Source organism: Phenylobacterium sp. (genome assembly GCF_030697925.1).
Taxonomy (GTDB): domain Bacteria; phylum Pseudomonadota; class Alphaproteobacteria; order Caulobacterales; family Caulobacteraceae; genus Phenylobacterium.
The window spans coordinates 1-56,460 of record NZ_JAUYOJ010000007.1; the positions used below are offsets into that span (position 1 = coordinate 1).

Annotated in this window: 52 protein-coding genes, 1 tRNA gene and 1 pseudogene (1 of these 54 only partly in view); 31 read left to right on the forward strand and 23 right to left on the reverse strand. The window is 64.4% G+C overall.

The features are described from left to right. Positions 1–143: 143 nt before the first annotated feature. From Q8Q88_RS00975 to Q8Q88_RS00985, 3 genes are read right to left on the reverse strand one after another with little or no spacing between them, the layout of a single operon-like run. On the reverse strand, positions 144–926 hold the full coding sequence (locus tag Q8Q88_RS00975) for an enoyl-CoA hydratase/isomerase family protein (RefSeq protein WP_305673332.1): 783 nt from the start codon (positions 924–926) through the stop codon (positions 144–146). Next, a complete protein-coding gene (locus tag Q8Q88_RS00980) occupies positions 923–2,089 on the reverse strand; it encodes an acyl-CoA dehydrogenase family protein (protein WP_305673333.1) in 1,167 nt (388 codons plus the stop codon). Before Q8Q88_RS00980 ends, Q8Q88_RS00975 begins: the two co-directional genes overlap by 4 nt. Before the next feature lie 45 nt (positions 2,090–2,134). Further along, positions 2,135–2,869, reverse strand: coding sequence for an IclR family transcriptional regulator (locus Q8Q88_RS00985; protein WP_305673334.1), 735 nt, complete (start codon positions 2,867–2,869; stop codon positions 2,135–2,137). A 162-nt stretch (positions 2,870–3,031) separates the two neighbouring features. Here Q8Q88_RS00985 and Q8Q88_RS00990 point away from each other — a divergent pair, with 162 nt between their 5' ends. After that, positions 3,032–4,246: a CaiB/BaiF CoA-transferase family protein gene (locus tag Q8Q88_RS00990; RefSeq protein ID WP_305673335.1), complete on the forward strand. Its 1,215-nt coding sequence runs from the start codon at positions 3,032–3,034 to the stop codon at positions 4,244–4,246. Here the strand turns inward: Q8Q88_RS00990 and Q8Q88_RS00995 are convergent. From Q8Q88_RS00995 to Q8Q88_RS01010, 4 genes are all read right to left on the reverse strand, one after another. Next, positions 4,233–5,096, reverse strand: coding sequence for an alpha/beta fold hydrolase (locus Q8Q88_RS00995; RefSeq protein WP_305673336.1), 864 nt, complete (start codon positions 5,094–5,096; stop codon positions 4,233–4,235). The genes Q8Q88_RS00990 and Q8Q88_RS00995 overlap by 14 nt on opposite strands. A 73-nt stretch (positions 5,097–5,169) precedes the next feature. Continuing rightward, complete coding sequence (locus Q8Q88_RS01000) at positions 5,170–5,586, reverse strand: Zn-ribbon domain-containing OB-fold protein (protein WP_305673337.1); 417 nt, start codon at positions 5,584–5,586, stop codon at positions 5,170–5,172. A 2-nt stretch (positions 5,587–5,588) separates the two neighbouring features. Then, entirely contained in the window at positions 5,589–6,776 is a 1,188-nt protein-coding gene (locus Q8Q88_RS01005) for a thiolase domain-containing protein (RefSeq protein ID WP_305673338.1), read from the reverse strand. A gap of 206 nt (positions 6,777–6,982) precedes the next feature. Continuing rightward, the gene (locus tag Q8Q88_RS01010) at positions 6,983–8,458 is read right to left on the reverse strand and encodes an AMP-binding protein (RefSeq protein WP_305673339.1); all 1,476 of its coding nucleotides are present in this window, start codon (positions 8,456–8,458) and stop codon (positions 6,983–6,985) included. Between the two features lie 189 nt (positions 8,459–8,647). Here Q8Q88_RS01010 and Q8Q88_RS01015 point away from each other — a divergent pair, with 189 nt between their 5' ends. The 6 genes from Q8Q88_RS01015 to Q8Q88_RS01040 all read left to right on the forward strand — a co-directional run bounded on the left by Q8Q88_RS01015 (position 8,648) and on the right by Q8Q88_RS01040 (position 15,208). After that, positions 8,648–10,192 (forward strand): class I adenylate-forming enzyme family protein, encoded by a 1,545-nt coding sequence (locus Q8Q88_RS01015; protein ID WP_305673340.1) that lies wholly within the window; start codon positions 8,648–8,650, stop codon positions 10,190–10,192. Continuing rightward, on the forward strand, positions 10,189–10,662 hold the full coding sequence (rraA, locus tag Q8Q88_RS01020; protein WP_305673341.1) for a ribonuclease E activity regulator RraA: 474 nt from the start codon (positions 10,189–10,191) through the stop codon (positions 10,660–10,662). The genes Q8Q88_RS01015 and rraA overlap by 4 nt, the downstream gene beginning before the upstream one ends. 9 nt (positions 10,663–10,671) lie before the next feature. Then, on the forward strand, positions 10,672–11,115 hold the full coding sequence (locus Q8Q88_RS01025) for a PaaI family thioesterase (protein WP_305673342.1): 444 nt from the start codon (positions 10,672–10,674) through the stop codon (positions 11,113–11,115). A 96-nt stretch (positions 11,116–11,211) separates the two neighbouring features. Then, positions 11,212–11,301 (forward strand) — tRNA-Ser (locus Q8Q88_RS01030). A gap of 179 nt (positions 11,302–11,480) precedes the next feature. After that, positions 11,481–13,355: an ATP-dependent endonuclease gene (locus Q8Q88_RS01035; RefSeq protein WP_305673343.1), complete on the forward strand. Its 1,875-nt coding sequence runs from the start codon at positions 11,481–11,483 to the stop codon at positions 13,353–13,355. Next, positions 13,352–15,208 (forward strand): ATP-dependent helicase, encoded by a 1,857-nt coding sequence (locus Q8Q88_RS01040; protein ID WP_305673344.1) that lies wholly within the window; start codon positions 13,352–13,354, stop codon positions 15,206–15,208. Before Q8Q88_RS01035 ends, Q8Q88_RS01040 begins: the two co-directional genes overlap by 4 nt. A gap of 50 nt (positions 15,209–15,258) precedes the next feature. Here the strand turns inward: Q8Q88_RS01040 and Q8Q88_RS01045 are convergent, their stop codons facing one another. After that, positions 15,259–16,026, reverse strand: coding sequence for a type II restriction endonuclease (locus Q8Q88_RS01045; RefSeq protein ID WP_305673345.1), 768 nt, complete (start codon positions 16,024–16,026; stop codon positions 15,259–15,261). Between the two features lie 71 nt (positions 16,027–16,097). Here Q8Q88_RS01045 and Q8Q88_RS01050 point away from each other — a divergent pair, with 71 nt between their 5' ends. Next, positions 16,098–17,318 carry a DNA cytosine methyltransferase gene (locus Q8Q88_RS01050; protein WP_305673346.1) on the forward strand — a complete coding sequence of 407 codons (1,221 nt, stop codon included), beginning with the start codon at positions 16,098–16,100 and terminating at the stop codon, positions 17,316–17,318. A 9-nt stretch (positions 17,319–17,327) separates the two neighbouring features. On the opposite strand, the gene Q8Q88_RS01055 is transcribed toward Q8Q88_RS01050, so the two are convergent. The 3 genes from Q8Q88_RS01055 to Q8Q88_RS01065 form a co-directional block, all read right to left on the reverse strand. Continuing rightward, entirely contained in the window at positions 17,328–18,008 is a 681-nt protein-coding gene (locus tag Q8Q88_RS01055) for a recombinase family protein (RefSeq protein WP_305673347.1), read from the reverse strand. Positions 18,009–18,169: 161 nt separating this feature from the next. Continuing rightward, positions 18,170–18,541, reverse strand: a complete 372-nt coding sequence (locus tag Q8Q88_RS01060) for a hypothetical protein (protein ID WP_305673348.1) — start codon at positions 18,539–18,541, stop codon at positions 18,170–18,172. Between the two features lie 130 nt (positions 18,542–18,671). Next, a complete protein-coding gene (locus tag Q8Q88_RS01065; RefSeq protein WP_305673349.1) occupies positions 18,672–19,586 on the reverse strand; it encodes a hypothetical protein in 915 nt (304 codons plus the stop codon). A 544-nt stretch (positions 19,587–20,130) separates the two neighbouring features. On the opposite strand from Q8Q88_RS01065, the gene Q8Q88_RS01070 reads away from it, so the two are divergent. Beyond that, a complete protein-coding gene (locus Q8Q88_RS01070; RefSeq protein WP_305673350.1) occupies positions 20,131–20,574 on the forward strand; it encodes a helix-turn-helix domain-containing protein in 444 nt (147 codons plus the stop codon). A gap of 450 nt (positions 20,575–21,024) precedes the next feature. Here the strand turns inward: Q8Q88_RS01070 and Q8Q88_RS01075 are convergent, their stop codons facing one another. The 4 genes from Q8Q88_RS01075 to Q8Q88_RS01090 form a co-directional block, all read right to left on the reverse strand. Beyond that, a complete protein-coding gene (locus tag Q8Q88_RS01075) occupies positions 21,025–22,767 on the reverse strand; it encodes a DUF6538 domain-containing protein (protein ID WP_305673351.1) in 1,743 nt (580 codons plus the stop codon). A 23-nt stretch (positions 22,768–22,790) separates the two neighbouring features. Beyond that, entirely contained in the window at positions 22,791–24,455 is a 1,665-nt protein-coding gene (locus tag Q8Q88_RS01080) for a recombinase family protein (RefSeq protein WP_305673352.1), read from the reverse strand. Positions 24,456–24,471: 16 nt separating this feature from the next. Next, positions 24,472–24,615 carry a hypothetical protein gene (locus Q8Q88_RS01085; protein WP_305673353.1) on the reverse strand — a complete coding sequence of 48 codons (144 nt, stop codon included), beginning with the start codon at positions 24,613–24,615 and terminating at the stop codon, positions 24,472–24,474. A 202-nt stretch (positions 24,616–24,817) separates the two neighbouring features. Then, complete coding sequence (locus Q8Q88_RS01090) at positions 24,818–25,342, reverse strand: hypothetical protein (RefSeq protein ID WP_305673354.1); 525 nt, start codon at positions 25,340–25,342, stop codon at positions 24,818–24,820. Between the two features lie 652 nt (positions 25,343–25,994). Here Q8Q88_RS01090 and Q8Q88_RS01095 point away from each other — a divergent pair. Together Q8Q88_RS01095 and Q8Q88_RS01100 are read left to right on the forward strand one after the other, a co-directional pair. After that, on the forward strand, positions 25,995–26,510 hold the full coding sequence (locus Q8Q88_RS01095; protein ID WP_305673355.1) for a DUF2840 domain-containing protein: 516 nt from the start codon (positions 25,995–25,997) through the stop codon (positions 26,508–26,510). Continuing rightward, a complete protein-coding gene (locus tag Q8Q88_RS01100; protein WP_305673356.1) occupies positions 26,507–26,956 on the forward strand; it encodes a ribbon-helix-helix protein, CopG family in 450 nt (149 codons plus the stop codon). Before Q8Q88_RS01095 ends, Q8Q88_RS01100 begins: the two co-directional genes overlap by 4 nt. Here the strand turns inward: Q8Q88_RS01100 and Q8Q88_RS24660 are convergent. Both Q8Q88_RS24660 and Q8Q88_RS01120 read right to left on the reverse strand, forming a co-directional pair. After that, positions 26,951–29,129: pseudogene (locus tag Q8Q88_RS24660) on the reverse strand (DUF3363 domain-containing protein). The gene Q8Q88_RS01100 and the pseudogene Q8Q88_RS24660 overlap by 6 nt on opposite strands. 583 nt (positions 29,130–29,712) lie before the next feature. Beyond that, positions 29,713–29,871, reverse strand: a complete 159-nt coding sequence (locus Q8Q88_RS01120; RefSeq protein ID WP_305673357.1) for a hypothetical protein — start codon at positions 29,869–29,871, stop codon at positions 29,713–29,715. Between the two features lie 476 nt (positions 29,872–30,347). On the opposite strand from Q8Q88_RS01120, the gene Q8Q88_RS01125 reads away from it, so the two are divergent. The 10 genes from Q8Q88_RS01125 to Q8Q88_RS01170 all read left to right on the forward strand — a co-directional run bounded on the left by Q8Q88_RS01125 (position 30,348) and on the right by Q8Q88_RS01170 (position 41,183). Then, complete coding sequence (locus tag Q8Q88_RS01125) at positions 30,348–30,803, forward strand: SRPBCC family protein (RefSeq protein ID WP_371129794.1); 456 nt, start codon at positions 30,348–30,350, stop codon at positions 30,801–30,803. Beyond that, positions 30,796–31,917: an SDR family oxidoreductase gene (locus Q8Q88_RS01130; protein ID WP_305673359.1), complete on the forward strand. Its 1,122-nt coding sequence runs from the start codon at positions 30,796–30,798 to the stop codon at positions 31,915–31,917. The genes Q8Q88_RS01125 and Q8Q88_RS01130 overlap by 8 nt, the downstream gene beginning before the upstream one ends. Positions 31,918–31,963: 46 nt before the next feature. Next, positions 31,964–32,284, forward strand: a complete 321-nt coding sequence (locus Q8Q88_RS01135) for a phosphopantetheine-binding protein (protein ID WP_305673360.1) — start codon at positions 31,964–31,966, stop codon at positions 32,282–32,284. Between the two features lies 1 nt (position 32,285). Continuing rightward, positions 32,286–33,515 carry a beta-ketoacyl synthase gene (locus tag Q8Q88_RS01140; RefSeq protein WP_305673361.1) on the forward strand — a complete coding sequence of 410 codons (1,230 nt, stop codon included), beginning with the start codon at positions 32,286–32,288 and terminating at the stop codon, positions 33,513–33,515. Between the two features lie 516 nt (positions 33,516–34,031). Beyond that, positions 34,032–34,793 (forward strand): hypothetical protein, encoded by a 762-nt coding sequence (locus Q8Q88_RS01145; RefSeq protein WP_305673362.1) that lies wholly within the window; start codon positions 34,032–34,034, stop codon positions 34,791–34,793. A gap of 55 nt (positions 34,794–34,848) precedes the next feature. After that, positions 34,849–35,532, forward strand: coding sequence for a bifunctional 2-polyprenyl-6-hydroxyphenol methylase/3-demethylubiquinol 3-O-methyltransferase UbiG (locus Q8Q88_RS01150; RefSeq protein ID WP_305673363.1), 684 nt, complete (start codon positions 34,849–34,851; stop codon positions 35,530–35,532). 134 nt (positions 35,533–35,666) lie between these two features. Then, positions 35,667–36,851 (forward strand): aminotransferase class I/II-fold pyridoxal phosphate-dependent enzyme, encoded by a 1,185-nt coding sequence (locus Q8Q88_RS01155; RefSeq protein WP_305673364.1) that lies wholly within the window; start codon positions 35,667–35,669, stop codon positions 36,849–36,851. Between the two features lie 232 nt (positions 36,852–37,083). Beyond that, positions 37,084–37,905, forward strand: a complete 822-nt coding sequence (locus Q8Q88_RS01160; protein ID WP_305673365.1) for a sterol desaturase family protein — start codon at positions 37,084–37,086, stop codon at positions 37,903–37,905. Positions 37,906–37,993: 88 nt separating this feature from the next. Further along, on the forward strand, positions 37,994–39,808 hold the full coding sequence (gene glmS / locus Q8Q88_RS01165) for a glutamine--fructose-6-phosphate transaminase (isomerizing) (RefSeq protein WP_305673366.1): 1,815 nt from the start codon (positions 37,994–37,996) through the stop codon (positions 39,806–39,808). Between the two features lie 145 nt (positions 39,809–39,953). Beyond that, the gene (locus tag Q8Q88_RS01170; protein WP_305673367.1) at positions 39,954–41,183 is read left to right on the forward strand and encodes an MFS transporter; all 1,230 of its coding nucleotides are present in this window, start codon (positions 39,954–39,956) and stop codon (positions 41,181–41,183) included. A 24-nt stretch (positions 41,184–41,207) separates the two neighbouring features. Here Q8Q88_RS01170 and Q8Q88_RS01175 read toward each other — a convergent pair whose 3' ends face one another. From Q8Q88_RS01175 to Q8Q88_RS01195, 5 genes are read right to left on the reverse strand one after another with little or no spacing between them, the layout of a single operon-like run. Continuing rightward, the gene (locus Q8Q88_RS01175; RefSeq protein ID WP_305673368.1) at positions 41,208–41,753 is read right to left on the reverse strand and encodes a DUF6031 family protein; all 546 of its coding nucleotides are present in this window, start codon (positions 41,751–41,753) and stop codon (positions 41,208–41,210) included. Between the two features lie 11 nt (positions 41,754–41,764). Beyond that, positions 41,765–42,820 carry a DUF6001 family protein gene (locus Q8Q88_RS01180; RefSeq protein WP_305673369.1) on the reverse strand — a complete coding sequence of 352 codons (1,056 nt, stop codon included), beginning with the start codon at positions 42,818–42,820 and terminating at the stop codon, positions 41,765–41,767. Positions 42,821–42,829: 9 nt separating this feature from the next. After that, on the reverse strand, positions 42,830–43,993 hold the full coding sequence (locus Q8Q88_RS01185) for an aminotransferase class I/II-fold pyridoxal phosphate-dependent enzyme (RefSeq protein WP_305673370.1): 1,164 nt from the start codon (positions 43,991–43,993) through the stop codon (positions 42,830–42,832). A gap of 5 nt (positions 43,994–43,998) precedes the next feature. Next, positions 43,999–45,114, reverse strand: a complete 1,116-nt coding sequence (locus Q8Q88_RS01190) for a hypothetical protein (protein WP_305673371.1) — start codon at positions 45,112–45,114, stop codon at positions 43,999–44,001. Beyond that, positions 45,111–45,926 (reverse strand): gamma-glutamyl-gamma-aminobutyrate hydrolase family protein, encoded by an 816-nt coding sequence (locus tag Q8Q88_RS01195; RefSeq protein WP_305673372.1) that lies wholly within the window; start codon positions 45,924–45,926, stop codon positions 45,111–45,113. The genes Q8Q88_RS01190 and Q8Q88_RS01195 overlap by 4 nt, the downstream gene beginning before the upstream one ends. Positions 45,927–46,208: 282 nt before the next feature. Between Q8Q88_RS01195 and Q8Q88_RS01200 the strand changes: the two genes are divergently transcribed. From Q8Q88_RS01200 to dapD, 6 genes are all read left to right on the forward strand, one after another. Beyond that, a complete protein-coding gene (locus Q8Q88_RS01200; protein WP_305673373.1) occupies positions 46,209–47,027 on the forward strand; it encodes a nucleoside-diphosphate kinase in 819 nt (272 codons plus the stop codon). Positions 47,028–47,185: 158 nt separating this feature from the next. Then, positions 47,186–48,430 carry a hypothetical protein gene (locus tag Q8Q88_RS01205; protein WP_305673374.1) on the forward strand — a complete coding sequence of 415 codons (1,245 nt, stop codon included), beginning with the start codon at positions 47,186–47,188 and terminating at the stop codon, positions 48,428–48,430. Between the two features lie 25 nt (positions 48,431–48,455). Further along, positions 48,456–49,700: an aspartate aminotransferase family protein gene (locus tag Q8Q88_RS01210; RefSeq protein ID WP_305673375.1), complete on the forward strand. Its 1,245-nt coding sequence runs from the start codon at positions 48,456–48,458 to the stop codon at positions 49,698–49,700. Between the two features lie 3 nt (positions 49,701–49,703). Continuing rightward, positions 49,704–51,188 (forward strand): HAD-IA family hydrolase, encoded by a 1,485-nt coding sequence (locus Q8Q88_RS01215; RefSeq protein ID WP_305673376.1) that lies wholly within the window; start codon positions 49,704–49,706, stop codon positions 51,186–51,188. A gap of 11 nt (positions 51,189–51,199) precedes the next feature. After that, a complete protein-coding gene (locus Q8Q88_RS01220) occupies positions 51,200–52,768 on the forward strand; it encodes a class I tRNA ligase family protein (RefSeq protein ID WP_305673377.1) in 1,569 nt (522 codons plus the stop codon). A gap of 19 nt (positions 52,769–52,787) precedes the next feature. Then, positions 52,788–53,633, forward strand: a complete 846-nt coding sequence (gene dapD / locus Q8Q88_RS01225) for a 2,3,4,5-tetrahydropyridine-2,6-dicarboxylate N-succinyltransferase (RefSeq protein WP_305673378.1) — start codon at positions 52,788–52,790, stop codon at positions 53,631–53,633. 69 nt (positions 53,634–53,702) lie between these two features. Here the strand turns inward: dapD and Q8Q88_RS01230 are convergent, their stop codons facing one another. Then, complete coding sequence (locus Q8Q88_RS01230) at positions 53,703–54,227, reverse strand: MucR family transcriptional regulator (RefSeq protein ID WP_305673379.1); 525 nt, start codon at positions 54,225–54,227, stop codon at positions 53,703–53,705. Positions 54,228–54,520: 293 nt separating this feature from the next. On the opposite strand from Q8Q88_RS01230, the gene Q8Q88_RS01235 reads away from it, so the two are divergent. From Q8Q88_RS01235 to Q8Q88_RS01250, 4 genes are all read left to right on the forward strand, one after another. Next, complete coding sequence (locus Q8Q88_RS01235) at positions 54,521–54,754, forward strand: hypothetical protein (protein WP_305673380.1); 234 nt, start codon at positions 54,521–54,523, stop codon at positions 54,752–54,754. Between the two features lie 372 nt (positions 54,755–55,126). Next, positions 55,127–55,504, forward strand: a complete 378-nt coding sequence (locus Q8Q88_RS01240) for a hypothetical protein (RefSeq protein ID WP_305673381.1) — start codon at positions 55,127–55,129, stop codon at positions 55,502–55,504. Positions 55,505–55,663: 159 nt separating this feature from the next. Further along, positions 55,664–55,987 (forward strand): hypothetical protein, encoded by a 324-nt coding sequence (locus Q8Q88_RS01245; protein ID WP_305673382.1) that lies wholly within the window; start codon positions 55,664–55,666, stop codon positions 55,985–55,987. 49 nt (positions 55,988–56,036) lie between these two features. Next, positions 56,037–56,460, forward strand: partial view of a TolC family protein gene (locus Q8Q88_RS01250; RefSeq protein WP_305673383.1) — the beginning only. It continues 869 nt past the right edge of the window; only the first 424 of its 1,293 coding nucleotides appear in the window; it begins with the start codon at positions 56,037–56,039; its stop codon lies off the right edge, out of view.

A 56,460-nucleotide genomic window follows, 5' to 3' on the forward strand; every position in this document is an offset into this window, starting at 1 on the left:
CGATCCACGATGCACACGTGCGTCTCTTCCATCGAGACATCCAGGCCGGCAAAGGACTCCATGGTCAGTCTCCTCTTCCCGATGAGACCGATCCTCCGCGGCCTCGTGTGAAGAGCAACCGCCCATTACCCCATGTTGAAATTCTATCGACCCTGGAAGTTGCCCGGCCGGCGCTCCTGCACCGCCCGGACGCCCTCGGCGAAGTCCTCGGTGGTCCGCAGGATGGCCTGCTCGGCGTGCTCGTGATTGGTGCGGGCGCGAACCGCGGCGGCCAGTTCGCCGCGCAGGGTCTTGCGGGTGGCGATCACCGCCAGGGGGGCGTTCTCGGCGATCTCGCCGGCCAGGCGCTGAGCGGCGGCCAGCAGGCGCTCCTGCGGGACCACCTCGTCCACCAGGCCCCAGGCCAGGCCTTCCTCGGCGGGCACCCGGCGTCCGGTAAGGAACATCAGGCTCGCCCGTTGCTCGCCGACCAGCCGGGGCAGGGTGTGGGTGAGGCCAAAGCCCGGATGGAAGCCCAGCTTGACGAAATTGGCGGAGAATTTGGCCTCCGGCGAGGCCACCCGGAAGTCGGCCACCAGGGCCAGGCCCAGGCCCGCGCCGACCGCGGCGCCCTGGACGGCGGCGACGATCGGGGTCTCCACCGAGAACAGCCGCACCGCCTGGTCGTAGAGGGCGTTGATCCCGCCCATGCCGTTGTTGGCGATCCCGTCGGACGAGACCAGGTCGGCGCCGGCGCAGAAGGCCTTGCCGGCCGAGGCCAGGACGATGGCGCGGATGTTGTTGTCGCGGTCGGCGTCTTCCAGGGCGTCGGCCAGGTCGCGCATCAACCCGACCGAGACGTGGTTGTAGGGCGGTCGGTCGATGACCACCGTCGCCACGTGGCCGTCCAGGGTCACGGTCAGGTTTTCGCCGTAAGCGGTCTTCATCGTCTGGTCCCCAACAGGTTGCGGGCCACCACCCATTTGTGGACTTCGGTGGGGCCGTCGTAGATTCGCATGGTCCGCAGCTTGGCGGCCATCAGTTGCAGCGGCAGTTCCTTGGTCATGCCCATGGCCCCGAAGGTCTGCATGGCCCGGTCGACCACCTCCCACGCCATCTCGGTGGCGTAGGCCTTGATCATCGAGATCTCCTGGCGGACGTCTCGGCCCTGGTCCAGCTTCCAGGCGCAGTCATAGGTCATCAGCCGCGCGGCGTGGATACGGGTGGCGGCGTCGGCGACCCAGAACTGGATCGCCTGGCGCTCCGACAGCGGCAGCCCGAAGGTCTTCCGCTGCGGGGCGTACTCGCAGATCATGTCCAGCGCCCGCTGGGCCATGCCGATCGACCAGGACGCCATCTCGATCCGCCGCGTGCCCAGCCGGAGCTGCATCGGCGCGAAACCGTTCCCCTCCTGGCCCAGCAGCTTCCAGCCCTCGACCCGGCAGTCGTCGAGCGCGATCTCATAGGTCGCCGCCCCGCCGATCATCGGGATCCTGCGCAGGACGTTGAACCCCGGCGTTCCCTTGTCGACCAGGAAGGCGCTCATCCCGCCGCGCGTGCCCTTCTCCTTGTTGCTCACCGCCATGACGATGGTGAAGTCGGCGTCCTCGGCCCGGCTGATCCAGATCTTGCGCCCGCGCAGGATCCAGTCCTCGCCGTCGCGCTCGGCGGTGGTCAGCATGCCGGCCGGATCGGCCCCGGCCTGCGGCTCGGAGATGCCGATGGCCGAGATGGTCTCGCCGGCCACGTAGGGCGCGAGATAGGCCTCGCGCTGGCGCTCGTTCACCGTAGCCATCAGCATGCGCAGGTTCGGGCTGTCGGGCGGCAGGGTGTAGGGGGTGACGGTGCGGCCCAGCTCCTCATTGACCCCGACCATGGCCACGGCGGGCAGGTCGACCCCGCCCACATCCTCCGGGGCGTCGAGGCCCCAGAGGCCGAGCGAGCGGGACACCTCGTCCAGCCGCTTGTGCTCCGCCGGGCCGATGCCGAGCCCGCCGCCCGAAGCTTCGCGCGCCAGGACCCCGGCCTCCAGCGGCATGAGCTCGTCCTTGACGAACCGCGCCACCAGCTCCTTGAGCATCCGGTGTTCGTCGGAAAGTGCGAAGTCCATGGTTTCCTCTTGGGGTCCTATGTGCGCCGCCGAGCGTAACGGCAGTCAAGCCAGTGTTTGAGCCGCGGCCCGCAGGGTCTCCACGTGTTCGTCCAGCCGGGCGTCCAGCCGCGCGACGGGACCTCCGAGGCCGATGGCGAACCGCCGGCCGAACGGCGCGACGGGCAGCAGCACCGCCACCAGGCCGACCCCGTCGGTGACCAGGTTTCGGGTATAGACATAGCCCTGGCGGCGGATGGCCGAGATGTCCTTCATGACCTCGGCCAGGGTGATCCGCTCGCCGTCCTCGGAGATGTTGATCCGGCGAACCAGCAGGTCGATGTCGTCGTCCGCCTGGGCGCTCAGCAGCAACTGGCCGACGCCGCTGCGGGCCAGGGGCCGCACGATCCCCGGCGAGGGCGTGTAGTGCAGCGGCTCGGTCGAATGGACCACATGCACATACTGGGCGAAGAGATCGCTCTGGGTGCCGAGGATCACCGTCTCCCCGGTCCGGTTGCGCAGGCCCTCCATCATCGGAAGCATGTCGATCTCGCCGAACAGGGTGGCCGGGACCCAACTGCCCAGCACGGCGATCCTCATGGTCGGCAGATAGGTTCGGCTGCGGCGGTCGTACTCGAGGTATCCAAGTAGAACGAGGCTCTTGAGCAGGGTGGCGCCGCTGGATACCGGATACGATAGGTGATCGCAGATCTCCTTGAGCGAAAGCGGCCGGCGAATCCGGTCGAAATACTCCATGATTTCTATGACGCGTCGGGCCGATTTCACTGTGGAAGCGGTCATGTGTCGAGGGTCCTCGAAGATTTCCACATATATGGAATGTCTCTGCGGCGATGTGAAATTGTTGTTGGCGCCCGTAACGGCGCCTAGGGCAGGCGAGGCTGGCGCGGCGCGCACGCTTTGCGCCATGATGGCCGGGATCGGCACGCCTCGGGAGGGCGCTTGATGGAACCTAAGACCTTGGCTGCCGCCGCGACGGGCCCCCTCAAGGGGATCCGCATCCTGGACCTCACCAGCGTGGTCTTCGGCGCCTACGCCACCCAGATGCTGGGCGACCAGGGCGCCGAGGTGTTCAAGCTTGAGGACCCGGGCTCGGGCCGCGGCGACGGCGGCGACATCATGCGCTGGGCCGGCCACGTGCCGAAGGACGCCCCGCGTGACCTCGGCCCCATCTTCCTGACCATCAACCGCAACAAGCGCTCGGTCCTGGTGGACATGAAGGACCCCGAGGCTCGGCCGCTGCTGGAGGCGCTGATCAAGAGCTGCGACGTGTTCGCCACCTCCATCCGCTATGATGGCCTCAAGCGCCTGGGCCTGGCCTATGAGGACGTGAAGGCCCTGCGCCCCGACGTGGTCTATGTCCACGCCGCCGGCTACGGCTCGGAGGGTCCTTATGCCGGGGAGCCGGCCTATGACGACCTGATCCAGTCGGCCTCGGGCATGGCCGACCTGCTGCCGCGCACCGACGGCAATCCCACTCCGCGCATCCTGCCCAGTCTGATCGCCGACAAGGTCTCGGGCCTGTTCATGTCCCAGGCGATCACCGCGGGCCTGCTGCACCGCGAGCGGACCGGCGAGGGCCAGTTCATCGAGGTGCCGATGCTGGAATGCATCACCAGCTTCACCCTGGTGGAGCACCTCTACGACCACACCTTCGAGCCGCCCACCGGCCAGTGGGCCTATCAGCGGGTGGCCAACGCCAACCGCAAGCCCTACCAGACCAAGGACGGCTACATCGGCCTGCTGCCGTACACAGACAAACAGTGGGACCAGTTCTTCGCCGCCGCCGGCATGGCCGAGACCTTTGGCAAGGACCCGCGGTTCTCCGACTATTCGACCCGGGGCAAGCACATCCACGAACTCTACGCCCTGGTGGGCGAGGTCACCCAGACCAAGACCACCGAGGAGTGGCTGGCCCTGCTGAAGCCGCTGTCGATCCCGGTGGTGAAGACCGCCCGGCTGGATGACCTGCCGGACGATCCCCACCTCAAGGCCGTGGGCTTCTTCGAGCGCTACGAGCACCCGCACAGCGGTCCCTACAACGCCATGAAGCCGCCGGTGAAGTTCACCGGCTCGCCCAGCAACATCCGCCGCCACGCCCCGCGCCTGGGCGAGAACACTGAGGAAGTCCGCGCCGAGATGGGGCTCAAGGCCGACTGATGTGAGCCGCCAGGGCCTCGGCCAGCGCCACGGGATTGTCTTCCTGGATGTTGTGGCCAGCCTCGGGGATCACGCACCAGCGCCCGTCGGGGAAGCGCGCTGCGAAGGCCGCGGCTGTTTCGTCCGTAACGATCCGGCTACGCTCGCCACGGGCCACCAGGACCGGGCAGGCGACGTCGGAGGCCAGGCCCTCCAGGTCGGCGAGCTGGCCCAGGATGTGCGGGAAGTCCGGCGGGCGGCGGCGGTCCTGCCGCAGATCGAAGCCGTCCGGCCCGGCCTTCATCAGGGCCTGGTAGCGGTAGAGCATCAGGTCCGGATCGGTCTGAGGGCTCGCCGCCAGGGCCTTGGCGACCATCGCCTCGACGCTGGCTGTCGTGGTGATCGCGCCCATGAAGCCGCGCAGGTTGGCGCTGGCCCCGAAGTCCACCTGGTCGACGACATCGACGAAGGTCAGGCTCGCGGCGCCGAGGGCCGCTGCTGCGTGGCCGGCGACGCAGCCGCCGAGGGACATGCCGACCAGATGAGGCCGCGCCACGCCCAGGTGTTCCGCCAGGGCCAACACGTCGCCGACCGAGGCGGCGATCCGGTAGTCGTCCGCCCAGCCGCTGTCTCCATGGCCGCGCAGGTCCATGGCCACGCAGCGCAGGCGCGGCCGGAGCGCCGAGCAGACCAGGTCCCAGGTGCGCGCGCTCAGCGATCCGCCGTGCAGGAAGATCGCTGTGGGTCCGTCGCCGCCCCAGTCGAGATAGGAAAGCTCGAGATCGCCGCTGCGCGCCCGGCCCACGGCGGGCGGGTCTCCGACGGGGATGCCGCGGGCGGCGCCCAGCTTGCGCAACAGGTCGTGGTCCATCCGGCGCCCTCCGCCTCGCGGCAGGCAGGACGCCGGACGTCACCTAGCGGCAGTCAATCAGACCGCCTTTTTGTCAGACCGGCGCAAACACCGGTACGGGCGGGCCGCCCTCGGTCTCCTGGAACCTGACCTTCACCTTCTGGCCGATGGAGAGCCCGTCGGGCGTCACGTCGACGAAGTTGGTCATCACCGCCGGACCCTCGTTCAGCGTCACATAGCCGATGGCGTAGGGGCCGGTCGGGGAGCGGTGCATGACGCTGTAGGTGTAGATCACCCCCTCGCCGGGGCTCTCCTCCCAGACCGTGTCCTCCGAGAAGCAGAACGGGCAGATGGCGCGCGGATACCAGTGGGCCTGTTTGCAACCGTTGCAGCGCTTGATCAGGAACCGACCCTCGGCGGCCGCATCCCAGAAAGGCTTGCTCTCGATGGTCACCGCCGGGGCGGGGATCTTGCGGGTCATGACGGCGGGAGCTTCTTGAACGTCGCTCATGTCTAAGCCTCCCGTTCCATGATGAGGGTGGCCGCCCCGTGGCGGACGCCGAGCGAGCCGCCCGTGCCATGGGCGAGCGCGATGTCGCAATTGGGCACCTGGACCTTGGGGTGTGCCTCGCCGCGGAGCTGGCGCACCGCCTCGATCACCTTGGTGATGCCGCCGCGATTGGTCGGGTGGTTGTTGCAGAGCCCGCCGCCGTCGGTGTTGAAGGGCAGCTTGCCGACGCCGGAGATCAGGTTGCCGTCGGAAACGAACTTCCCGCCCTCGCCCTTCTTGCAGAACCCGAGGTCCTCCAGCTGCATCAGGACAGTGATGGTGAAGCTGTCATAGATCGAGGCGTACTTGATGTCGGCCGGGGTGACGCCCGCCTCGCCGAAGGCGATGGGGCCGGACCAGACCGCGCCGGAATGGGTGAGGTCCAGGTCCCTGCCGCCCATCGGGCCCTTGGGGGACTCGCCCGCGCCCATGATCTTCACCTTGGGCCGGTTCAGGCTCTTGGCGATCTCGGGAGCCACGACGATCAGGGCGCCGCCGCCGTCGGTGACCACGCAGCAGTCCAGCAAGTGCAGCGGGTCGGAGATCATGCGCGAGTTCACCACCTGCTCGACGGTGACCACGTCCTTCAGGAAGGCGTGCTCGTTCCACTGGGCGTGATGGCTGGCGGCCACCTTGATCCAGGCGAGCTGTTCCGAGGTCGTGCCGTACTCGTGCATGTGGCGCATGGCGCACATGCCATAGGTGTTGTGGGTCGATCCGCCGTAGATGCTCTCGTAGCCGGCCTCGGGCGGGCCGTCGGAGAGCTGGCCAGGCTTGGCGCCGCCGCCGCCCCAGCCGCCCTTGTTCTGCCGCGGACGGCCGGCCAGGGTGATCAGGGCCACCTTGCACTTGCCCTCGGCGATCGCCTGGGCCGCGTGGCCGACATGCAGCAGGTAGGACGAGCCGCCGGTCTCGGTGGAGTCCATGTGCCGCACATTGCGCAGGCCCATATAGTCGATCATCGACATGGCCCCGAACCCGGGCGCGTCGCCGGCGCAGAAATAGCCGTCGATATCGTCCTTGGTCAGGCCGGCGTCGGCCAGAGCGCCCTTGGCGCACTCGGCGTGAAGCTGCGGCGTCGACTTGTCGGGCGCGTCACGGAGCGGATGCTCGTACGCCCCCATGATGTAGGCCTTGCCTCTTATGCTCATGCGGTTCCCCGGAAATATCTTTGAAGAATGGATTTGGCTTATCGCAGCGCAGCAAGGGCGACAATCGCGATCGCCACCCCCTCGTCATCCTCCGGTCGTCTGAAAGACGAGCCGGGGGACCCAAGCCGAGTCGCCGAACTTGCCACGCCGCTTGGGTCCCCCGGATCTCGCTTCGCGAGCCCGGAGGATGACGAAGGTGGGGTGAGCTAAGCCGGGGTTTTCAACTTCGCGATCCGCTCGTCCCGCAGCGCCGTGCGGCGGACCTTGCCGGCGTCGTCGCGCAGGGGCTCGTCGGCGAACTCGTAGGTCCGGGGCTGCTTGTAGGTGACCAGGCGTGAGGCCAGGTGGGCTCGGATGCTCTCCTCGTCGCGGGCGCCCTTGGTCTGGACGATGGCGTGGATCTTGTTCCCCAGGTCGTCGTCGGGGATGCCGATCACCGCGCAGGACTGCACGTCGGGATGCTCCTCGAGCGCCGCCTCGATCTCCGCCGGATAGACGTTGGAGCCGCCCACCAGGATCATGTCGGTGCGCCGGTCGGCCAGGTAGAGATAGCCGTCCTCGTCGAACCAGCCGATGTCGCCCAGGCTCTCCCAGCCGCCCGGCAGGGTCTTGGCCGTGGCGCCGAGATATTTGTAGGTCGGCGGCGCGCCCTCCGGCGGGCGCATATAGATCTCGCCCACCTCGCGCGGGGGCAGGGGCTGGCCGTCCTCGCCCACCGCCATCATCTCGCCGGCCGTCACCTTGCCCACCGAGCCGCGGTGCTCCAGCCACTCGGCGCCGGAGATGATGGTCACCGCCTGGGCCTCGGTGCCGGCATAGAGCTCCATCACCGTCTCGGGGCCGACCCAGTGGATGAAGGCCTCCTTCAGCCAGGCCGGGCAGGGCGCCGCCAGGTGCCAGAGGGTTTCCAGGGACGAGAGGTCGTAGCGGTCGCGCACCTCCTGCGGCAGATGCCAGATGCGGTTCATCATGGTGGGGACCAGATAGACCCAGGTGGCTCGGTGCTTCTCGATCGCCGCCAGGGTCGCCTCGGCCTCGAACCTGGGCAGCAGCACCATGTGCGCGCCCATGGCGAAGGCCGCCATCATCATGCCGAAGCCGGCGTTGTGGTAGAGCGGCGCCGGCAAAAGGGCGACGGAGTCCGCCTTCAGCCGCCAGCCGCCGACCTCCGGGATCTCCTTGGTGCTGACGCCGGGCTGGCCGGCCAGGATCAGCTTGGGCCGACCCGTGGAGCCGCCGCTGGTGGGCGCCTTGGAGACCGGCGCCGTGACGTCGGGCAGGTCGCTGTCGTCGTCCGACAGCGCCAGCAAATCGGAGACCGACAGCAGCGGCCGGTCGATCTGGTGCTCGAACTGGGCGATCACCACCGGGGTCTTGGCCAGCTCCATGATCGCTTCCAGCTCGGCCTTGGGCAGGCGGAAGGCCACGGGCTGCGGCGTCGCGCCGACCTTCCACATGGCCCAGCAGGCCACGGCGAAGTCGGTGGAGTTGGGCAGGCCGAGTGTCACCAGATCGCCCAGCTTGACCCCGTGGGCGAGCAGGCCCCGCGCCGCGCGGTTGGTGAGCCTGTGGAACTCCAGGTAGGTGAGGGTGACATCCCCGCAGCTTACCGCCGGGGCGCCGGGCTTCAGCTCGGCCAGCAGTTTCAGCTTGGCGCCGAGCGAGATCATCTCGTCAGACATATGGGTTCCGTCCCTGGAAATGGATCGGGCTCTGGCGGCCCGCTGATCTTGAATGGGATAGGCCGCCGGAATGCGGTTGGCGGGCGCGCCGAGTTTCCTTCGCGGCGGGCTTGGATGGCAAGCCTCGATTGCGGCGCCGGCCAATTCGGGCTTTAGGACGTCGTACAAGCGTTTGAGTGGGAGATGGTCATGTCGGTGGAAGAGCTGCTCACCCAGGAGTTCGGCACGCTGGAGCAGGTGGTCCGCGAGCAGGCCAAGGAACTGGGCGCCAAGCCCGCCCTGGTCGACGCCAACCGCACGATCTCCTATGCCGAGCTGGACGAGCTGATGGACCGCATCGCCGCGGCCCTGCAGCGCGAGGGGGTCAAGACCGGCGATGTGGTCGCCGCCTGCGCCACCACCTCGGCGGAGTATGGGGCGGCCTTTTTCGGGGTTCTGCGGGCCGGAGCGATCGTCGCGCCCCTGGCCCCGTCATCCACCCCCGAGAGCCTGGTGATGATGCTCCAGGATAGCGGCGCCAAGGTCTTCTTCCTGGACGCGGGCGTGGCCAAGCAGCTCGAGGGGGTCGCCGACCAGATCACGGCCCAGCGGGTGGCCCTCGACGGCTCGTCGGCCGGCGTCGCCTTCGAGGCCTGGCTGGCGCCCAAGGGCGCGACGCCGACCCCGGTCAACGTCGATCCCGACCAGGGCTTCAACATCATCTATTCGTCGGGGACCACCGGGGCGCCCAAGGGCATCGTCCAGCCGCACCGCATGCGCTGGGGCCAGATCCGCCGCGGGGTCTATCCGGCCGACGCCGTGACCATGATCTCCACCCCGCTCTATTCGAACACCACCCTGGTCTCCTACCTGCCGACCATCTCCAACGGCGGCACGGCGGTGCTGATGCCCAAGTTCGACGCCGAGCAGTTCCTGAAGCTGGCGGAAAAGCACCGCGCCACCCACGCCATGCTGGTGCCGGTCCAGTACCGGCGGATCATGGAGCGGCCCGACTTCGACAGCTACGACCTCTCCAGCTTCAAGATGAAGTTCTCCACCAGCGCGCCCTTCTCCCCGGAGATCAAGGCCGACGTCCTGAAGCGCTGGCCGGGCGGGCTGATCGAATATTACGGCATGACCGAGGGCGGCGGCTCCTGCGGCCTGGTGGCCCACGAATATCCCGACAAGCTGCACACGGTGGGCAAGCCCCTGCCGGGCCACGACATCCGGCTGATCGACGAGGACGGCAAGGAGGTCGCCCAGGGTGAGATCGGCGAGGTGGTGGGCCGCTCCGGCGCCATGATGGTCGGCTACCACAACCAGCCGGGCAAGACCTCCGAGGCGGAATGGTGGTCCCCCGACGGCCTGCGCTTCATCCGCACCGGCGACGTCGGCCGCTTCGACGAGGACGGCTTCCTCACCCTCATGGACCGCAAGAAGGACATGATCATCTCGGGCGGGTTCAACGTCTATCCCAGCGACCTGGAGGCCGAGATCGTCAAGCACGAGGGCGTGCTCGAGGCCGCCGTCGTCGGCGTGCCCTCCGACAAATGGGGCGAGACCCCGGTCGCCTTCGTGGCCCTGAAGCCCGGCCAGTCGCTCACCGCCGAGGCGTTGAAGACCTGGGTCAACGACAAGCTGGGCAAGACCCAGCGCCTGGCCGACCTGCAGCTGGTCGACCACCTGCCGCGCAGCCATATCGGCAAGGTGCTGAAACGCGATCTGCGCGACGCCTACAAGGGCCCAGCCTCGTGAGCTCGGTCGCCGACCTCTGCGACGAGCACGAGGAGACCATCGAGGTCTGCGAGGTCCCGTTCCGCGACTTCGGCGGAAACACCGCCTTCGCCGGCCCGATCCGGACGGTCCGCTGCTATGAGGACAACAGCGTGGTGAAGGCCCTGCTGGCCGAGCCGGGCGAGGGCTGCGTCCTGGTGGTCGATGGCGGCGGCTCGCTGCGCCGGGCCCTGGTCGGCGACGTGCTGGCCGGCGACGCGGTGAAGAACGGCTGGGCCGGGATCGTGGTCTTCGGCGCCGTGCGCGACAGCGTGGTGCTCTCCACCCTCGACATCGGGATCAAGGCGCTGGGGACCATCCCCATGCGCGGGATCAAGCGCGGCGACGGGGTGGTCGACACGCCGGTGGCCTTCGGCGGCGTGGTCTTCGTGCCGGGCGACATGCTGCACGCCGACGAGGACGGGATCGCCGTGCTCGCCGCCGACGGATAGGAGCCTGCCATGGCCGCCCAGTTTCCCGCCCTCACCGACGCCGATCCGGTCGGCGCGCTCAACCGCATGCAGCAGGGCTACCTGCCGGGCGAGCTCGCGATCGAGGTCCTGGAGGTCGCCCACGGCCACCTGCGCAGCCAGGTGAAGGTCGAGAAGCGGCACATGGCGCCCAACGGCTACATGCACGCCGCCAGCGTCGTGGCCCTGCTGGACACCGCCTGCGGCTATGGCTGCCGCATGGCCCTGCCGCCGGGGTCCAGCGGCTTCACCACCATCGAGATCAAGACCAACTTCCTGGGCACCGCCAAGGAGGGCGAGACGGTGATCTGCGAGGCGAGCCTGATCCACGGCGGCCGCACCACACAGGTCTGGGACGCGGTGGCGACCAACCGCGACACCGGCAAGGTGATGGCGCTTTTCCGCTGCAGCCAGATGGTCTTGCGGCCCAACTGAGGGGCGCCAAAACGCCCGCTTGATCTGGCGGGGCCGGATGAGTAGGTTCCGCGCCTCGCTCAGCGGGCCCTTTCAACGGGGCCCGATGTCGTCTCTGGAGAGGTGGCTGAGTGGTCGAAAGCACCGCACTCGAAATGCGGCGTACCTGGAAGGGTACCGTGGGTTCGAATCCCACCCTCTCCGCCAGACTCGGAAATGTCCAATAAAAACAATCTAATGATCCGCTTGGGCGCGCCCATGTTGCACACTGTGTGTCACAGAGCGTTTCACCGTGTCGGTTTTGCGGAAGCGCCACCAAACTAGGCTAGCTTGTTGGCGTGCTGCCCTTGGCATTCGATCAGGGGGCATCAACGAGCAAGAGCCCTATGACTGATGAGGCCGAAGCCACGCCCGAGCCGAAATTAGCTCCTCCGTCTGGGCTCAAGTTCGCTGCCATTCGAGTTTCCAATTTTCGGGGTTTGGCATTTGTCGAGGTCGAACTCGACCAAGTGACGGTGATCCTTGGCGCAAACAATGCGGGCAAGAGCAGCTTTCTTGACGCGATTTGCGCGGCGGTCGGCGCTCAACGGCGGGCGTTCGGGAAGGACGACATTCACTTGGCGGGCGGCGAGGTGGACGTCCCGAGAGAGCGAAAGGCGATAGTCGATCTGCTCATTCGTCCGACCGATGACGTGGGCGGTGTGATCGCCGCCTTTCCTCAGGGGTCCTATTGGACCGAGCTTTTCGCCACCGGAATTTCTCAGGACGACGACTTCGCAGATTTTGTCGCGATCCGAGCAACGATCGCCTGGAGCATGGCGAGCGGTGAATATCGGATCGAGCGCAAGTTTCTGAGGGACTGGCTTGAGGCTGCGAACTTTGCGAATGCCGAGGAAAAGGAACGGGTGTCGGCACACCAGCTAGAGCCGATAGCGCTTCACTATATCGACGCTAAGCGAGACATGGATGAAGACCTACGCACTCGAGCGTCTTTCTGGCGTCGGTTGACGGACGACCTCGGCCTTGAGCAGGAGGCCGTTGCCGAAGCGGAAAGGCTGTTGAGCGATCTCAATCAACAGCTAGTCGGTGGAAGTGCTGTGCTGAAGCACGTGGGCGGGCACCTCAGCGGGCTTAAGGGCGTGCTGGCGGGTGAGAACGCGACCGTCGACATATCCCCCGTGGCGCGTCGTCTAAGAGATCTATCCAAGGGATTGGACGTGAGCATTTCAGGTGCCGGCGACCTTTCCTTTCCGCTAGCTCGGCACGGAATGGGCACCCGCAGCCTAGCCTCCCTGCTCGTCTTCCAAGCGTTCGCGAGTTGGCGCTCGGAACAAGCGAAGCAGGACCACAATTTGGTGCATACGTTTCTGGCATTGGAGGAGCCGGAGGCACACCTCCATCCGCACGCCCAGCGATCTCTATACAGCCAGGTTCAGGCGATGCCGGCCCAGGTCGTTGTGAGTACGCACTCACCGTACTTCGCCAGCCAAGCGAAGATCGGGCAGCTTCGTCTTTTCCGGAAGGAGGGGGTCGAGAGCAAAGTATGCCGCCTCGATGTGTCCGAAATATCCGCCGACGAAGTTCGAAAACTCGAGCAGAGGATCATGCTGACGCGGGGCGATTTGCTGTTCTCCAGTGGGATCCTCCTATTCGAAGGAGAGACGGAAGAATGCTCTTTGCCGGTGCTCGCCGAGCGGCACTGGGGAAGCTCCATACATGAACTCGGCTTAAGCTTCGTTCCAGTGAGTGGGACCGACTATTTCCCGTTCGTCTGGCTCGCGAAAAGCCTAGGCATTCCCTGGTTCATTCTATCGGACGCCGAAGAGCAGCCTCTCAAGACACTGAACAAATGCCTGGAGAAGGTCGGGCTCGGTGCCCACACCGATTGCGACAATGTCGTCACGATGGAGCTTGGAAACGACTTTGAAGCGCAGTTGGTCGCGGACGGATATCAGACGGAGATCGAAGCGGCGTTCAACGAACTTCACCAAAATGCGGACTACATCACTGCGCACGCTGCTGCTCAGCAGGGGCAGCCGATGAAGAAGGGAGAAGGCAAGAAGGATTTCAAAGGCGAGGGCGGACGTGACCTCGCTATCCTCGATGCCATGCGAGCGCAGAAGACACGTATGGCGGTTCCAATAGCTACCCACATCGCGAGTATCAAAGACAACGGCCGAAGCCCACCAAAGCACGTCCGTTTGGTCTTCGACGCGATCTCGACAAAGCTTGGATGGTCAACCGGAACGCCGACGCAATGAAGCTCTCCCTCTCGACAAGACAGCAGGAAGTGGTGAGTCACGACCAAGGCGCGATCTTGGTTGTCGCGGGCCCCGGTTCCGGAAAGACCCGAGTGCTAACGGAACGGGTGCGGACCTTGCTTGAAAAGCCGCATGCCCATTTCAAGGTGCTCGCACTCACCTTCAGCAACAAGGCCGCCAACGAAATGGCGGAGCGTTTGGAAGGGCTCGGGGAGCAAAAGCAACGAGCGACCGTGAGTACGCTTCACGGGTTTTGCCTTGAGCTATTGGCTGACAGGGGCAAAGCAATCGGAGTCAGCGGTCAGCCACAGATTTTTGAGCGGGCGCAAGATCGCCGTCAGGTCTTAATGCTTGCCGTGAATGACGATCCTTGGCTGGCGGGGGAGCTAAGAGAGGCTGGGTCGACGAAGGACCAAAATCTGCGGCTGGGCGATTGGTTGCAGGAAATCTCCCGCATCAAGACCCACCCTCTCACCGGCGCTCCCGAAACCGGAAGCTTCGAGGAACGCCTGCTTGATGCATACAACGCAGGACTGGCCGCCTCAGGCGCATATGATTTTGATGACCTGCTCGTGCTCGGCTATCGGCTTCTAACAGAAGCTCCACAGGTCGCCGATCTGTATCGCCGCATCTACAATTACGTTTGCGTGGACGAAGCCCAAGACCTCAATGAAGCGCAATACGCCGTAATCACTGCGCTTTGCGGAGACAGTTTTCGCAATGTCATGATGGTGGGCGATCCGAAGCAATCAATCTACGGCTTCAACACTTCGAGCCCTCGTTTCATGGAGGAATTCGCCCGAGACTTCGCAGCCAAGCGCGTCGAGCTGACGGAAAACTTCAGATCGTCGCAGATGGTTGTCCGGGCCGCACGCCAGTTGATCCCGAGCTATTCCGTCGAGGGTCAGCTCCCGATCACGGGTTGGGTACGAGTGATGGTCGGCAACAACGAAGAGCACGAGGCCAATCTTGTTGTGGACGAGATTGAGCGGCTTCTCCGTGAAGGTCACCCCGATATCGAGGGTGAATTCATCCTCTCAAAATGCGCCGTGTTGGGCCGAAATCGGTATTGCATCGCTGCAGTCGAGAGCGAACTTAAGAAGCGCGGGATGAAATTCTTCCGACGTCTCTCTGCTGCTCATGAGTACGAGTCGGATTTGATCCAGCAATTCCTCTTGGGCCTGCGGCTGATCGCCAATCCAGCGGATCGCTTCCACCTGAACGCGCTGCTCAAGGCTTGGGGTGCATCAGCCGACTCCGCTCCGGTGTGCGCGGCTGGCGTTGACGTGATTGACGCTCTTCGAACAGTCGCACCGGCAGACGGACAGATAGATGGTACTGCAGTCATCGACGCGCTGGAGGCGATCGTTAGCGGCAGCCAAGCGATCAGGTTGCCGCTCGCCCTGTCGCTTCTGAAGCGTCATGCCGATGGGTTCGATGAGGAAGCTCGGAGGTACGTCTACAGCGATGCCGAGATCATCGGAGGAGAGTGGGATCAGTATCTTCGGAACAAGCCCTCAGCGGCGTCGCTAGGCGGCTTTCTGAGCCATATGGCACTGGGCTCGACACAGCAGCCAAATGCCGACGGCGTGGCGTTGATGACGGTCCACGCCTCGAAGGGACTCGAGTTCGATGTGGTTTTCGTGGCGGGTCTCGCTGAAGGAATTTTTCCGGACTATCGCGCGCGGCACCCACAGGCGCTGACTGAAGAGCTGAGAAATGCGTTTGTTGCGGCGACCCGCTCAAAGCGCCTGCTCTACCTCACCTATCCGAAGCTTCGCATGATGCCGTGGGGAGACACACGAGCGACGGTCGAGTCGCGCTTTCTTCATCTCATGCAAAGTGTCGGATAGCGGAAGATTACGGGAGCCTCGACGCCAAAGACCGGCGAACTCAGCGAGGCTTAGGTGGTCGCCTTAGCGGCTTGAGCCGCTAGTTTTTGTAACTGCTGCTGGACAGCTTTTCCGATCTTCCACGGATGCTTTCGCCAGTAGCTATAGAACTCCGCTTGCGTCGCGAAATCGCCCGTCTCATTCCGAAGGCGATCTATCTCCTGCACTGCTCCGAGGTACTCGCGTGTGGTGGAGCTTCTATGCCGGGAGCCAATCTTCCAAGGCTCGGCCACAACCAGTTCGAAGTCGCGCACTCGAGTGGCAGATGCCGGATCGAGCGTGTAGAGCGCGATTATGTCGATGTGGCCTTTGTAATCAGCAAACGGACGAAACGTTCCCGCCCAGTGGATGGTCGGGTGCAAGAAGAACGTGTTTCCGGTGTAGAGCGTAATGCGGCTATCTGTGCGACCCGTCGGCAGGCCCTTTTTGTTGGTGGCGCGACGCGCGACTTTGACGTCGATGGCGAAGTGATCCGCCCCCACCCGTAGCTCTATGTCCGGGTATCCGCGCTCAGTGCCGCGAGTTAGCTCGATGCGCGCCTTCCCCTGAAGCTGGTCAATTACAAAATCCACCACCGCAACTTCCACCACATTGGCAAGCGCAGCCGGCTCTTTCGGGAGCGGGAGGAAATGCCCACCGTCCATAAGTTGGGCTTCGAGGTCGGCCTCATCTTCCGCGACCAGGGGCCAGGGGTGGTCACCGCTTTTCTTGAAAATGGCAACCGGCTCAAAGACGTAGTTGGCGCAGCACTTCCGAAGAAGCTGGATGGCGGTGTCCATAAGCTAGTCGTTTCCCCGAGGCGGCGAACTGACCCTTTGCCGCCGAGCGTGTCGCCCTTAAGTTCTCGAACATGAGCACGAGTCGTCCGCCACGCGCCATTAGCCTCTTCACTGGAGTGGGAGGACTGGATTTCGGCTTTGAGGCGGCGGGCTTCGAGACCGCGGTGGCTATCGAGTGGGATCGAATTGCCTGCGAAACGCTGCGCCTAAACAGATCGTGGCCGGTTCTCGAAGGCGATATCCATCAGATCACTTCGGAGGAAATCCTCAGAGCAGGTGGGTTAAAGGCGGGCGAGGCGGATATCTTGATCGGTGGCCCGCCGTGCCAGCCCTTCTCCAAGTCTGGCTATTGGGTAGCCGGCGATGCGCGCCGATTGGATGATCCGCGAGCGTCGACGCTCCATGCGTATTTGCGCGTCGTAGAGGACACTCTGCCTAAGTCGTTTCTCCTAGAGAACGTTCATGGGCTGGCATTCAAAGGAAAGGACGAGGGGTTGCAGTTCCTGCTGGCAGGAATTGCGGACATCAACCGCCGAACCGGCGCGAACTACGTGGTGACGTGGGCGAAACTCAATGCTGCTGACTACGGCGTGCCGCAAATGCGTGAGCGAGTTTTTCTCGTCGGATCGCGTGAGGGCGTCGAATTCAAGTTTCCCACGCCAACGCATTTCTCTGTGCCGAGCGGCGGTCAGGAGCCATGGCGCACTGCATGGGACGCCATTGGAGACCTGGCGGCCTCACCGAACGAGGCCGGATTGGCGATGGGAGGGCGTTGGGCAGAATTGCTTCCCAGCATTCCGGAAGGCGAAAACTACCTCTGGCACACATCGCGCGGAGGGGGAGTGCCGCTCTTCGGCTGGCGGACTCGGTATTGGAGTTTTCTCCTAAAACTGGCGAAAGACCGCCCTTCATGGACCATCCAAGCCCAACCTGGCTCCGCGATTGGTCCGTTCCATTGGTCGAACCGACGGCTATCCACGCTTGAGCTGTGCCGCCTCCAGACGTTCCCTCCGGAGCTTCAATTCAATTGCGGGCGAGCCAACGTTCAGAAGCTGTTAGGCAACGCTGTGCCCTCGCTGCTAGCTGAGGTCATGGCCCGACAGATAAAGGCGCAGCTATTGGAGCGCCCGGTCACGGGCGCTCTCAAACTGATCCCACCCAAGCGCAAAGCGGCATTCAATCGAGAGCCCACCTCAGGAGTTGCGGCGAAGTACATGCATCTCGTTGGCGATCACGCTGAACACCCAGGCGAAGGCATGGGAAATCGAGCGCGTGCACGCCGGGCAGCATAACTCGTCGGCCTAGAGTGCAGTCGTGCGTAAGGCGATCCTGCGAACTTGACCGGCACTCCAGGCACCTCCGCGTGGAGCGGCGATTGCGCGTTCGTTGAGGGCTTTCGCGATCCCGCTCTGAGTCGTCACTCCAGCGGCGTTCAGATCGGCAATGACTTGGGCGATTTCCTGGGCGCGCCGGGAAGCTTGGGTTGATCTGATGTTTGCTGAACGCTTCCGCCCTTCCTCTCCGTACAGTTCGATGCGGTGGGTGCCGCGCCGACCGCCAAGCTTGACGCCGCGCTCTCTTGCGGCGCTCAGCGCCGCCCGCGTGCGCTGGGCGATCATTTCTCGTTCCTGCTCCGCCATCGCCGCCATGATGTGGATCATGAACCGGTTGGCCTGAGGCATATCAACGGCTCGGAACTCAGTCCCATCCTCCATGAGACGCGACAGGAACGCCACGCTGCGACTAAGGCGATCCAACTTGGCTATGAGGAGCGTCGCGCCGCTTAGACGGCATTCTCTAAGCGCTCCTTCGAGCGCAGGACGGTCAGCGCGCTTTCCACTCTCGATTTCCTCGTACTCGGCGACCAATTGTCCATCGGCGACGAAGCGACGAACTGCCTCCCGTTGCGCGTCCAAGCCCAGTCCGCTCAGGCCCTGGCGTTTGGTACTTACTCGATAATAGGCCACGAACTTTTCAGGCATCGATCTCTCTTGGCGTTTGTCTCAACGACCGTTGCGACAAATGTAAAGCTAGCCACGTCTGGGGCCAAGTCATATCCCACGGGCGATGCTTTCAGAGTTTTGCTAGAGGACGAGTACCCGCAATGTGGGGTGAGTTGGACGCGATAGCTGCGCAAGTCTCGTCAGCGAACGCCGCTTGGGCTGGCGCTTTCGCGGCTACGTTCGCAGCCATGGCGGCGCTCGGAATTGCGATTGGAATTCCGTGGCAGCAAGCCCGCCATCAGCGCGCGAGGGCTATTGCGATAGCGAGGGACGGTCTCCTCATCTTCCAAGAGACCGAGGTTTGGATGCGAGACATCGTGAGAGGTGTAGACCCCGAGGATGCGCACGACCGTATGCAGCGAGCGGCTCGCGTCAGCCAGGTGCTCGGCGGCCTGATCGCTGCGGGAGCAGTGGATACCAGACTTCTCTATGTGCTCGTTGATGCGAAGGGCGCTGCGGACGACGCTGCGAATGCTGTCGCCCATGCCGAAGCCCACCGAGAACAGGCTCACCACGACTTCTACCGCGATCCGTCCCGTTGGTCCGCTCGATCTCGCCGACTGGAGGTCGAGCTAAAACAGCTTGGTGCTGCGCGTTAGGGTATCAGTCTGGCACCAGTAGCTATTCCCGGACCGCTCAGCCTTAGGCGCGAGGCTCGAAGCGAAGAAGTGGGGCCTCGGTCCGTCTTGCGGCTTGAAACCAGTCCTTGCCGGCACGCCTTAGTGCGAGGTTTGCGCCGACGAGACCTTCCTTCTTAGGCAATGGCGGGATGCCGCGTCGTTGCCTGTCGATCTTGAGACTCTCTTCCGTCGAGAGGCGAGCTTTACCGATGTAGGCGAACCAACCAGCAACTTGATCGATCCGTTTGAAATGGACCTTTCGGGCCCTAGCTGGACCTGTCACGTCGCCGCTCGCTTCCAGAAGCGCCCTCTTGATCGTCTCTACGAGCTTGGCGTCGACAGGTAGGTCTATCGCTCCGTGGAGGTGAAAGTCCTCCAGGGGCACGCCCTCGACCGCGATCATGAAGTCGGGAACGGGGAGCGTTGGACCGAGGGCTTTCTTCATGAACCGAGTAATTCGATCCTGCATATAACCAACGAAACCCTTCGGCGAACGAAGGGCGTGATCGATTATGTCGGGTCGTATCCGGATCGTCATGGCGTGACGGCGGCTAGAGGGAATAGCAGCGCCATAGGCCAGAGACTTCATGATCTGAGAGCTATGGTCCCAGTGACGAACATGAACCTTCTCAACCTTCCCGGTGCTGCTATCGTCCTCCGGATTGATTGGTGAAGGAGTAGCCTCTTCCTTCACTACACGGGTCGGCCCAGCCGTGAGAGCGACGCTATTGCGCTTCCGGATAGACCCGTTGATCCGCTTGAGGATTTCGCGGTCGTCGAGGAGGTCAGAGCGCGTTCGTGGGTTCGAGACTTTTGACGGGATGCCAGGCCGCTTGGACACTATCCGCTTGATCTTGAGGGCGAGCGCAAGGTCGCTCTCTTGGATCGCGCCGAGGTCATCCTTGATGCGCTTGAGCTTTTCCCACTGACTCGTCACCTAAGACCCCGACGCTCCCTTTCACTTCAATGATTAGCGTCGTGGCTATCAACTATGAAGCGGGTGCGCGAGTGGGATCGTTCACGTAGGATGCGGCCTTTCAAGGCGTGGCCGGACTGACTGCCCGCCTTGGCCTCATTGATTGGCGGGCGGTACCGTTTCCACGTTGTCGTGCGACGTCGATGCGCTTCCATCTCCACACATCGCTTTGTACCGCCTTTCTGCGTCTCCAAGGCGGTGCACTGCGTCGGGTAGCTCACGCTCGGCGGTTGCAAGCCTTCCAAGATATACGCTGCGCCAGCCATCGGCCTGGTGGGGAAGCACCCCCATGTTAGCGGCGACCAGCGCTCTATACTGGCGAATAGCGACGGGGTCCGTAGCGGTTGCAGCGTCCCTGGCGATTGCCAGGTCGGCCTGAACTCGCGACAGGTCGCCCTGTGCGCTCCGGACTGTGACTTGGTGACTAGGGCAGTAGTCGATTGGAGCCGCAGCGGTTTCCTCCTCGCGTTTCCCACACGAACTCACTGCAAATATGATCAGTCCGATGATGATCACGACGCCCGTGACGCACCCGCCGGCGGTTTCTTGGTTGGTCTTCGATGTCAAAGCTAGCCCGCTTCCACGCAAGGGCTTGTCGCTAGCAAACCCGTTATGGGATATCCCACTATGGGTTCTAATCGGATTGCCGCGCCTCGCAACAGCGGCTCCGATGCCCTCCACACTTTCCGATCCGGATTACCGCGCGTTCGTTGATCACTTGATCGCGTTGCGGACCCGTCTGGGGATCACCCAGGTGCAGCTCGCGACAAGGCTTGAGAAACCACAGTCCTACATCTCGAAATCGGAGCGCTTCGAGCGCCGGATCGACCCGGCGGAGTTCCGGGCGATGGTGCTCGCGCTTGGTGCTGATCCGGCGAAGGAGTTCGCTCGCGTGTCCGAGATGCTTGCTGAGGAACAGCTCCTCACCAGTGACGATCAAGATCGCTGAGGGCGACGCAGGGATCCTCGCTGGCGCTCATGCGGAGCATCGCTGCTAGGGGCGTACCGCAACAGCGCAACCACCGCCTGTGAGCATCTATTGTGGTCAGGCTCGATCTTATATCTCTTCTCGATCTGGCGAGCCGCTGGAAGGAATGGCCGCGAGGCACCGAACAGAGCATCTCCTCAAGTCTTTCCGAGGCGGACGACCCCGGAGTGCGTGTTCGGTCTTGTTAGGAAGGTCAGCGGCAACCTGCAGCTCTATGCCCGGCGAAATCTAAGCGGCATAAGGGTTTCGAGCGCCCTCCTCTCCATATAAGGGTTGGTACCTAATTCCTCCGGCGTATTTAGTTCGGGTCGATACAGGTTTCGTCAGGTAGTGAGAAATGTAAGGGCAAAATCCTATACCCGGAAAAATATGGCGGGACCATGATCAGTATAATGGATTTTCTTCTAGGACTTATCTTTTGAATAGGTGTGAAAGGTCAAGTCCGTCGAAAGAGGCTCTTTCCATTTCCGGAGATAGAGTTCGAAGTTCTAATGTTCCCATGTAGCTCGGGTCTTCTCCGCTTTGAGCATGTCCCATCAAAGCATTCTGATACTGAACCGGGACTTTTCCTATAACGAGCTGAGTCTTGAAGTTGGCCCTAAGCGTGTGAAACGTGGGAGCCGGGATGCGATCCACACATGCTGGCGCTATCACCTCATTGAAATTCCGTATCACCCGAGCGCTGGAGAACATTTGAGCAGGGTTCTTTGACCGCTCCCAGGCCGGGAATAAGCGATCTACGCCGAGCTTCTGTTGGCGCTTCACGAACTCGATGAACCCCGCTGCGACCAGCTTCGAATGAATGGGAATGAGGCGATATGCGCTCCCGCTCTTGAGGCGTCCGTTTTCCAGCGCGGCGATTTCGATGTGAGGGACTGGCGCGTCGATAACGCACCGTTGAACCGTTAGCTGCGCGACCTCTGATGCTCGTGCACCGGTGAAGAGCGCGATGATCGGAGCCCAATGATACTCATCGTCTCGACGGAGAGTTCCTGGACTGTTTGGCCGCTCATTTCCGGCGCACCCCGTGAAGCAGGGATGCTGGAAGAGGGTGGTCAGTTCGTGCGCTTGGAAAATCCTATGCCGTGCAGTGACGCTCACGTCCGTTCGTTTTGGAAGACGTGTGACCGGGTCATTTTCGATGATCCCCTCGTCAATCGCGAACTCGAGGAGCTTCCGAAGGGCGGGAATATATCCATCGAAGATCGTCTTGTCGGAGAGGGTGGGGTACGGCTCCGCCCGCCCACTATTTAGCTCGATTGCCGCAAGCAAAGTCACTGCGGGAAACCGCTTTGAAGCGTTGACGGGCGTTCTTCGCGAGAGACCGACGAATTGGCTGATGTCTCGGTGCGAAATGCTCGTGACGCCCAGCTCGCCCAGACCTAGTCCATCCCAGACAGCGACAATGTGCTTGATCTTGCGCTTGGACGACTCGCCGATCCTCGGGTTAGTCGACATGAAGCGCGCCTCAAGTTGCCGCAGCGACCACGACTGGGCGATGGTGATCTTGTCCGGTGCGTTCCTGATCAGTTGGGTCTTGGGGTCGGGAGCGAAACGTTCGCGTCGAACGAGATCGTCCACCGCCGGCGATAGGTCGTCCCAAACCTGAAGTAAGAGACTTCTCAAGTGGTAGCGCTGCTCAGACCCTTCGGGGAGCGCGAGGTCATGTTCGCGGATGTATCGGCTTAGGGCCGCGTCAACGGAGGTCTCGATGTCCTCCCGAGGGTTGCCCATCAGGCGTAACTCGTATTCGTCGTCGACATGATCCCCGGACACCGATCCTACTGGCGCACTCAGCCGTCGCCTTTTCCAACGCTCGAATTCGCGGCGAAAGTAGTCTCCTGCCAGCGCGTGCATGGCGCTCTCGTCTGGGACGGTGAGCTTGTCGCGTCCTGGCCCCGCAGTGGATGTAGGCTCTGGGGCGTCCCCATTCACCACCGCTTCAAACCATGCGAGCTGTGCCGCGCCCCGCTGCCGAGCTTCCTCCCGCTCCGTCGTCTTCAGGGAAATCCGCCAAATGGGTTGCCCTTTGAACTCGGGCCGATGGAGCGCCAACTCGGGCACGCGACGAACGAAATAGAAGACTGCGGCCCGACGCCGGATATACGTAGGAAGCTTCACGAAACACACGTTGTTGCACACTTTGATGCGCACGCACATCTCACAACAGTCTGATATTAGTCAACTAATTGAATTTTCGAGCTGAACGTGTTGCTCACGTGAGAGTCCCACCCTCTCCGCCACTTCAGTACAGAAGTGGGCACGCCGCCCATCGCCGGCGGCACGCTCTGCGAGGCGACGAGCGTCCGGAGCAGTTGGCTCTTAGACCCCATGATCCGAACTTCGCTGTCAGCCACCTCGACCCGCTGCGCCAGCGCCCGCAGGTGATCGCGCCGATAGCCGCCCTGCGGTCCGCGTAAACGCCGCCGGGCGGCCTCGGCGAACGCCTGCAGCTTGGCCGGCGTGATGACCTCCTGCCGCCCCTGGCTTGCCGCCTGCGCCCGATCGGCATCGGCCCGAGCCTGATCCCGGATCGTCTTCAACTCGGTGACGCGATCCTTCAGCGCCGGGTCGTCCAGATCGGCGACGCCGCTCTCGATGGCGTCATACAGCCGCTTCAGCCGGGCGCTGGCCTCGGCGGCCCTCTTGCCCAACTCGGCGACATGCTCGCCGCGCCGTCGGGCGCGATCCTGACGTCGATCGAGAACGACGGAGAGGATTTCCGCCAGGCGCTCCGGAGCCAGCAGCCGCGTCTCAAGGTGCTCGGCGACCAGATCGTCCAGCTTCGGCATGGGGATGGAGCGGCCCTTGCAACCGGTCTCGCCCTGTCGCGCCTTAATGGAGCAGGTGTAGTAGCGATAGCGCCCGCCCTTGCCGGTCCGGATGGTCATGGCGCCGCCGCAGTCGGCGCAAAAGCAGATACCGGTGAGCAGGGTCGGGCCGCTGACCACACGGGCCGGCAAGATCTTTGGGTTGCGCGCCTTGAGGTTGGCCTGTACGGCGTCGAAGGTGGCTTGATCAATCAGCCGCGGAACCTCGACCGGCACGATCTGGTCGTCAGGGTTCAGCGCTTTGGTCTTGCCCCGACGATTGAACTCGTGGCGACCGATGTAGGTGGTGCGGGTCAACATCCGGTGGACCTGGCCGGTGCCCCAGCGCCCGCCCTCGCGGGTGGGGATGCGCCGGGCGTTGAGGTGGCTGGCGATGGCTTTCACGCCCATGGCCCCGCTCACACCGTCACCTTCTAGATAGAGCCGGAAGGCCAGGCGGACGGTGTCGGCCGTCAACGGGTCGATCTCCAGGGTCTTCTTGATCTTGGCGCCGCGCTTCTCGGCCTCGACGACCCGGTAGCCGATCGGCGGCAGGGACCCATTCCAGAACCCCTGGCGGGCGTTCTCCTTCATGGCCCGAAGGGTGTGCTTGCTGATCTCCTTGGACTGGTATTCATCGAAGAGCGCCATGATCTGGCGCATCATCGTGTGCATGGGATCGTCACCCAGTTCCTGGGTCATGGAGATCAACTTGACGCCGTTCTTGGCGAGCCGGCGGACGTAGAACTCCAGTTCGAAGTGGTCGCGGAAGAAGCGGCTGAAGGAGTGGACCACCACGACGTCGAATGGCGCCGGCTTGGACGTCCCCGCTTCCATCATCCTTTGAAATTCTGGCCGGCGATCGTTGATGCCCGAGGCGCCGGCCTCCACGAAGGTCTCGACCAGCTCATAGCTTCGGGCCTGGCAGTAGGCCTCGCCCTGGCGCTTCTGGTCGGGAATGGAGACGTCGTGTTCGGCCTGGCGAGCCGTGGAGACGCGAAGGTAGAGCGCAGCGCGCAAAGGCAGGATCATCAAGGCCTCGACGAGATCAGGACGGTCCGAACAGCTCTTCGATCATGTCACCGAACCAGCGCTCGAACACGTCGGTTTCTTCTGGATTCACAGGGACTTGTTGAGGCCAATCGTCGACGACGCGCCAGGCGGCGAGATTGTGTTTGGGCGGGCGGCCCACGGGGGGCTTGGACCATCCAGGTAATCGCGAAGGTCGATCAGGGCGGCGCGTTGAGGCCGGGCGCGTGGCATCCGACAACAGTGGCGGACACCAGCCGGCGCCGACACCGCCCCAATCTACGACGCGAAGACCCGCGCGGTGTCGCGCGCAATGACAAGCCAGAGAGTGCAGTTTCGCGCTGCGGCTGGCCATCAAGGCTTCGCTAGCGGCGCCTGGTGACGCTGGCGGGCGCATAGGCGGCTCCGCAGCCAGGACAGCCCATATCCGCCAGCTCGCGCAGGGCGCTGGCGACGAAAGGCTGAGCCGGGTTGTCCTCATGCTGCAGGAGACGGGCGGCGACGGCCAACTTGCTGGCGACGCCGTGCAGCGTGTCGGCCTTCAGCCGGGAAAGCGGTTGCAACATCCGCTCCCGTTGGCGGGACAACGCCTCCAGCGTGTCGTCAATCACGAACATCTCTGCCGCTTCGGGCAGCGCCCGCCGCTCGGCAGGCGTGAGCGCGAACCAGCGATGGCTGCGCGCCATCAAGGTTTCGAGCTGCGACCAGCGCACGGCCAACCGGTCGATCTCCAGGTCCAGGGCGAGCCACGCCGCGCACCGCGCGACGGTGTCGTTGGTGGCGAGCAGCTCACCGCCGAGGACGGGCGCAACCGTGGCCGCCCCGATCAGGGTAGGGCGAGAGACGGTAAGCAGGCGCGCGGAGTCGTCCGCCTTTCGACGCGAACCCATGGTTTAGGCCTCACAATAGTGATTATGCTTTTAGTGCCACAGCGAGTCGGCGGGATCAATCAAAAAGCACCATGATAGGCACTAAAAGATACGCAAGATGTTGACGGCGGCACAGATACGCGCTGCGCGCGGCCTCGTTGGCTGGAGCGGCGCGAAGCTGGCGAGCGCCGCCGGCATTTCGCTGCAAACCATTCGCCGCATGGAAGGCGCGGCGGGTCCTGGTCGCAGTTCGGCCGAAAATGTGGCTGCGGTTCAACGCGCTCTTGAAGGTGCTGGTGTTGTCTTCCTAGAGCCAAGCGCGGACGCCAACGGCGGCCCCGGCGTTCGGCTTCGCTCGTAGAGACTGGACCGACCCCGGTCGGGCCTCGCCCTGAGCGCTTGCCCAGCCTCTGCCGGGCGGGATGGTGAGGGTCAAGGGCGCGCGCCTGGGCGCGCGTCGCTCCGCGACGGCGAAGCCGCCCTTGAGGCTCGGCGGCCCGTCCGGCCCACTTTGCGGCCGCGATTCAAGGCGTCGACCAAGACCGGGGATGTCCGAGCAGTAAAATCGCGGCTCCGCCGATTCCCCGCCACCGCCTGTCTTTCTGCGTTCGCCGGCCCGCGCCTATTGCCCCACGGTCCGACCGACCATGCGTTCGCCCCAAGCGAGCCTGTGATGCTTGAGCCCTCCCCTGCGCCGCTAACTGACGTTGAACTCATCTGGCTGGAAGGCCGGGTGGAGCGCTGGATTCGCTTCGGCCGGCCGGTCGCCGAGCGGATCATCGACCGCCGCCGCCGGGTACTGTCCTTCGCGCCCGGCGCGGTGTTCGCCCTGGTCCACTGGGAAGGCGGCAAGTACGGCACGACCGTCTCGCGCATCTGGGTGCTGCGGTCTTTGCGGCCGGACGAGACCGGTGACGTTGTCCAGTCCGTGACGCCGGTGGTCGAGGTCCTGCTGGACCTGAAGACCTGGGCCAAGGTCGAGGCCGTTTTGGCGGCGATCGACGCCGTCCAGGCCGCCGGCCTGCAGCCCGCCACTGTCGCGCCCGACCACTGGCGCCATGTCGGCCACCGCATCGGCGTCGCCCAGACGCCTAGCCCCTACAACCGCGTCCGACACCGCGCCTGGCTCATGCGCCAGCGGCTGGGCCTGGCCGACGACAACGATGTTCCCGGAGCCTCCGACGCATGAAAATCGAGACCAAGGTGTACTTGCCGGCCGATCTCTCCAAGGCGCTGGACCAACTGGCCACGCGCACCCGCCGGCCCAAGTCGGAGATCGTCTGCGCGGCGGTGGCCGCCTTCCTGTCGCCCGACGGCGCCGAGCGCACCGAGGCGGCGATGGTGCGGCGGCTGGACCGGATGAACCGCCACATGGAGCGCATCGAGCGGGAAGTCCAGGTCTGTGCGGAAGCCCTGGCGATCTTCGTCCGCGCCTGGTTCACCGCGACGCCGAAGCTGCCCGCCGAGGACCGCGCCGCCGCCCAGGCGGTGGGAGCCGAGCGTTATGGCGCCTTCCTCGACGCGCTGACCCGCCGGCTGACCAGCGGCCGATCCCTGGTCGACCAGGTGTTCAATGGCCCCGCCGATGGTGGCGACGAGCAGACGAACGCGGCCCCGCCAGACACCGGATCATAGTCCCAGCCCGCGATTGCGGCCCAACTGGCAGGTCACGCCGCCGCCCGGCTCGATCATCCCGGCGATCTCTTGGCCCCGATAGCGCTCCAGCGTCTGGCGCCAAGGCACAAGACTGAACTCGAAGCCCCCTTCAAGATCGCGAACCTCCCCGACGCCAGTTGCAGGTTGCCGACCAGCTTGCCCTTCACCGTCTCTCCTGCCTCCGGCATCTTGAACGGTACGTCCCTATCCGCGGCCAGAGCCGCGCCGACCCGGTTCAGTTCCTGCCGCTCCAGGGTCCGCAACAGATCGGGTTTGGCGCGCCATTCCCCTGACGCCGTGTGCTCGGCGTGACCCTGGCGGACGAGCTCATCCTGGCGTCGCGCCAAGGCGCGTTCCACTTCGCCGCCGAAACCTTGCGACGAATCCTCCGCGAGCCTCTTGCCGACAAGCCGCCGATCCAGCCAGGTGCGCCGTCGCTGGTGATCTGGCCCTCAAGATCGAGGGCCGACAGCAGCCGCACCTGCGCGCGCCGGCCCTGGGCCGCTTCGAAGGCCTCGGCGCGGGCCAGGAAGTCCTCCGGGACGGCCCAGGCGTCGTGGGTCTCCCGCTCGACCACACCCGCCCGCCGCAGGGCCTCCAGCCGGCGAACGTGGGCCTCCACTAGGTCGCTGGCGTTGGCGCCGGGGGGAAGCTGCAGTTCGCCACTTTCCAGGCGCTGCTGGTGGTCGCTGGGGCGATAGACGCCAGCGTCTGACAATTGAGCGATCGTCCGGTTTGCCGGTCGATTGGCCGGCCTTGGACCGGTCTCGACGACGGCGCCGATGGGAACCTGGGCGGCGCTGTCGCCATCGACCTCCACATGTCGCACTCGGCCGTCGATCCCGTCGACGATCAGCCCGATACGATCGTCCAGTTCATCAACCAGGCGCTTGTCGATCACCCGGCCGATCTTCGGCGACGCCCCCTCGCCAGCGGGGTCGAGGACCATAGCCTCCGGGGAACGCGATTGACCTCGGCGGCTGAGCGCCCGGCTCATGGCCTTGAGGATGTCGCCGCGCTCGCCCAGCGCCTGCAGAGTCGACACGATGTCCTTCGACAGGGCCCAGGCGCCAGGTTGAGTCTGATCGGCCAGGCCCAAACACTCCAGGGTCTTCAGGCGACCCAGGCGCAGGGCCGCGTCGGCCTCGCCGCAGACCTGTCCTGGGGATGGCCGCAGGTCGAGGACCCGGCTGGCGTCCAGGTCGGCGATCATCGCCCGGTCGATGCGGGTCAGGCGCTCGGCGGTGATCTCGGCCGCCAGCTTGCGGGATATCGCCAGCTCGCTCTCTGGACCCAGCTCCAGGGTGGCCAAATCCTCGGCGCGGTGGCGCAGGCCGGCGGTGATGTAGTCCTGGGCGATGATCAGGTCGCCGCCGCGATCGTCCTTGCCTCGGATCACCACATGGCTGTGCGGATGGCCGGTGTTGAAGTGATCGACCGCCACCCAGTCCAGGCGCGTGCCGAGATCTGTCTGCATGTGCTCCATCAGCTCGCGGGTGAAGGACCGCAGGTCCGACAGCTCGGCGCCGTCCTCCGGGGCGACGATGAACCGGAACTGGCGGCGGTCGCCGGCGCCGCGTTCGGTGCAGGCGGCGCCGTCCACGGCGTCCGAGTCCGGCCCGTAGAGCCGCGCCCCTTCGCCGTCTCGGGTGACCCCATCGCGGACCAGGTAGCGCAGGTGGGCGCCGGCGGCTTGGCTGCCACGCTTCAACCTGACGATCCGCGCCTTGATCACCACCCGTCGGGGGCGCTGGCCGGCGGCCTGCCGCTGGCGCGCCTGATGTCTCAGGACGTTGGCCGCATCCTGGCCGCGGCCGATCCGCGAGCAGCGCCCTGGCCCCCTCGGTGCCCTGCCCTTGCCGGGCGACCGCGCCGTCCGCATCCGGATCACACCCGCTCTGCGGGCGACCTGGCGGCTTTGGCGCGCGCCCTGATCGGCCGCGCGGCCGCCGTCACTGCCAACCCGGCCGGGGCTCAGCTCGAACGCCAGGAGGAAGTCGTCCATGGCGACGAGCTTGCGCCGACGCCCCCGATGATCAAAGCGTTGCCCACTTGGGCCGGGTCGTGGCGTTGAAAAAGAAGCGCGTGGCGGTCCGAGCAAGACCCCGCCCAATCGGTAGGCCGGGAAAACCCAGTGTGCAGACAATCGCATCCGCCCGAACCGGCCGGATGCTTGAATCTTGCCGTCGTCTGAGGCGGCCTTTCCGCGCCTATCCGCCCTTGAAATCTCCGGGCGAGGCACGTCCGGCGCAATACCAGGCGCCCCTCCTCGCTCGGAAGGATTCCGCCCTGGAGCGCTTGGTGGAACGAGGGCCGGACGGGCCGATGAGCGTCAAGGGCGCGCGCCATTGGCGCGCGTCGAGGAGCGACGGCGAAGCCAGTCAGACGCGCTGCGACGGGCTCGCCGTTGAGGGACAGCGTCGCGGCCTCGTCGAGCAGAGCCTTGGCGAACGCCAGATCACGCTCGACCCGTTCAATGATCGTCTGCTTGTAGTCCCGCGTCAGAGCCACGGCTCACCTGTCCTTCTTCGCCTTGGCGGCGGTCTTGCGCGCCTGATATTATTCGTCGTGCAGGGCCTTGGCCCGTTCGATGTCCTTCTGCTGGCCCTTCTTCGTACCGCCTCCGAAGGGAACGATCTCCGACTAGTACGAGATCACCGCCGAGCAGCTGACCTGGCTGGTCGGTCGTGTCGCCGAGGTGCAGCGGCGCGTCGAGGAGAGCTGCCGGGGCTATCTTAAGACGATCGCGCCGCGCGACTGATCGGCCCGCCACAGGCGTGCGGGCCGGACCAGACCACCAGGACGGCCTCGGCGTCCGCCGACATGCGCTCGACCGCGGCACCGGCCGGCTGGTGGCCGATCTGGCCGCCCTGCAGCCGGAGTGTCTTGCCCATGTCTTCGATAACAGCAGCGCTGCGGAGGCCTTCTGCGCGTGGGCCAACCAGCAAGGCTATGCCGCGATGGTCGAGACCCGCGAAGACGCCGGCACGGACGTCATCGTTCGCCAGAATATGGTGCCCGACTTGCACCCTCTCACGGACCTCGAACTAGCCTCTGCCGCGTCCGCTCGGAAGTATGGAAGGCGAGCCCGACGGCTGGGGATGCTTCGCAGTCCCCAAGCTGCACTCCTAGCGGCGGGCCGCCGCCCACTTTTTCAACACAATCCGCCAACACCGGACCTTGGGTTCCGGGCGGAAAGCCCTCTCATCATTTGCGGCCCCAAAATATTTCCAAGTCTTCGGACGTCTAACAAAAAAGTCTCAGATCAACGCTTGACTGCAACACCATGGGGGGTGACGTTTCCAAGTGTATCCAGGCCGCTGCGCTATTCGCGCCCCGCCTTGTCGTAGTTTGCATTTGGCGAGGACGTATGCCGCGGGTGATAGTAGAGCGGGCGATGCCGGGCGCGGTGGCTGAGAGGGTCTGGTCTATCGCGCGGAAACTCACTGACTATCCGAAATTCATGGACCAGGTTCTGAGGGTTGAGGCTTGCGAATTCGAGGGCGCGGACTCCGCCACCTCCTGGGTGGTGCTGCTGAACGGCAATGAATTGCGCTGGATCGAGGCGGATGAGTATGACGAGAATGCTCGACGCATGACTTTTCGCCAGCTGGATGGCGATCTCGCAGAGTGGAATGGCTCGTTCCAGGCGATCAGTGATCCGCATGGCGTGATCGCCAAGTACGATGTCAATTTTGATCTAGGAATTCCGGCCCTGGCGAACATCCTCCATCCCCTCGGCGAAGCCGCCATTCGTGCAAACTGCACTCAGATGCTTGAGGAGTTGGAGCGCAGAAGTCGAAACGCCCAGCAAGCAGATGCTTGACTATGACTGCGTCTTGATTTCCGGCGCGTCGGGGGCCGTGGGAGCCTTCGTCATCCGCGAACTGGCGAGGTCCTCGTCGCTGCCCCTCATCTGCCTTCTGAGAAGCCCGGCGTCACTTGCGCGGTTGACGGAAGCGGTGGGGTCGAGGTCGAGCCTCCTCGACCGCATTATTCCCGTCTACTGCGACCTCACCTCGGACACGCAGGTCGCCGCGGCCCGGGAAGCGGTCGGATTGCGGCGCCGGTGCCTGGCGCTGCATTGCGCCGCGGAGGTCTCCTGGACGAAGCCCGAACGGCTCGCCGCGCCCATCAATGTCGAAGGCACGAGGCGCTTCGCGCAATTGGTGGTGACGATCAGCCGCGAGCGCCCGAGCCTGGTTTTCCTGTCGACGGCCTTCAGTGCGGAAGATCATCCGCCACGAAACGCCTACGAAGCCACAAAGCTGTTGGCGGAACGGCTGCTGGTGGATGAGTTCGCAACGCGGACCTATCTTGCCATTCTGAAGTGCAGCCTCGTGGTCGGCGCGGCCGACGACGGATGGATGGCGCGCTTCAACGGTCTCTATCCGCTCATCCGCATCCTGGCCCTGGCCGAGGTGCCCTGCGTGATCGCGGAGCCACGCTATCTATTGGACACCACGCCCGTAGACTTCGTGTGGCGGCAGATGCAACTCGCCAGCGAGACCGTGGGCGAGGCGCGTCCGCTCCTGCGGCTCGTGGCGGGGGCTGGCCCTGACGCGTTGTCGATAGAGGAGGTGGTGAGCCTGACGCTGGATCGCGCGAACGCCGCCCGACGCGCGCACAACCTTCCTGACCTGCCCGAGATCTCCGTGCTGTCTGAGCGCAAATTCCGCTTCCTCATGAGCGCCTCCAAATCCTGGAATCTCGACCATCGCTTCGAGAAGGTCGAGCAGATCAGCGAGATCATGAACGGATATGTCGTCCACGGAGCGAGCGGGCGGCGGATCGTGCCCCAGGGACTGGGGGAAGGCTCGCCCCGTCCCGCGGACTACCTCCCGCGGGTGATCGACCACTGGATCGCGCGAAATCTCGACCGTGTGCTTCGGCACGCGACGCCGGACTGGCTCGTTCGAGACGAGGCCGGCGTCGCATGATCTCCGAGTTCAAGGCGCGGGGGCCGCGCCATCGAAGGGACCTCACATGGACACGATGAAGCTGATCGCGCTGGCCTTGTTTGAGGAGTGCGGCATAGAGGCCGAACGCCTCACCCCCGAGGTCCATCTGCTGTCGGACCTCGGAATCGATAGTCTAGACCTGCTCAACGCCTCGTTCCGCATTGAGAAGGATTGCGGCGTCAAGCTGCCCTTCCGAGACTGGCTCGCCCTAGAATACGGCGACACGGCGCCTGACCGCAGTCCCTTCTTGATTCGCGAGATCTGCGACTTCCTGGAGGCGGGGCGGTCGGCGGCAGGTCGCGGGCCGGAGTCGGAAGCCTTCGATACAAAACCCGCGCAGGCCTGACATGAAGAGAGTCGCGGTCACAGGCATGGGATGCGTCTCGGCGCTGGGCAACGGCGTGCGTGAGACATGGTCCAGTGCGATCGCCGGCCAGGGCGGCGCGCGGCCGATCACCCTGACCGTCGAGGGTGACAGGGCCTTCACGACAACAGCCGTGGTCGCTGCGCTGCGCTACGATCCCCTTCCGGCCCTTATGGCGCGCTTCGGGCGCAAGCCTATTATCGCGGTCGACCGTTTCGCAAATCTCGCCGCCGCAGCAACCGCCGAGGCGCTCGATGAGGCAGGCTTGGGCGCGGGCTCCGCGCAGCTGCGGGATGCAGCTATTATGTGGGGCGCCTGTTCCGGCGGCCTGATCTCCATCGAGCAGGCCTATGAACGGATGTTCGCCCTAGGGCACCCAAACCCGCATCCGTTGACCGTGCCCCGTCTCATGGTGAGCGCGCCTGCGTCGCACATTTCCATTCTCTTCGGGGTGCGAGGCCTGTGTCTGTCGATTTCAAGCGCCTGCGCATCATCGGCTCACGCGATCGCCGAGGGCATGTATCTCATCCGTTCCGGCCGGGCTCAGACCGTCATCGCCGGTGGCAGCGATGCAAGTCTCAGCTATGGCGGCTTGCAGAGCTGGAAAGCGCTCCAGGCGATCTCCGAGGTCGCCTGCCGACCGTTCTCGAGAGACCGGGACGGCACCATCCTCGGCGAGGGGGCGGCAACCTTGATCCTGGAAGACGAGGCGGCGGCGCGGGAGCGCGGCGCCCACATCCTTTGCTACCTGACCGGCGCCGGCGCGACCTCCGACGCCAGCCACATGACGCAGCCCGACGCCGAAAGCGCGGCGGCGGCCGTGAGGGCGGCCCATGCGGAGGCCGGCCTTCCCGTCGACGAGCCCATCTTGATAAGCGCTCACGGGACCGGGACCCTGCTCAACGATCGGATGGAGACCCAGGCCCTGCGCGAAGTCTACGGTCGCGCCCTGGACGCCTGCCGCGTGATGGCGACGAAATCCGCCCACGGCCACATGTTGGGCGCCGGCGGCGCCATGGAGGTCCTGTTGGGCGTTCAGGCGCTTATCCATCAAGAGGCCATTCCCACCCTCAACTTTCTCGACGAGGATTCCGAATGCCCGCTTCCCTTGGTGCTTGGACGCGAGGCGATCTCGTATCGCGCCCTGCTGTCCACCTCGTTCGCCTTCGGAGGCCTGAACTCGGCCCTGATCGCCCAGCTTCCGGAGACCTAGGCTCTGCCCTCGAAATTGAGCAGGGCAGCGAGCCATTCTGGGCGCTGAACAGGCAGTGGTGAGGTCACCGGGGGTTCGGGCGCCGGACTTGTCGAGGCCCTCGAACTCGCCTCGGTGAAATGTATCTGCCGGCCTGGGCCGGAAGTCGACCCTATACGCGCGGGGCGCGGGACGGGTCAGCGGTCCCTCCAGCGAGGCCGCCGGCGTCCTCCCCATTTCATTCACATTCCAATTCAAACTCTAGACTTGGCCCGGCGCGCGAAAGATTGACAGGCGAACGCGAGGCTGCATAGTTGAATTCAATTGTAGTGCGGCGCAGGGCGCGGCCTGCAATGTCGACTACACTTATTCTCTCGAATCTGGTGTCGTTCAATTTCCCGAGGGCGGGGTCTTCATTAAGCTGAGGCTGGGGGCATTGTGCGAAACTGGCGGCGTGGTTTGAGAGACCGCAGCCGACGGGATGGACGGACAGAAATCGCTTGCTGCGCCGGGACTGACCGAGGGCGCCCGGCTGGCTTGAAATCCAAATTGGCGGTGGACGTGGAAAATATGCTTGTATCGGATAGACTCGACCAGAGTATTGGCGCTCATTTCAGGTCCGAGCACATCCAATCTCGCGCGAGGGCGCTGCAGGCCGACTTCCGCGTCAACGGCTTCTGCAAGATCCCCGGCTTCCTTCCAGACGCCGTCCGACCACTCCTGGACGCAGACATCAGTCAACACCTCGAACGCTGCGCCTCGAAGGACTTCATCCCGCTTGACGTGGGGTGGCCGCACCCGGGGCCGGACTGTTATGGTCAACCCCTGTCTGACGCACTCGCTACCGCCGTGGCATTGCCAAGTGCGCCAAGTCTGAGACGGCTGATCGGCGCAATTATGGGCGACGGATCGGAAGCTTCTCCCGATCAGGTCTTCCTACCCCCCTTGGTCCAGGTCGCTGACGAGGCCCATGAGAGCGCGTGGAAGTGGGCGACGGCGCCCTGTTCGGTCACCTGGGTCTCACGGGCGCCCCGCCGTGGAAATGGCGGCGAGTTCCAGTTCATCGCTGCCGGCGCGAGCGCCGAGGGGCCAGATGCGATCTCGCGCCTACTCGCCAGTCGGCCGATTGAAAGCCACTACATTGAGGAAAACACCGCGTATCTGATCCGCGGTGATCAAAATCTCCATCGCGTGTCTCCGCTCAAGAACGGGGACATGCGGGTCGCCTTTTCATTTGAGTGCGCTCTAGCGCCCGCCACCTCGCGGGCCGGCGCACGCCAAAGCGCTCTTTCCACATAGATCGCAAACCTGGCGAGACGAGAACAGGTCGACATCGGGCGAACGGGATTGTGATATGACAGCGGAAGCAGAAGCAACCACCACCCAAAATCTCTCCTATTACTCGGAGATGCGTGAGGGCGGCCGCAACATTTTCGAGATATGGGAAGAACATCTTCCATACAACGACTCGGTAACGCCCAGTATCTGGAGCATTGAATACAGAGAGTGGATCAGCCACAAGGTTCGCTCGCTGTGCGGGCATGATTTCTCAAAGCGCATTCTGTCGATCGGGTGCGGGAACGCGTTTGTGGAAGCCGACCTTTGCACCGCCGGCTATTCCGTATCCGCCGTCGATGCCATGCCCGAAGCCGTGGCGATGGCGAGGCTCAAGGGCGTCGACGCCCGGATCTGTGATTTCTGGGATTGCCACACGGTCTTTCCTGACGGTTTTGACTTGGTCTATGCAGACGGGCTGTTGGGACACCTGCTGGATGCGCATTCGCTATTGGACGTGCTCAAAGCCTTCCGGCGTCTGCTAACGCCCGGGGGCCTCTTGCTGTTGTCGAACGACTCCGCCGGCAACGGGAGCATCGAGAGCCACCCCACGGTGCCGAACTTCTCCTATGTCCACCACGACCAAATGGTGGCTGCGGGTCTGGCCGCGGGCCTCTTGAACGACTGCGTGATGAGCTTTCCCTACAGCCGACCGCTCACCGGTCAGCGCTGGCGTGCCGTCGCGGTGCTCCGGGAGCCCTAGTACGCGCCGGCCGGAAGGCGAGCCTGGATCCGGTGGGTAGGATGTGCCCGGCGCACTGAGATTTCGGGTTAGGTCGCCGTCGCGCTGGAACCTGTCGACCCCGCATCGCGCGCCATTGCTTGAGAGACGCCGTCATGGATCTTCAGCTACCCTTCGACGTCAACCCCTTTGACCGGTTGGCGGACCTGGTTCGCGGCGTTCCGGTCCCGGACGGCGTAACGCCCTTGCGCATGTGCCTTGGAGAGCCTCAACTCCCTCCACCGGAACTCATCGCCACGACCCTTCAGGCGAACGAGCGGGCCTGGAACAGGTATCCGCCGACGTCCGGCGAGTTGGCGTATAGGCAAGCCTGCGTTCGCTGGCTGAACCGGCGCTATCGGCTCCCCAGCGACTACCTGGATCCAGATCGACACATCCTTTCGCTGTCTGGAACCAAGGAAGGGCTTTTCCTCATCGCGCAGGTCGCGGTCGGTCCGGAACGGCGCAGCCCTGCGCGGGTGGTGCTTATCCCCAGCCCGTACTACCTGGTCTATGACGGCGCGGCGCGGATGGCGGGCGCCGAGACTGTATACCTCAGGACGTCTGAAGCGAGCGGCCACTTGCCCGACCTCGACGGCATTGATGCGTCGATCCTCCGGCGCACGGCCTTGGCCTACCTCTGCAGCCCAAGCAACCCACAAGGCGCTGTCGCGAGCCTCGAATACCTGGAGAAGTATATTCAGCTGGCGCGGACGTTCGATTTCATTCTGGTCGTCGACGAATGCTATAGTGAAATCTACGATGAAGCGCCCCCCCCGGGCGCGTTGGAAGCCTGCGTCCGCCTCGGTGAAGGCCTGCGCAATGTGCTGATCTTCAATTCACTCTCCAAGCGCTCGAATGCCGGCGGCCTGCGCTGCGGGTTCGTCGCGGGCGACGAACGGATCATCGAAGCCTTCCGGAGGCTTCGCAGTTTCAGCGGCGGCCAGGTGCCAATTCCGATCCAGCTCGCCGGCGCGGCGTTGTGGGATGACGATGAGCACGTCGAGATCAACCGGCGGCACTACCGCTGCAACTTCGAGATCGCCGCGGCCGTGCTTGGAGACGCCTTCGAATTGCGCCGCCCGGCCGCCAGTTTCTTCCTGTGGCTCAATGTCGGCGACGGGGAAGCCGCTGCGCTGAAACTCTGGCGGAAAGCCGGGATTCGCGTGCTTCCAGGCGCATATCTCACCCCCTCCACGCCCGACGACCCTGACCCGGCGGCCAGTCATATTCGGGTGGCCCTGGTCCATGATCCCGCGACCGTCGAGATGGGCCTGCGCGCGCTGCGCCGGCTGCTTTGACGACGCGGCCGGCCGCGTCGATCGCGTGCCGAGCGGAACACTGTGGGGCGGCGCGCGGCTGGTGGCCGAACGCCAACTCCCCGCCCTCATGGCCCGGCTTCGCCGAGGTTGAAGTCTATCTCCGGAATCCCACCGTTAGATTTCGAATTGCAATCACCAGGACTGTGGAACTCCTGCTTGCGACGTGCGAGGCTCTTCCATCATTTGGGATATATTTTTTTGGAGTCGGCTCATGACCCTCTCGGGCGCTTGGCTTTTGGCGGAGCTCAAGGTGTTTGGGTTGGCCGTCATGGCGAACTGGCTGCGCTATGTCTTCGTGGCCGGCACCCTCTATCTCTTGCTCTACAAGACACCTATCGGTCGACGAGGGTCTTACCGCGACCCATCCGCCGAGATTCCGAGGGGCCAGATTTATCGGGAGATCGCACTTTCCAGTGTCAGCTGCCTGATCTTTTCCGTCTCAGCTGTCGCGATCCATGCCGTCAATCCGCTGGGTGTCACCCACATCTACGACGATGCTCACCGCTATGGCCTTCTGATCCTGCCCGTGACTCTCCTGGCGATTGTGGTGCTCTTCGACGCCTATTTCTACTTCACGCATCGGATGCTCCACGTCATCGGCGTCAAGCGCAGCACCCACTACAGACATCATATATCCGTCTACCCGACACCGTGGGCCGCCCTCGCTTTCAGTGTGCCCGAGGCCGCCATCATCGCCCTGTTCTTCTTCCTGGTTGCGACCGCCTTTCCAATCTACATCTCCGTCTATCGGGCCTTCATCTGGATCGTTTTTATCCAGAGCGCACTCCATCACAGCAGCCACAAGATCTACCCCGACGGTTGGAAAACCACGCCCATTCTCGGCTGGTGGACGACGGCGGACCATCACCATCTGCATCACAGGTTCGGGGCCTGCAATTTTGGCCTTTACTTCACGCTCTGGGACAGGGTCCTGGGGACGGAGCATCCCGACTATCTGAACGACCCCGCCCGGCGCGGTGCGGTCGCGCCCTATGATCCGGGGGTCAAGGCCAAGGCCGATGCCGGGGCCTGAGGATCGAGGCGACCATTGCGAGCGGCTCAGCTAGCGCCCGGGGGCGCACTCGGGCTATGCCGTATCCGATTCAATCTGAGGACGAGACATGTGTGGCATTATCGGGATCGTAGCGTCATCAAATGTCAGCGGGCAGTTGCTGGAGAGTCTCCAGCGCCTCGAGTACCGCGGCTATGACTCTGCCGGCATAGCGACCCTCTCCAACGGAGAGCTGGACCGTCGGCGCGCCAAGGGCAAGCTGCAGGCCCTGATTGATGTGGTCTCCACCTCGCCACTGGAAGGACAGGTCGGCATCGGACATACGAGATGGGCGACTCACGGGGCGCCCTCCGCCATCAATGCGCATCCCCACCTGTCAGGTCGTGTCGCGGTGGTGCACAACGGCATTATCGAAAACTACGTCGCCCTGAAGGCCGACCTTATGGCGTCTGGCCACGTCTTTGAGAGCGACACCGACACCGAAGTCGTCGCGCATATGATTGAGGCCGCGCTGGCCTCCGGCGCAGCCCCACTTGAGGCGCTCAAGTCGACGCTGGACAGGCTCGAGGGCGCCTATGCGCTGGCCGTCATCGTCGAGGGCGAGAACGATCTCGTGATGGGCGCCCGGCGCGGCAGCCCGCTCGTCGTCGGCTATGGCGACGGGGAGATGTTCATCGGCTCCGACGCCCTGGCGGTCGGGCCTTTCACAAATCGCATCACCTATCTCGAAGAAGGCGACTATGTCGCGATCAACCGCGAGAGCGCGCGAATCTTCGACGCTGAGGGGAACAGCGTCGAACGCGCAAAGCATACCGTCGCGTCCTCCGCGGTCCTGGTGGAGAAGGGCAACTATCGCCACTTCATGGAAAAGGAGATTCATGAACAGCCCGACAGCAGCCAGCACACCCTTGCGCGCTACATCGATCCAGTCGCGGGCTCGCCTTCGGAGCACATACTGGATTTCACGGGCATTTCGCGGCTGCAGGTCGTGGCGTGCGGCACAGCCTACTATGCCGGCCTGGTGGGCAAATACCTGATCGAGGACATCGCCGGCATCCCGGTCGACATCGAGATCGCCTCCGAGTTCCGCTACCGCAATCCGGTCATGGATCCGGGGACCTTGACCGTCGCAATCTCGCAATCCGGCGAGACGGCGGATACGCTTGCGGCCCTGCGATGGTGTAAGGAGCGGGGCCTGCGGACCGCGGCGATCGTCAACGCGCACCAGTCCACTATGGCCCGCGAAGCCGATATCGTGCTTGGCACCTATGCCGGGCCGGAAATCTGCGTCCTGTCGACCAAGGCGTTCACGGCGCAGATCGTGGTGCTGATCTCCCTGGCGATCGCCGGCGCGCGCCAGCGTGGTCGCATCGACGTCGCGACGGAACGGCGGTACGTGCGGGAGCTTCTCGAGGCGCCGCGGCTGATCGCGCAGACCCTATCGATCGAACGCCAGATCGCGAACCTGGCGCAGGACCTGATGCGGTCCTGCGACATGCTCTTCCTCGGCCGGGGCGTGATGTATCCCATGGCGATGGAAGGCGCCTTGAAGTTGAAGGAGTCCAGCTACATCCACGCCGAAGGATGCGCCGCCGGCGAGATGAAGCACGGGCCAATCTCGCTCATCGACGACGTGACGCCGGTCGTCGTTCTTGCACCTTCTGACGAGCTCTTCGATAAGACGATGTCCAACCTGCGCGAAGTGATCGCCCGAAGCGGACCAGTCACCATGATCACGGACGCAGAAGGCGCTGCTCGTGCGCCTTCCGAGGTGCGCGTCATCATCGTCCCGACGGGGCCCAAGCTCATCAACGCGTTGATCTATGCGGTGCCGCTCCAGCTGATCGCCTACCATATCGGCGTTTGCAAAGGGACGGACGTCGATCAACCCCGAAATCTAGCGAAGTCCGTCACTGTGGAATAATTGGATAGACTTCAAGCATAACTCTATAAATTACCCTAGACCCAAGGGCGAGATACGCGCTCAAATGTACGTGGGCCTTACGCCCGGGCGATAACCGGCCGCCAGCCGATTATCGCGAGTCTGCATTCTTGGATGGGAACGGGACATGGCAGTGGGTCGAAGCGGAACCAAGGCTGAGCTCAATGCTCTGTACACTGTGATCCTGATCGATTCGATTAGCTATGCGCTCATCGTCCCGTTCCTGCCGTTCCTACTCATGGACATCGGCGCAGGCGCCGCGCTAGGCGGCGCCGTCGTCACGGTTCATGCGCTGACATCGGTGTTGTCGGCGCCGATCATGGGGCGGCTGTCGGACAGGTTCGGCCGCAAGCCCCTGCTGATCATCACGCTTGTAGGGACCCTCATCTCGTACCTGCTGTTCGCCGTGTCGTCGAACCTGGCGATGTTGATTTTCGCGCGCGCCTTGGCCGGCGCCATGGCGGGGAACCTGGGCGTGGTCCATGCCGCGTTGGCGGATGCGACCTCCGAGGAGGAGCGCGGCAAGGCGATGAGTTTCGCCACGGCCGTTTGGGCCTTGGGGTTTGTCGTCGGACCGGGACTTGGGGCCCTGCTGACCCTGACCAGCCTGAACCACCAGGCAATCGCACCGGGCGTTCTGGCCGCCGTTGCGACGAGCGTTTCCATTCTGCTGGTATCGCGGTTCGTCATCGAGCCGACGTCACGGGGCTCGGAGCCTGCGCCCACCGACTCCCTTCCCGCCGCAGGGGTCCAGGGCCAACACGTCCTACTGCTTACCCTGCTGGTTCTATTGGCCCTTTGCCAAAGCGGACTCGTCGCGATGACCGGGTTTTGGTCCCATGAAACCATGGGATGGTCGGCGCGGGGGGTCAGCCTCTTCATGCTTTGGGTGGCCGCGACCATCGTGCCTTTCCAGGCTGTGGTCATGCCGCGTCTGTTTGATCGCTTCACCAGTCCAGCGATCCTGAGCGCCGGACTCACGGCTTGTGCCGCGGCGAGCCTCACCTTGTATTTTGTGAGTGGAAACCTGGTCGCCGTCTGCATTGGCGCGGCCGTGCTCTTCTGCGGCATCACCGGCAATCAGGCCGTTGTGGACACGATGCTGTCGCGATCCGCGACGTCGGGCGGTCAGGGCAGGGTGATGGGGCTGGCCATGGGAGCCGGCGCTCTGGGCCGGGTCATCGGCCCGACCTCGTTCGGCTGGATCTTCGCATCCCAGGGGGCCCAGAGCCCATACCTCACGGCCAGCGTGATCGCTCTGCTAGGCCTCGGACTGCTCCTGGCGAGCCCGACCTTGCGGCGGCCTGGCGCAGGCGGGCCGCCCGACACCGTGGAAGCTTCGCTGAGCGCGGACTGACCTGTCGCCCCTCGGGCGATGGGGCTACATCTCTTCGAACCTGGCGGCCAGAAAGCCTAGGTCATCCCCCGTCGCGGCCGCCGCGACCGACCAGTTCTGCATCGCCCGGATCACTTGGCGTTGCCCGGATGGGCCCATCGTGTCGGGAATCTCGCCGGGCAGGTCTTCGAGGACGCGTCGGCCAAAGGCCAGAACGGCCTCATGCAAGACGTCAAATGACACCTGACGCTGGTCGAACCCCATCGCCTCACGCACCGCCGCGCCGCTCAATCCGAACGCCACATAGCCGTGTTCGAGCGCATAGGCCAATCGGTGCGCGGGGCCCACCTCAGACGCCGTGCCGGTGAGCAGGGCGTCAACTTCCTGCAGCTTCTCCGCGATTTCGTAGCGAAGTGCGACAAGATACTGGTCGCGCCCTTCGACGCCCTCCACGTCTTCCAGGATGCTTCGAAAGTGCGAGAGCGCCAGCCAGTAGGCCTCGATCGCGGTGGCGTAGTTCGCCGAATAGATGACCCGGCTCGCCAAGAGCTTCGACGCGGCGCCCTGAACCTTGGGCTCGTCCTTATCCACTATCGTCACGACTAAGCCCTTACAGTTTGAGCAAGAAGACTGCGCTGCAACAGGACCAGGGCGCTGAGGCCCTCGGCGGGTTCAAGCTCGGTGAGATGGCGATCCGACAGGCCTCTCAAGCGCTCTAGGACCGGATCGGGAACGATCGCCACTCCACGAACGCCATGCAGGCTGGTCGACCCAGCCAAGTAGCGATGCGCCTGGACACCTTCGGCCAGGTCGAGGGTGGATTCGCCCAGTGGCGCGTCGAGCACGCGATGCAAACGATCTCGGGTCTCGGCGAGCGCACCGAGCAAGCGGTCGGCCCCGCCGTCCGTCACCTCCATCAACTGTAGTCGGGCACGCTCGATCTGGGAGGCGATATCTCGGGCTCCGGAGGTGACGACCTCCCCGGAGAATCGCCGCCAGCGCTCGAAGGTCCACTTGTTGTTGGACTGGATTCTTCCGGAGGCCGCCATCAAGGCGTCCATCGCCGCGCTCAGGGCGTTCGCGACATAGCCGTGCAGGGCGTGACCCTGTCCAGCCAATCGGGCGACCGCGGCATAGGCGGCCTGTTCGCGCAAGGTCTCGAGAAAGGTTGGTGTCGCGGTCGCCGCCAGAAGGGGCAACCGACCCAGATGCGGCGCGCCACGGGTGAAGGAATAGCCGTTGACGATGCGTTCGAGGTCAGCCCATCGGATGGGCGACTGAGGCAGGACCAGCGAGGCCGGCGCACCGGGGACAACCGCTCTTGAAAGCCCCTCGAACGCGGCGTCCAGCTGCGCGCGAGGGATGACCTTCACCCCCACGCGCCGCCCGCCATGGAAGAGCATGTGGGACATGGGCGAGCCGAGCGTTCCTTCGTCTTCTCGCACCAGGATAAGGTCGATGTCGCTCAGGCTCCCCGCCAGGCCACGGACGACCGTGCTGACATAGAAGGTCGCGTATTCGCCCTCGAAAGGCCGAAGAGCGAAGCGCTCAAGCTCACCGCGGTCGAGCTTGGCCTTGCGGAAAAAGTCTTCCGTGCAGAGACGTCCCGCGACCTCCGCCCCGGCGACGTAGTGGTCGATTTCATCTTGGAGGATCAAGCCAGCACCTCATGTATCCGGGCCAAGGTTGTGGGGACGGCCGCGCCCGGGGACCGGGCGAGCAGGCCGTGGGACGGAAGGTTTCCGCCCGCCCCCCGGCGGCCGGCCGGCCAGATCGGCCACCAGACCCAATGCGCTCTCCAGCACCTCCAGGGGAATGCCGCCAAGGGCGATCCGCACCGCCTTCGGGGGCGCTGTCGCCGCAAAATGGAACCCGTCAGCCGGCGCCACAAGGACGCCCTCGGCGGCCGCGGCGGCGGCGAAGGCGGCGGCGGAGGGCCAAGCGGGAACCGAAAGCCAGAGGTGATAGGCCCCAGCGTGACCCTCGACCTCCCGCCCCGCCAAACTCCGCCTCGCCTGCGCGTTCCGCAGGGCGGCGTCGCTCCGTTTGCCCTGGACGATCTGGGTCAAGACCCCAGTCGCCATCAGGGTTCTGGCTGAGGTGACCGCGAGACCGGCGGGCTCCCAGCGTCGGGCGTCCAGCACCTCATGAATCCGGCGCCCGAGGTCTTCGTCGGGCGCGACGGCGAACCCAAGGTTCAGGCCAGGCGACAGGCGCTTCGAGAGACTATCGATCAGCACCGTCGATTTCGGTGCGAAGGCGGCCAAAGGCGGAGGCGCGTCCGGGCAGAGGAATTCGAAGACTGTGTCCTCGATGGCCAGGATCCCGCACCGCGAGACCGCCTCGGCCACCTGGCGGCGCCGAGCCGCCGACATGGTCATGCCCAGGGGATTGTGCAGCGTGGGCTGCAGGTAGACCGCAGCGAGCGGCTCCTGGACATGAGCCTCGAGAACCGCGTCGGGACGAATCCCGCCGTCGTCCATCGCCAATGGCCGGCATCTGATGCCGAGCTCGGCCGCGATGACACGAACGGTCGGGTAGGACAGCACTTCGACGCCGAGGATTCCCCCCCGAGGGACGGTCGCCTCAAGCGCTGCGGCTAGGGCGTGCTTCGCCCCCGGCGCCAGCACGAGCATCTCCGGAGCCGGCCGCCAGCCAGACCTGGCTAGCCCCTCGCTCAGGATCGAGCGCGTAGTGGTGTCGACCTCCAGCGCCCCGCCCAGCGCGGTCCGTCGGACGCTGTTCTCATCCGCGAACGCGGCCGCGAGGGCGCAACGGACGACGCCATGCTGCGCCTCTAGGATCGGCAGATTGACGCTGAGGTCGATCACCGATGTCAACGCGACGCGGGCGCGGTCTGGGGACGTCGGGCGGCCCCAAAGGAGCCGAGGAACTCGCGCGAAGGCCGTCCAGGACGCCCATAGACCTTAGCCCGGTATTCCAGCTCCAGTTCGGCGTAGTGGGTCTGATCGCCGACCAGAGCGTGGTTTCGTTCGAGACGTTCCAGTCCGGCCGCGCCCGACGGCGCACCTGGAATCTCGGCGAGGCGAGGAGACGAGCGGCCATAGATTCTGTCGACAAGATCCAGCGAACTCTCGACGAAGGCGCGCTTGCCCGCTTCCGTCGACGCACCCTCCAGATAGAAATGGCTCATGAAGTCCGCCCTCAGGTCGCTATCCTCGGGCGGCAGCCGTTCGAGATAGGTCAGCAACCATTTTCGCCGCAGGTTGGTGACACCCTGGAGGGCGATATAGGCCGCCATCTGGGTGAGCAGGTTCTCGCGCGCGAGATCCACGGCCCGATCGAGTTCGCCTGCGCTCCAGGCGCCCATGAGATCCAGTAGGACCGAAAAGTCCGAGGCGTTCCAGCGATAGGCAAGGTAGGCGTAATGGGCCTTCGGAACCCGGGCCAGCAGATTGTTCAGCCGATCACCGTTCTGCAGCGACACCTGGTTGAAGAACCTGTGCATCAGGTTCTCTTCTCGCTCGCTGAGATATTTGGTCAGCAGGATCGGATGGCTGATCGCATACTGAAAGATTTCTGAGACTCGATCCAAAAGCGAATTGACGTCTTCGAAAGTGATGTACTCGACGTCCACCTTAATCCCCGTCCCGGGAACGACCGTGTGAATGATATAGATCAACTCGTCATCTAAGGCCGAATGGATGATCGATCGGCTCTTGCCGATGACGCGGTGATGTTCGCCGGGGAGGATCTCCGAGGGACGCCGAAGTCTATCCGTCACGACATAGGCGTCGATATCGGAGTATTGATTGCCGATCCCCTCCACCAAGGTGCCCGCCGCAAGGACAATGTCATCCGGCTTGGCGTAGCATTGAGACAGGATGTACGCGTGCGGCACATGCACCTGGCCGTCTAGCAGGACCAGTTGAGCCCGCTGCTCGCCGTTTGAGACCCCTCCCAGTCGGTCCTGGGTTTGACTGTCGTTCACGCAAAGACTCCCGACAGGTCCGCCGTCCCGGGGCTCGTGGCCTCGGCCCTCGCCCTGCAGGCCACGCCAAAGCGCTCTAGCAGCGCGCGGTTCATCGGCTGGTCCTCGACGTGCCACTCCGGATGCCACTGCACCGCTAATGCGAAGCTCTTCGCCGACGCGACCCTTATGGCCTCGACACTGCCATCGGAGCTCCGCGCTTCGACGATCAGGTCACGCCCAAGGCGATCGATGGCCTGCTGGTGCAGCGAATTGACCGGAACGCGTCGAGGATCGACCCCCGCTTCGAGGGCGATCGCTTCCAGCCAACCGTTCGGCGTGCACTCGACGTCATGGGCGGGCTTATACTTGTCGCCCTGGGTCGCGACCCCCTTTGGCGCCCTGTGATCAAGCTTGCCGGGCAAGGTGTGGACCGCCTGGTGCAGGGTGCCACCGGCAACGCAGTTGAGCTCCTGGGCCCCGCGACAGATGCCGAGGAGAGGCACGCCAAGGGTGATCGCCAGGCCGATCATCGGAAGCGTCGTGGCGTCTCGGGCGGGATCGTGGTGCGTGCCCGGCGCGCTGGGCGTCCCGTCGTAGAGGCTCGGCTGCACCATGGAAGGGCTGCCGGTCAGCACTAGGCCGTCAAGCCGGGCCAGCAAGGCGCGCATGTTCTCCGGCTGACCGCAACTGCCGTCTCCAAGCGCCGGGACCAGCACGGGGTTGACCCCCGCATATACAACCAGCGCCCGCACATAGGGATCGAACACCGAGTGGTGCACCTCGGCGTCCCAAGGGCTCAGGACCGAACACGACACGCCGACGATCGGCATTGAAGACAAGGCGCTCTTCGACATTTCAATCACCAAGTTCAGCGTAGATGTGGCCAAGTCGCGTCGATATTTAGCTTTCCAACCCCGAGAAACTAAGTGTATCGCGACGTTGTGGAAATTCCAATCAGGCCGCGTGAAATGCAAGACTAAAAATAGATTTCTCGCGACGCTTGCGCTTGGCCAGGATTGTCGACAAGTTCCTCAGGCGGAATGTTTAGCGCGCACCGACCGCGGGTTGGTTGGCTCGACGCAAGTGTAGCGGTCGAGGAGTTGGGGGCCACGATGACCTTGGACGGCGAATTCAACGGCGTGGAACGCAGCCTTATGCTGTTGAAGCCCGATGGCGCTCGCTCGGCGGCCGTCCGGAAGGACCTGCTCGACGGACTGGCCTCGAAGGGGCTCCAGATCCAGGCCGAACGCATCGTCCACCTCAGCGAAGACGAGATTGTCCAGCTGTGGCCGATGTTCAGGTCACCCGCCCACGCGATCATGCGCGAGTTCTATTTCCGCTACATGCGGGAGGGCGTGTGCGTCGCCTTTCTGGTCAGTGGCGCGCGCGCCGTCGAGGACTGTTGCGAGGTGAAACACAGTCTGCGCGCGAAATACGAGGCGTGCGCCTTTGAAAACGCCCTGCATTGTCCGTCAGACGCCTACGAGCGCGACATCAATCTGGAGACACTGTTCTCGATCCAGGTGCCGCAGAGCGCCTTGAACTCCCCGCCAGAGGACAATCGGGTCGGTTTTCACGGAAAGGCGGCGGGCGCCGGTCCATCCGATTTCCGGGCCATGGTTGCGCGGATATGGGCGGACAAGGAGCGCGGTGGATGGCCGGCCACGTTCGTGGCGAAGGCCGCCGGCCGATACGACGTGGTTGTGCTGCCCGGCGACCCGAACCCCATCGACTACGGCATCTGCGTCCTTCACGACCATCTGGATTTGCCGCTTGAGACCGCCATGCGTCTCTACATCGAGTCCGAAGTGCGGCGCGGCGCCGCTGTAAGAAGCGGCGAGCATGATGAGATCGCCGACCTAGCGGCCATGTTGAAGGACAAGGGCCTGCGGGTCGTTGTGCGCGAGCGAGCCGCGCTTTCCGAGTCATGACCCAACTTGGCCATTCACCATCCCCGCCCGTCATCGGCGATGACGGCGGAGGCCAGACGCCCGGCGATGAGCGGGCTCCGCAAGGCCTTGGCCCGCTGGCCAGGTCACACCCTAGACAGGCCGCCCAGGCCCGCGCTCCACAGGGCCGGAATGACCGGGTGCACGACTTGATCTTCGTGGGCGGAGGATTCCGGACCACGACCTTTCTGGCCTCCCGACCAGAGCTGCTCGCCCGCGACACCGTGGTGATCGAGCGCGCCTCGCGGTGGGGCGCGGGGGCGTTCGACGATCTCGATGCGGTGTCCAGCTCCAACGGGTCCGGGTTCTTCCGGCACATCGATCACGACGGCGCGTTCGCCTGGGCGCTTGATGATCCGGTCATCGGCCCGGTCGCCCGCGCCGATCAACCGGTCGGGCTGAAGGACGTGAGTTGCGCCCTTTCGCGGCTCGCCGAAGCCGTCGGCGACGCCCTAGGCGCACCCGGCGTGCGATTGGGCCGCCAGGTCACGCGCATTGACGTGGATTCTGCCTCCGGGGCGCCCGTCACGGTGACCCTGGACAATGGCGAGACCCTGCACGCGTTGATATGCGTCCTAGGGACCGGCCGCCATGAGGTCCTGCACTCGGATCTTGCGCCCTGGAGTCGAAAGGTTTGGCCCTCGGCGGACATTCTTTCGATCACCCGCCGGGCGGAACTTGAGGGCCTCCTGCAAGAGCACGCCGGCGGACGCATTGTCATCGCGGGCAATTCTCACAGCGCCTTCTCGGCGCTTCGAGTCCTGCTTGATCTCTGCTCGGCCCATCGATCGCGGACACCGCCCTACCGCCCCCCGAGCATCGACATCGTGCATCGGCGGCGCGCGCGACTAGCCTATCCCGACCTGGCCCAGGCGCGGCAAGAGCAGGTTCCGGCCCGGGAAGAGCTTGCGCGCGAGGCGCAGGACGTCTGCCCGAAGACCGGCATCGTGTTTCGCGATTCAGGATTGAGGCACCAGTCGCGCAGCCTCTTCCTGGACGTTTGGTCCGGCAGACTCCCAACCGTGCGCTTGCATCAGGCGTCCGGCCTCGTGGACTGCGCGGGACTGTTCGAGGCCGCGGATCTTGTGGTGCAGGCCCTCGGCTACGAAGGCCAGATCCCCGAGATCAGGGTGGATGAGAACCTGGCGCATGGCCCGGGTCAGAATCGTCCCCTGGAGCCCGGTGCGGATGGGTTCCTTCACCTTGGCCGCGTACGCCTCAGTCCCCTGGCGGCCATTCGTGTGGAGCCCACGCCGCCCCACCTTCGCGATCACCATCAGTACGCCGTCGACCTTTATGAGCGGCTCGGCGCTGCCCTCACCCAGCGCCTGAGCGAGTCAGCAATGATTTGGGACCGCCGAGCTGTAATTGAAAAAACTAAATAACATATTGCATGGGGAGAAGACTTTCATGCTACCGACCAATTATACGAAGAATACAGCACCGGTACATGCTCACCTTGTTAGCGGGCAAGGCGCGCGCGTGTCTGATGTCGGCGGCAATGAATACATAGACTTCTGTTCTCAAACGCTGAACATAAATCTCGGTCAGTGTCATCCAGTGATCCAAGCGGCCGTGTCGGAACAGCTTGGAAAGCTGACCTACGCCTCCTCGCGCTTCTCAAGTGATATCGCCGATCGCCTGCACGCAAAGCTTGTCGCCATCACGCCGTCGCCCCTGGCGCGGGTCAACCTCTCGAGCGTGACGGGCAGCCTGGCCAACGAGTGCGCGATCAAGGCCGTGCGAAAGAAGACCGGCAAGAGCACCACCATCTCGCGAATGCACAGCCATCTGGGCCAATCCGCTGAGTCCATGAGGATCAGCGGCAAGCATTGGGAGAACACCTACCTCGGCGAGAGGAATACGAAGTACTTGCCCGCACCGTACTGCTTCCGATGCCCGTTTGGCCAGACGGCTAATAGCTGCAATTCGGAGTGCCTGGATGGCCTTGAAGGCATCCTCCGCGACAGCGGCGACGACATCAACTGCATCATCATGGAGCCAGTGATGATGGATGCCGGCGTCCTAGCGCCGCCGAAGGCCTACCATGAGCGGGTACGCCAGTTCTGCGATGAGCACCACATCCCGCTCATCTGGGACGAGATTCAAACCGCCTTCGGCTGGCTAGGCACCACCTTCGCGATGGATGTCTATGGGGTTGTGCCGGACATCTTGAGCCTGGGAAAGGGCCTCGGGGCGGGCCTGCCGATCGCGGCGACCATCATGACCGAGGAATATGACGTCCTCGCCTATGGCGAGCACGAATTTACGTCGGGCGCGAATGTGTTGTCCTGCGCCGCCTCTCTGGCGATGATCGATTACCTTGAGACGTCGGACATCCTTCCGGCTGTCGTCCGCAAGGGAGCCTGGTTGCGCGGCGCCCTGGAAAAGCTGAGCGAGAAGCATCCCTGCATCGGTGACGTCCGCGGGATTGGACTGATGTTGGGCATCGAGATCGTCGACCCGAAGACCGGCGCGCCAGACGGCGAGAAGGCGCTAGGCATCTTCCGTGAGATGCTGTCGCATGGCGTTATTCTGCGCATCAGCAAGGTCGGCGAGCACAGCAATGTCCTGCAGCTAAAGCCGCCGCTCGTCATCACCGAGGACGACTTGGTCGAGGTTGTCGACAAGCTGGACCTGGTCCTTTCCAACTGAACCATGGTGATCCGCGAAATGCTGCAAAGCGCGGCGCACGACGTCTTTGCGGACCTCGGCCGCGAAATCCTGACCAAGCGCCCATTGGGTCGACCGCTGATCGTCTTTATCAGCGGCGTCGATGCGAGCGGCAAGACAAGGTTTGCGGAGCGGCTCGCCGGCCGCCTCGGCGAATTGGGAGAGCGCGTGGAGGTCATTCATGTCGACGACTTTCACCGTCCGCGGTCGGAGCGATATCAACGGGAGCAGGCCGCGCCCGCGGATGCGTATTATTGCGACAGCTTCGATATCCAGCATTTGAAGACCGAAATCCTCGAGCCAATCCGCCGCGAAGGCGCGTTAGTGGCAAGCCACCTGCATCTCGATCTGGTGACCGACGAGATGTCGGTCCGCCGCGACTACAACATTTCGCCGGAGAGTATTGTCGTACTCGAGGGCGTGTTCCTGATGCGCCCCGAACTGGACGGGTTGTGGGACGTCTTCATCCATATTGACGTGCCCCTGAAAACAGCGCTCGACCGCGCAATCGTCCGCGACGGCGATCGCCTGGGCAAAGTGACCGTCGAGCGATATGCGACCAAGTACTTCGCCGCCCAAGCCCGCTATCTGGCTGTCAGTCGCGCCACGGCGCGCGCGGATATCCGAGTCGACAACAGCGATTATGCGGCGCCCCGCATCGCACGGTCCCGACGACCGGAAGGGCCGGACGAGCCGCCGCTCTGGGGCGCGGAGACACGGCTTTTCAAGGGGGACGGGCCGCCCCGGGAATTCGACGCCGTCTGCTTCGATCTCTGGAACACCCTGGTGCCGTTTCCCGACACGCTGAAGCGGGAAGCTTTCGCGAAGACCGTCGAACTCATAGGTCTGCCGGAGGCGCGCCTGGCTCCGGTCTGGGCTGAACATCGCCAAAGCCGTGAGACGGGCGACCTGGGACGCCATTTGCGCAGCCTGCTCACGGACCTGCAGGTGCGCAATGCGGAAGAGGTCTCCGCCGAGGTGATGCGCCATCGATCGGAGATTCACGGAAGGGCCTATCGGGTGCTGGACAGCGACGCCGAAATCACGCTCCGCATTCTGCGTGGCGCGGGCTTTCGTCTGGCGGTCGTATCAAACTGCACATCCGATGTCCCTGAAATGCTCGCGGGCAGTGCGCTAGGAGGACTTTTCGACGCGCGGCTGTTTTCCAGTTCAGTCGGGCTCCTCAAGCCCGACCCGAGAATATTCCGGCTGGCGGCGGAGCGCCTTGGCGTCACCCCGGAGCGTTGCCTCTACGTCGGCGATGGCGACGATAGCGAACTCGAGGGCGCCGCCAGTATCGGCATGACCTGCGTGATGCTGGACACCGGTCGCCCGCGCACATGGAAGGGCCCGAAGGTCTCGCGGCTCTCGGATATCCTCGGCCCCATCCTCCCTGGGTTTGAACGTGGATCGGCGTCCTCCCGGGTGGGCCCGTCGCCTGACGGCGCACAGACCGTCGCGCAATTCTGAAGAGTGTGTCCATGTCCCGCGAGGCAAGTCCGATTCATCTCATCCTGCCCATGCAGCCGACCCCGGACGGACGGCTTCACATCGGGCACGCCGCGGGCCCCTATCTACGCGCGGACGCGCTCGCGCGACGCCTGAGGCGCGATGGCGAGATCGCCGTCGTCGCCACAGGTCCCGACGCCTACGAGAACTGGGTGCTTATGGAGGCGCGCCACGCCGGCGAAGACCCGCATGAAACCTGCAGGCGCATGACGGCGGGCATCCGGCAAGATCTGACCCATCTCGGCGTCGAGCCCGACATCTGGATCGATCCGATGTCGGATGGTGATCGCGCCGACTATATCGCCCTGCATGAGCAATTTCTCCGCGAGTTGTCGGATCGAGGCCGAGCCACGCTTTCCCCGGAGCACGTACCGGCCTCGCAGGGCACCGGTGAGTATCTGACCGGACCGTGGATCTCGGGCCTGTGTCCCGAGTGCGACAAGCCGGTGGCGGGAAACTCGTGCGTGGCCTGTGGCGGAAGCTTCCAGCCGAGCGAGGTGGTCGAGCCCCGCTCCCGCTTCGACGGAAGCGGCATCGATTGGGTCGCGAAGGATAGCTGGTTTGCCGAAGCGCCCTCGAAGGAGGCCGTGCTGGCGGTTCTGAGATCGGCCGGCGTCGCCGAAGCATTCATCGACATCGCCGCGCGGCACATGAGCCGCGCGGGCCTTCGCGCACGACTGTCTCAACCGAGCTCCTGGGGCATGAGGAGCCGGATGGTCGATCCCGACTGTGTCCTGAGCAATTCCTACTATCTCTATTGCCTGTTCTGCGGTGCGCGCGCAGCCGCCCGTCTCGGTGAGCCGGCGAATCTCCTCGCGCGATCGTCGCGCGCGACGGTCGTCGCGCTGTTCGGCAAGGATAATGCGGGCGCAGGCCTGGTGGTCGCCTCAACGCTCGCGCTGAACAGCGACGCGTTCCGGGGGTTCGACGCCATTGCCGTCAACCACCTGCTCCATTTCGATGGCAGCAAGTGCTCCAAGAGCCGCAAGCACGGGATCCTGGTCAGCCAGCTGGTGGAAGAGACCTCGGTTTCCAGCGACGAGCTGAGGTTCGCGCTTGCACAGGCGCCGTTGGAGCATGAGCCCCATGACCTTCAAACGAACGAGATCATTTCGACCATCAATGATTTGAGGCGTTGGCGCGTCGAGCGTCTGGCGCCGCTTCTCGCCGGAGCGGGCGACACGCCGGATCGGGCGGTCTGCGCGCAAGCGAGGGACGTGATCGCCGCACAGGCCTCGGTCCTCGAACCGCGGCGGTTGCACCTGGCGGAGGCGACCAGCCTCCTGAAGTCCTGGATGACCGACACCAGGTTTGAGGACTCGCCCGGCGCGCGGCGCGCATGGCTCCAAGCCTTCGCCTTGTTGGCCGAGCCCGTGGCGCCGCAGCTCGCAGGGGCGGTGTGGCGCAGCCTCGGCCTTACGGGCCGTCCCACCACCAGCGCCCTGTCGGATCCTGGCGAGGTTACGAAACTTGAGGCTGACGCGCCTCTCCCATTGCACCCCTCCGAGCTTGAACCCGTCGCTCGCCGCGCTGCGGTCTAACCCCGAAACAGGATGCAGGATGCTCCCGCAAGCAAACGCCTCAGACCTGAAGTCCGTGATCGAAGCCGCCTGGGAAGACCGCGAGGCGATCAACACCGGGACCGGGGGCGCGGTGCGCGAGGCGGTGGCCGAGATCATCGAGCGCCTGGACGCCGGGACCCTGCGCGTGGCAAGCCGTGGCGACGACGGGGCGTGGATCACCCACCAGTGGGCCAAGCAGGCGATCCTGCTGTCCTTCCGTCTGTTCCCGAACCAGTTGGTCGAAGCCCCCGCCCCCGGCCCCTACTGGGACAAGGTGGCCTCCAAGTTCACCGGCTGGGGCGCCGCCGAGTTCGAGGCCGCAGGCTTCCGCGCCGTCCCTGGCTGCGTGGTCCGCCGCGGCGCTTTTGTTGGCCGGCGCGCCGTGATGATGCCGTCCTTCGTGAACATCGGCGCCTATGTGGACGAAGGGACCATGGTGGACACCTGGGCCACGGTCGGCTCCTGCGCCCAGATCGGCAAGAATGTGCACTTGTCCGGTGGGGCGGGGATCGGCGGGGTGCTGGAGCCCTTGCAGGCCAACCCTACCATCATTGAGGACAACTGCTTCATCGGCGCGCGCTCGGAAGTGGCTGAGGGCGTGATCGTGCGCGAAGGCAGCGTGCTATCGATGGGTGTCTACCTAACCTCGACCACGCCGATCATCGACCGGCGCACCGGGCAGGTGACGACCGGCGAGGTGCCGCCCTATTCGGTCGTGATGTCCGGCAGCCGGCCCCCGCCGCACGAGGGCATGCCCTCCACCTATTGCGCGGTGATCATGAAGACGGTCGACGCCCATACCCGATCCAAGACCAGCATCAACGAACTGGTGCGGGAGCCTTGAGGGCGCCCGAGCTTGACCTGAAAGTCTACCACCAGGCGCGTGCTGGTCGGGCGAGGACATCGCTCGCCTTTAGGCATGCCGCGGGGTCCGGGCGCCCTTCCGGGCCGGTGAGTGCCCCAGGCCACTGCGCTTCGCCACTTCGGAACGGTCTCGCGCATAGCTGGGCGCGACCATGGGATAGTCCGGCCGCAGGCCCCACTTCGTGCGGTAGTCCTCCGGGGTCATTCCGTATTTGGCCATCAGATGGCGTCGCAGGGAGCGATAGTGTTTCCCGTCTTCAAGACTGATCAGATAGTCGTCATGGATCGAATCGTCGATCGCGACGGCAGGGGTCGGAGGTTTGGATTCCTCATGGCTGGGGGTATCCCCCGCGGCGGGCTTCGACGCCGATCCAGCGTCCGCCACTTCGCCCTGCACTTGCCCGTGCTGTGATATGCGCTCCGGAATCGGGGCTGGACCCTCATCAGCGAAAGCATCTCGCAGCAAACGCGCCAAGTCCGGCAGTTCCGCAGCCGGGATTGTGTTGCGCCGCAAATAAGCAATCAGGACATCTGCCGCGAGCCTTGCGGAGACCTGCGTGTCATTGGTATCCATATGTCGATTCCTCACGCGCTCGACGCGTTTTCTTGGAGGTACGCCAAGTGACATCGATTGGCAAATTTAGACCTCAAGTCTGACAGATTCACTATAAGCTCGGCTTTCGACATCCGTTGAGTCAGATTTCGATTTACATTCACCGAGTCCTGTCCGAAGGAATTTTTGCTACCCATGGGCGAGACCGTGGACACTGCGCCTCAGGTGTGATCCTTTTCACTTGGCGGAGAACGTCGGCTAGGCACAAGGCGAAGTAGAAGCCACGCCGCCGACCTGTTGCATTGGGGAATTGCATGATCGGCGAGGTGATACGCCTTCCCACGGTAAGTCGACACGCAACCAAGAGCGTCCGAGCGAAACTCCAGGGTATGATCTCGATCTTTCACGCCATTGATGATGCTGAGCTCTTGGCCGCCCTGCCAGAGTGCGCTCTCGCTCGCGCCAACCACATTGAAGCGTTAAACCTGCTCTCGATCATCGAAACTGAGCTGGATGCGTTGTGCCGGGCGCTGGCGGAGCCTTCCTGATTGAGGACATCGTGCCGCCTCAGACGCAGCGGGCGGGATCTGACTGAAATAGCGAACCCAACGCTCATTGCATTTGGGCTATGGCCTGCCATGGAAGTTGCGTTCCCGCCCTTAGCGGGACGCTGGCGACCCCAGTCTGCAGCGGCGGCGAGGTAATCGGTTTCGCGCCATCCTCAAACGTTCGGGAAGTGTGTTTGCGGCCAGCGGTTATAGAGCGATGGCGTAGACATATTGCCCATCTTCATCGGTCCTGGCCCGCCATCCTACTTCGCGCGATGCGCTTCGCAGGATTGGCTTGGCGGCTAGCGCGAAGCAGGATGCCCTTCAAGACCTTGGCCGCCCCAGCGGGCCGCGGGGATGCATGGTGTGGGGTTGATCTTCATCTTCGAAATCTTGCCGCTCAGCGCACTGGTCTGCGGCGCGCTGGGCGCCTTGATGACATTTCCGTACAAGGACGCCGTTGCAAGGCGGCATCTGCCGCCGGTGCTGATTCTGGCCGCGCCGCCCATGGCGATGCTCGCATGGGCCTTCGCCTTCAGCGGCAGGGCCGAAGTTGAAGACGGCATTGTCTCCTGGCCCAGTGGGTTCATCTATCTGATGATTGTGGTCAGCGTGGTCCTTCCCTTCATTGTCGCGCGCGCCTCGCGACCGGCCCATCGGTTCGCCCTGTTCAGTGGCCTTCTCCTGTTCGGCGTGACCATGCTTTCCGCCTTCTGGTCCTTGATGGTGATAACCGATAGCTACCTCTAGCCCTCCAGGTGCCTGGGACTGACCGAGCTGGATTTGGTCCGAAGAGCCGGCCCTGGTCCCCCACGAAGCGTGATTTTGTAACGCATTCACGGCGCGCGACGGCCTCGCTATAGGACGGGCATGGCGAGGCTGGCGACATGGTGGCGAGGGGCGGGGGGCGTGTTCGCCGCCCTGTTGCTCGCCGTGATGCTGTCGGCGCCCGCCGCCGCGGCTGGCTGCGCGGACGAGGCGAGGGCCGCCTTCTCGGCGGCCGACTCCCTCGGCGACGGCCAGGCCAGTCCCGAACCGTCCGACACCGACCCGTGCGAGGACGGCTGCGGACCTTGCGTCCACTGCCAGTGCCATCACGGCGGCGCCTCCATCGCCGCGGAGGCGATGCTGTCCGAGAGCCTGCAGACCGACAGGGCGCGGCACGTCCTGGCCGAGGCCTCCGCGCCCCGGTCGAACCTGACCTTCGGGCTCAAGCGACCTCCCCGCGCCTGACGACCCGCGCGCGCAACGCGCCGCCTGTCGTCAACCGTGAGGACCGTCAATGCATCCCCTTCTGCGAGGGCCCCGTCTTGCGGGCCTGCTGATCGCCGCCGCCGCGCTGCCGGCCGCCCCGGCCCTGGGCCAGGCGCCGGCCGTCGCACCGGCCGCCCAGCCCCATCTCAGCCTCGCCGACGCGCTCGCGCGGGCGGCGGGCGTTGATCCCAGCGCCGGGGCCTCGAGCGCGCGCCGCGCCGCCGCCGTGGCGGCCGTTCGCCAGGCGGGGGTCAGGCCCATGCCGTCGCTGGGCCTGGAGGTGGAGAACTTCGCCGGGACCGGGGCCTATGCCCTGGTCGACCGCACGGAGACGTCGCTCAGCTATGAGCGGGCCTTGGAGCGGGGCGACAAGCGCGAGGCCCGCACCGGACAGGCCCGCGCCGAGCTCGATGTCGCCCGCCTGCGCGGTGAGGTCCGCCGCCTCGACTTCG

Bases quoted from the DNA above. Each gene is read 5' to 3' on its own strand.
- Q8Q88_RS01040 (WP_305673344.1), top strand. From the start codon at position 13,352: ATGAAGCTCTCCCTCTCGACAAGACAGCAGGAAGTGGTGAGTCACGAC.
- Q8Q88_RS01150 (WP_305673363.1), top strand. From the start codon at position 34,849: ATGACAGCGGAAGCAGAAGCAACCACCACCCAAAATCTCTCCTATTAC.
- Q8Q88_RS01120 (WP_305673357.1), bottom strand. From the start codon at position 29,871: ATGGGCAAGACACTCCGGCTGCAGGGCGGCCAGATCGGCCACCAGCCG.
- Q8Q88_RS01195 (WP_305673372.1), bottom strand. From the start codon at position 45,926: ATGCCGATCGTCGGCGTGTCGTGTTCGGTCCTGAGCCCTTGGGACGCC.
- Q8Q88_RS01010 (WP_305673339.1), bottom strand. From the start codon at position 8,458: ATGTCTGACGAGATGATCTCGCTCGGCGCCAAGCTGAAACTGCTGGCC.
- Q8Q88_RS01160 (WP_305673365.1), top strand. From the start codon at position 37,084: ATGACCCTCTCGGGCGCTTGGCTTTTGGCGGAGCTCAAGGTGTTTGGG.
- Q8Q88_RS01215 (WP_305673376.1), top strand. From the start codon at position 49,704: ATGGTGATCCGCGAAATGCTGCAAAGCGCGGCGCACGACGTCTTTGCG.
- Q8Q88_RS01090 (WP_305673354.1), bottom strand. From the start codon at position 25,342: ATGGGTTCGCGTCGAAAGGCGGACGACTCCGCGCGCCTGCTTACCGTC.
- Q8Q88_RS01100 (WP_305673356.1), top strand. From the start codon at position 26,507: ATGAAAATCGAGACCAAGGTGTACTTGCCGGCCGATCTCTCCAAGGCG.
- dapD (WP_305673378.1), top strand. From the start codon at position 52,788: ATGCTCCCGCAAGCAAACGCCTCAGACCTGAAGTCCGTGATCGAAGCC.
- Q8Q88_RS00995 (WP_305673336.1), bottom strand. From the start codon at position 5,096: ATGGACCACGACCTGTTGCGCAAGCTGGGCGCCGCCCGCGGCATCCCC.
- Q8Q88_RS00975 (WP_305673332.1), bottom strand. From the start codon at position 926: ATGAAGACCGCTTACGGCGAAAACCTGACCGTGACCCTGGACGGCCAC.
- Q8Q88_RS01155 (WP_305673364.1), top strand. From the start codon at position 35,667: ATGGATCTTCAGCTACCCTTCGACGTCAACCCCTTTGACCGGTTGGCG.
- Q8Q88_RS01070 (WP_305673350.1), top strand. From the start codon at position 20,131: ATGATGATCACGACGCCCGTGACGCACCCGCCGGCGGTTTCTTGGTTG.
- Q8Q88_RS01135 (WP_305673360.1), top strand. From the start codon at position 31,964: ATGGACACGATGAAGCTGATCGCGCTGGCCTTGTTTGAGGAGTGCGGC.
- Q8Q88_RS01005 (WP_305673338.1), bottom strand. From the start codon at position 6,776: ATGAGCATAAGAGGCAAGGCCTACATCATGGGGGCGTACGAGCATCCG.
- Q8Q88_RS01210 (WP_305673375.1), top strand. From the start codon at position 48,456: ATGCTACCGACCAATTATACGAAGAATACAGCACCGGTACATGCTCAC.
- Q8Q88_RS00980 (WP_305673333.1), bottom strand. From the start codon at position 2,089: ATGGACTTCGCACTTTCCGACGAACACCGGATGCTCAAGGAGCTGGTG.
- glmS (WP_305673366.1), top strand. From the start codon at position 37,994: ATGTGTGGCATTATCGGGATCGTAGCGTCATCAAATGTCAGCGGGCAG.
- Q8Q88_RS01080 (WP_305673352.1), bottom strand. From the start codon at position 24,455: ATGATCCTGCCTTTGCGCGCTGCGCTCTACCTTCGCGTCTCCACGGCT.
- Q8Q88_RS01025 (WP_305673342.1), top strand. From the start codon at position 10,672: ATGGCCGCCCAGTTTCCCGCCCTCACCGACGCCGATCCGGTCGGCGCG.
- Q8Q88_RS01045 (WP_305673345.1), bottom strand. From the start codon at position 16,026: ATGGACACCGCCATCCAGCTTCTTCGGAAGTGCTGCGCCAACTACGTC.
- Q8Q88_RS01130 (WP_305673359.1), top strand. From the start codon at position 30,796: ATGCTTGACTATGACTGCGTCTTGATTTCCGGCGCGTCGGGGGCCGTG.
- Q8Q88_RS01050 (WP_305673346.1), top strand. From the start codon at position 16,098: ATGAGCACGAGTCGTCCGCCACGCGCCATTAGCCTCTTCACTGGAGTG.
- Q8Q88_RS01235 (WP_305673380.1), top strand. From the start codon at position 54,521: ATGATCGGCGAGGTGATACGCCTTCCCACGGTAAGTCGACACGCAACC.
- Q8Q88_RS01200 (WP_305673373.1), top strand. From the start codon at position 46,209: ATGACCTTGGACGGCGAATTCAACGGCGTGGAACGCAGCCTTATGCTG.
- Q8Q88_RS01095 (WP_305673355.1), top strand. From the start codon at position 25,995: ATGCTTGAGCCCTCCCCTGCGCCGCTAACTGACGTTGAACTCATCTGG.
- Q8Q88_RS01035 (WP_305673343.1), top strand. From the start codon at position 11,481: ATGACTGATGAGGCCGAAGCCACGCCCGAGCCGAAATTAGCTCCTCCG.
- Q8Q88_RS01125 (WP_371129794.1), top strand. From the start codon at position 30,348: ATGCCGCGGGTGATAGTAGAGCGGGCGATGCCGGGCGCGGTGGCTGAG.
- Q8Q88_RS01055 (WP_305673347.1), bottom strand. From the start codon at position 18,008: ATGCCTGAAAAGTTCGTGGCCTATTATCGAGTAAGTACCAAACGCCAG.
- Q8Q88_RS01170 (WP_305673367.1), top strand. From the start codon at position 39,954: ATGGCAGTGGGTCGAAGCGGAACCAAGGCTGAGCTCAATGCTCTGTAC.
- Q8Q88_RS00990 (WP_305673335.1), top strand. From the start codon at position 3,032: ATGGAACCTAAGACCTTGGCTGCCGCCGCGACGGGCCCCCTCAAGGGG.
- Q8Q88_RS01230 (WP_305673379.1), bottom strand. From the start codon at position 54,227: ATGGATACCAATGACACGCAGGTCTCCGCAAGGCTCGCGGCAGATGTC.
- Q8Q88_RS01015 (WP_305673340.1), top strand. From the start codon at position 8,648: ATGTCGGTGGAAGAGCTGCTCACCCAGGAGTTCGGCACGCTGGAGCAG.
- Q8Q88_RS01000 (WP_305673337.1), bottom strand. From the start codon at position 5,586: ATGAGCGACGTTCAAGAAGCTCCCGCCGTCATGACCCGCAAGATCCCC.
- Q8Q88_RS01140 (WP_305673361.1), top strand. From the start codon at position 32,286: ATGAAGAGAGTCGCGGTCACAGGCATGGGATGCGTCTCGGCGCTGGGC.
- Q8Q88_RS00985 (WP_305673334.1), bottom strand. From the start codon at position 2,869: ATGACCGCTTCCACAGTGAAATCGGCCCGACGCGTCATAGAAATCATG.
- Q8Q88_RS01220 (WP_305673377.1), top strand. From the start codon at position 51,200: ATGTCCCGCGAGGCAAGTCCGATTCATCTCATCCTGCCCATGCAGCCG.